Source organism: Klebsiella sp. X1-16S-Nf21 (genome assembly GCF_002837615.1).
Classification (GTDB): domain Bacteria; phylum Pseudomonadota; class Gammaproteobacteria; order Enterobacterales; family Enterobacteriaceae; genus Klebsiella; species Klebsiella variicola.
In genome coordinates this window covers 1-46,342 of record NZ_PJDK01000045.1, presented here as the reverse complement: position 1 = coordinate 46,342, position 46,342 = coordinate 1, and the positions used below count along the sequence as shown (strand labels likewise).

At 46.7% G+C, this 46,342-nt stretch carries 39 protein-coding genes and 10 pseudogenes; 32 read left to right on the top strand and 17 right to left on the bottom strand.

Annotated elements, in window-relative coordinates:
• Positions 1-834: L-tyrosine/L-tryptophan isonitrile synthase family protein (locus tag CW267_RS19505; protein WP_133124745.1), on the bottom strand; the 834-nt coding region annotated here is incomplete at its 3' end.
• A gap of 139 nt (positions 835-973) precedes the next feature.
• Here CW267_RS19505 and CW267_RS19500 point away from each other — a divergent pair.
• The 3 genes and pseudogenes from CW267_RS19500 to CW267_RS31605 all read left to right on the top strand — a co-directional run bounded on the left by CW267_RS19500 (position 974) and on the right by CW267_RS31605 (position 2,280).
• Positions 974-2,107 carry a GlxA family transcriptional regulator gene (locus tag CW267_RS19500; RefSeq protein WP_206053252.1) on the top strand — a complete coding sequence of 378 codons (1,134 nt, stop codon included), beginning with the start codon at positions 974-976 and terminating at the stop codon, positions 2,105-2,107.
• Positions 2,097-2,210 (top strand): annotated as a pseudogene (locus tag CW267_RS31610) (hypothetical protein); the annotation flags it as partial. The gene CW267_RS19500 and the pseudogene CW267_RS31610, both read left to right, overlap by 11 nt.
• The gene (locus tag CW267_RS31605; protein ID WP_100781758.1) at positions 2,158-2,280 is read left to right on the top strand and encodes a Hok/Gef family protein; all 123 of its coding nucleotides are present in this window, start codon (positions 2,158-2,160) and stop codon (positions 2,278-2,280) included. The pseudogene CW267_RS31610 and the gene CW267_RS31605, both read left to right, overlap by 53 nt.
• Here CW267_RS31605 and CW267_RS19490 read toward each other — a convergent pair.
• The 3 genes and pseudogenes from CW267_RS19490 to CW267_RS19485 form a co-directional block, all read right to left on the bottom strand.
• Positions 2,269-2,556, bottom strand: a complete 288-nt coding sequence (locus CW267_RS19490) for a chorismate mutase (protein WP_042938777.1) — start codon at positions 2,554-2,556, stop codon at positions 2,269-2,271. The genes CW267_RS31605 and CW267_RS19490 overlap by 12 nt on opposite strands.
• Positions 2,557-2,570: 14 nt before the next feature.
• Positions 2,571-3,035, bottom strand: a pseudogene (locus CW267_RS31720) (DUF6685 family protein); the annotation flags it as partial.
• 12 nt (positions 3,036-3,047) lie between these two features.
• Positions 3,048-3,452, bottom strand: a complete 405-nt coding sequence (locus CW267_RS19485) for a hypothetical protein (protein ID WP_100781757.1) — start codon at positions 3,450-3,452, stop codon at positions 3,048-3,050.
• Between the two features lie 269 nt (positions 3,453-3,721).
• On the opposite strand from CW267_RS19485, the gene CW267_RS19480 reads away from it, so the two are divergent.
• The 5 genes and pseudogenes from CW267_RS19480 to CW267_RS19460 all read left to right on the top strand — a co-directional run bounded on the left by CW267_RS19480 (position 3,722) and on the right by CW267_RS19460 (position 8,122).
• Positions 3,722-3,988, top strand: coding sequence for a DUF1778 domain-containing protein (locus tag CW267_RS19480; protein WP_101148650.1), 267 nt, complete (start codon positions 3,722-3,724; stop codon positions 3,986-3,988).
• Complete coding sequence (locus CW267_RS19475; RefSeq protein ID WP_032720647.1) at positions 3,976-4,458, top strand: GNAT family N-acetyltransferase; 483 nt, start codon at positions 3,976-3,978, stop codon at positions 4,456-4,458. The genes CW267_RS19480 and CW267_RS19475 overlap by 13 nt, the downstream gene beginning before the upstream one ends.
• 199 nt (positions 4,459-4,657) lie before the next feature.
• Positions 4,658-6,055 (top strand): ISNCY family transposase, encoded by a 1,398-nt coding sequence (locus CW267_RS19470; protein ID WP_100781623.1) that lies wholly within the window; start codon positions 4,658-4,660, stop codon positions 6,053-6,055.
• A gap of 174 nt (positions 6,056-6,229) precedes the next feature.
• Positions 6,230-7,577, top strand: a pseudogene (locus CW267_RS19465) (ISNCY family transposase).
• Positions 7,574-8,122: a helix-turn-helix domain-containing protein gene (locus CW267_RS19460; protein WP_100781622.1), complete on the top strand. Its 549-nt coding sequence runs from the start codon at positions 7,574-7,576 to the stop codon at positions 8,120-8,122. Before CW267_RS19465 ends, CW267_RS19460 begins: the two are co-directional and overlap by 4 nt.
• A gap of 43 nt (positions 8,123-8,165) precedes the next feature.
• Here the strand turns inward: CW267_RS19460 and CW267_RS19455 are convergent.
• From CW267_RS19455 to CW267_RS19445, 4 genes and pseudogenes are all read right to left on the bottom strand, one after another.
• Positions 8,166-8,624: pseudogene (locus CW267_RS19455) on the bottom strand (IS3 family transposase); the annotation flags it as partial.
• Positions 8,625-8,645: 21 nt separating this feature from the next.
• Positions 8,646-10,145, bottom strand: coding sequence for an MFS transporter (locus tag CW267_RS19450; RefSeq protein ID WP_165787453.1), 1,500 nt, complete (start codon positions 10,143-10,145; stop codon positions 8,646-8,648).
• A 272-nt stretch (positions 10,146-10,417) separates the two neighbouring features.
• Positions 10,418-10,911: pseudogene (locus tag CW267_RS31385) on the bottom strand (IS3 family transposase); the annotation flags it as partial.
• A gap of 914 nt (positions 10,912-11,825) precedes the next feature.
• The gene (locus CW267_RS19445; protein ID WP_206053241.1) at positions 11,826-12,824 is read right to left on the bottom strand and encodes a sodium:calcium antiporter; all 999 of its coding nucleotides are present in this window, start codon (positions 12,822-12,824) and stop codon (positions 11,826-11,828) included.
• A 381-nt stretch (positions 12,825-13,205) separates the two neighbouring features.
• On the opposite strand from CW267_RS19445, the gene CW267_RS30145 reads away from it, so the two are divergent.
• Both CW267_RS30145 and CW267_RS31380 read left to right on the top strand, forming a co-directional pair.
• Positions 13,206-13,322: a hypothetical protein gene (locus CW267_RS30145; RefSeq protein ID WP_413773659.1), complete on the top strand. Its 117-nt coding sequence runs from the start codon at positions 13,206-13,208 to the stop codon at positions 13,320-13,322.
• A 133-nt stretch (positions 13,323-13,455) separates the two neighbouring features.
• A pseudogene (locus CW267_RS31380) lies at positions 13,456-13,641 on the top strand (IS3 family transposase); the annotation flags it as partial.
• Here the strand turns inward: CW267_RS31380 and CW267_RS31375 are convergent.
• Positions 13,610-14,182 (bottom strand): GGDEF domain-containing protein, encoded by a 573-nt coding sequence (locus tag CW267_RS31375; protein WP_227521866.1) that lies wholly within the window; start codon positions 14,180-14,182, stop codon positions 13,610-13,612. The pseudogene CW267_RS31380 and the gene CW267_RS31375 sit on opposite strands and share 32 nt — an antisense overlap.
• A gap of 1,699 nt (positions 14,183-15,881) precedes the next feature.
• On the opposite strand from CW267_RS31375, the gene CW267_RS19430 reads away from it, so the two are divergent.
• From CW267_RS19430 to CW267_RS19410, 5 genes are all read left to right on the top strand, one after another.
• A complete protein-coding gene (locus CW267_RS19430; protein WP_100781618.1) occupies positions 15,882-16,997 on the top strand; it encodes an alpha/beta fold hydrolase in 1,116 nt (371 codons plus the stop codon).
• Positions 16,998-17,043: 46 nt separating this feature from the next.
• On the top strand, positions 17,044-17,430 hold the full coding sequence (locus CW267_RS19425) for a hypothetical protein (RefSeq protein ID WP_100730232.1): 387 nt from the start codon (positions 17,044-17,046) through the stop codon (positions 17,428-17,430).
• A gap of 545 nt (positions 17,431-17,975) precedes the next feature.
• Entirely contained in the window at positions 17,976-18,665 is a 690-nt protein-coding gene (locus tag CW267_RS19420; protein ID WP_100781617.1) for a helix-turn-helix transcriptional regulator, read from the top strand.
• A gap of 70 nt (positions 18,666-18,735) precedes the next feature.
• On the top strand, positions 18,736-19,482 hold the full coding sequence (locus tag CW267_RS19415) for an SDR family NAD(P)-dependent oxidoreductase (protein ID WP_021462587.1): 747 nt from the start codon (positions 18,736-18,738) through the stop codon (positions 19,480-19,482).
• Positions 19,483-19,805: 323 nt separating this feature from the next.
• On the top strand, positions 19,806-20,033 hold the full coding sequence (locus CW267_RS19410) for a DUF1737 domain-containing protein (protein WP_012542191.1): 228 nt from the start codon (positions 19,806-19,808) through the stop codon (positions 20,031-20,033).
• A 446-nt stretch (positions 20,034-20,479) separates the two neighbouring features.
• Here CW267_RS19410 and CW267_RS19405 read toward each other — a convergent pair whose 3' ends face one another.
• Positions 20,480-22,243, bottom strand: coding sequence for an EAL domain-containing protein (locus CW267_RS19405; protein ID WP_100781616.1), 1,764 nt, complete (start codon positions 22,241-22,243; stop codon positions 20,480-20,482).
• 702 nt (positions 22,244-22,945) lie between these two features.
• Between CW267_RS19405 and CW267_RS19400 the strand changes: the two genes are divergently transcribed.
• The 10 genes and pseudogenes from CW267_RS19400 to CW267_RS31715 all read left to right on the top strand — a co-directional run.
• Positions 22,946-23,548, top strand: a complete 603-nt coding sequence (locus tag CW267_RS19400; protein WP_206053240.1) for a hypothetical protein — start codon at positions 22,946-22,948, stop codon at positions 23,546-23,548.
• A gap of 40 nt (positions 23,549-23,588) precedes the next feature.
• Positions 23,589-24,740 carry an MFS transporter gene (locus tag CW267_RS19395; RefSeq protein ID WP_100781615.1) on the top strand — a complete coding sequence of 384 codons (1,152 nt, stop codon included), beginning with the start codon at positions 23,589-23,591 and terminating at the stop codon, positions 24,738-24,740.
• Positions 24,701-25,930, top strand: a complete 1,230-nt coding sequence (locus CW267_RS19390; protein WP_100781614.1) for an aminotransferase class I/II-fold pyridoxal phosphate-dependent enzyme — start codon at positions 24,701-24,703, stop codon at positions 25,928-25,930. Before CW267_RS19395 ends, CW267_RS19390 begins: the two co-directional genes overlap by 40 nt.
• A gap of 50 nt (positions 25,931-25,980) precedes the next feature.
• Entirely contained in the window at positions 25,981-27,180 is a 1,200-nt protein-coding gene (locus CW267_RS19385; protein WP_100781613.1) for an aromatic amino acid transport family protein, read from the top strand.
• A gap of 44 nt (positions 27,181-27,224) precedes the next feature.
• Complete coding sequence (locus CW267_RS19380; RefSeq protein WP_100781612.1) at positions 27,225-29,021, top strand: glycoside hydrolase family 13 protein; 1,797 nt, start codon at positions 27,225-27,227, stop codon at positions 29,019-29,021.
• A gap of 795 nt (positions 29,022-29,816) precedes the next feature.
• Positions 29,817-30,962: an MlaE family ABC transporter permease gene (locus tag CW267_RS19375; protein WP_040107889.1), complete on the top strand. Its 1,146-nt coding sequence runs from the start codon at positions 29,817-29,819 to the stop codon at positions 30,960-30,962.
• The gene (locus tag CW267_RS19370) at positions 30,956-31,756 is read left to right on the top strand and encodes an ABC transporter ATP-binding protein (RefSeq protein WP_040107888.1); all 801 of its coding nucleotides are present in this window, start codon (positions 30,956-30,958) and stop codon (positions 31,754-31,756) included. Before CW267_RS19375 ends, CW267_RS19370 begins: the two co-directional genes overlap by 7 nt.
• 4 nt (positions 31,757-31,760) lie before the next feature.
• Positions 31,761-32,699 carry an MlaD family protein gene (locus tag CW267_RS19365; RefSeq protein WP_100781611.1) on the top strand — a complete coding sequence of 313 codons (939 nt, stop codon included), beginning with the start codon at positions 31,761-31,763 and terminating at the stop codon, positions 32,697-32,699.
• Positions 32,699-33,343, top strand: coding sequence for an ABC-type transport auxiliary lipoprotein family protein (locus CW267_RS19360; protein WP_100781610.1), 645 nt, complete (start codon positions 32,699-32,701; stop codon positions 33,341-33,343). The genes CW267_RS19365 and CW267_RS19360 overlap by 1 nt, the downstream gene beginning before the upstream one ends.
• A 221-nt stretch (positions 33,344-33,564) precedes the next feature.
• Positions 33,565-33,713 (top strand): annotated as a pseudogene (locus CW267_RS31715) (ISNCY family transposase); the annotation flags it as partial.
• A gap of 126 nt (positions 33,714-33,839) precedes the next feature.
• Here CW267_RS31715 and CW267_RS19350 read toward each other — a convergent pair.
• The 3 genes and pseudogenes from CW267_RS19350 to CW267_RS19340 all read right to left on the bottom strand — a co-directional run.
• Positions 33,840-34,301: a Mov34/MPN/PAD-1 family protein gene (locus CW267_RS19350; RefSeq protein ID WP_100781609.1), complete on the bottom strand. Its 462-nt coding sequence runs from the start codon at positions 34,299-34,301 to the stop codon at positions 33,840-33,842.
• Positions 34,288-34,986 (bottom strand): ThiF family adenylyltransferase, encoded by a 699-nt coding sequence (locus tag CW267_RS19345; RefSeq protein ID WP_100781608.1) that lies wholly within the window; start codon positions 34,984-34,986, stop codon positions 34,288-34,290. The genes CW267_RS19350 and CW267_RS19345 overlap by 14 nt, the downstream gene beginning before the upstream one ends.
• A pseudogene (locus CW267_RS19340) lies at positions 34,986-35,788 on the bottom strand (transposase); the annotation flags it as partial. The gene CW267_RS19345 and the pseudogene CW267_RS19340, both read right to left, overlap by 1 nt.
• A gap of 92 nt (positions 35,789-35,880) precedes the next feature.
• On the opposite strand from CW267_RS19340, the pseudogene CW267_RS31600 reads away from it, so the two are divergent.
• The 3 genes and pseudogenes from CW267_RS31600 to CW267_RS19325 all read left to right on the top strand — a co-directional run.
• A pseudogene (locus tag CW267_RS31600) lies at positions 35,881-36,425 on the top strand (transposase); the annotation flags it as partial.
• Positions 36,426-36,695: 270 nt separating this feature from the next.
• A complete protein-coding gene (locus tag CW267_RS19330) occupies positions 36,696-37,649 on the top strand; it encodes a hypothetical protein (protein ID WP_100781607.1) in 954 nt (317 codons plus the stop codon).
• Between the two features lie 189 nt (positions 37,650-37,838).
• Complete coding sequence (locus CW267_RS19325; protein WP_100781606.1) at positions 37,839-38,138, top strand: putative quinol monooxygenase; 300 nt, start codon at positions 37,839-37,841, stop codon at positions 38,136-38,138.
• A gap of 127 nt (positions 38,139-38,265) precedes the next feature.
• Here the strand turns inward: CW267_RS19325 and CW267_RS19320 are convergent, their stop codons facing one another.
• Together CW267_RS19320 and CW267_RS19315 are read right to left on the bottom strand one after the other, a co-directional pair.
• Positions 38,266-39,213 (bottom strand): bacteriophage abortive infection AbiH family protein, encoded by a 948-nt coding sequence (locus CW267_RS19320; protein WP_100781605.1) that lies wholly within the window; start codon positions 39,211-39,213, stop codon positions 38,266-38,268.
• Positions 39,214-39,481: 268 nt separating this feature from the next.
• Positions 39,482-40,372: an FRG domain-containing protein gene (locus CW267_RS19315; protein ID WP_100781604.1), complete on the bottom strand. Its 891-nt coding sequence runs from the start codon at positions 40,370-40,372 to the stop codon at positions 39,482-39,484.
• Between the two features lie 176 nt (positions 40,373-40,548).
• On the opposite strand from CW267_RS19315, the gene CW267_RS19310 reads away from it, so the two are divergent.
• Positions 40,549-41,772: an IS91 family transposase gene (locus CW267_RS19310; RefSeq protein WP_100781603.1), complete on the top strand. Its 1,224-nt coding sequence runs from the start codon at positions 40,549-40,551 to the stop codon at positions 41,770-41,772.
• A 283-nt stretch (positions 41,773-42,055) separates the two neighbouring features.
• Here the strand turns inward: CW267_RS19310 and CW267_RS19305 are convergent, their stop codons facing one another.
• Complete coding sequence (locus CW267_RS19305; RefSeq protein ID WP_100781602.1) at positions 42,056-42,649, bottom strand: Fic/DOC family protein; 594 nt, start codon at positions 42,647-42,649, stop codon at positions 42,056-42,058.
• Positions 42,639-42,965 (bottom strand): hypothetical protein, encoded by a 327-nt coding sequence (locus tag CW267_RS19300; protein ID WP_032420979.1) that lies wholly within the window; start codon positions 42,963-42,965, stop codon positions 42,639-42,641. The genes CW267_RS19305 and CW267_RS19300 overlap by 11 nt, the downstream gene beginning before the upstream one ends.
• A 570-nt stretch (positions 42,966-43,535) precedes the next feature.
• Between CW267_RS19300 and CW267_RS19295 the strand changes: the two genes are divergently transcribed.
• The 3 genes and pseudogenes from CW267_RS19295 to hxsB all read left to right on the top strand — a co-directional run.
• Entirely contained in the window at positions 43,536-44,531 is a 996-nt protein-coding gene (locus CW267_RS19295) for an IS110 family transposase (protein WP_100781601.1), read from the top strand.
• 236 nt (positions 44,532-44,767) lie between these two features.
• Positions 44,768-45,046: a His-Xaa-Ser system protein HxsD gene (gene hxsD, locus CW267_RS19290; protein WP_413773658.1), complete on the top strand. Its 279-nt coding sequence runs from the start codon at positions 44,768-44,770 to the stop codon at positions 45,044-45,046.
• Positions 45,046-46,237 (top strand): annotated as a pseudogene (gene hxsB, locus CW267_RS19285) (His-Xaa-Ser system radical SAM maturase HxsB); the annotation flags it as partial. The gene hxsD and the pseudogene hxsB, both read left to right, overlap by 1 nt.
• Between the last annotated feature and the right edge of the window lie 105 nt (positions 46,238-46,342).

Below are 46,342 nucleotides of genomic sequence, written 5' to 3'. Positions count from 1 at the left end.
GGGGACCTTGACTTCAATAGAATGGAAGCTTGCATAAAGAGATTTAGGGTTAAATAGCGGTCTTGTTTGTTCGGTAAGTTTATAATATGTATTTAAAAATATCTCATCGCGAAGTCTGGCCTGATCCCGGCCTAATGTATGCGTTACAACATCTTCATAGTTGATGATTTTTACATATTTATCTATGCCAAGTTTTGCCGCCCAGAATCGCAGGCTTGTTTGGTAATCCGATATTATGTGGTCTGGCGTCCCGCAGGCACGTTGATATTTGAACCCATCTGAAAATATGTTGAGATGGATGTCATAGTCATGAACCCAAGAAAGTAGCTTGGCAACTTCCGCACAACGCATAAGCGAGTGAATATCACCAATATCTGGAAGATGCCCTCTGTTTTTTATGGGAGAAACGGGTTTGCGTGAGAACAAGGGGAGTCCAATGAGTAACGGTTGATGATTTTCGTTTAAATACTTTATCTTCCTGTGTACTAATTCTCGGCCCATATTTCGTTCTATGACTTTTGTTAGTTTTGAGTCGAATAATATTTCGGTTGCAATCTCAGCGCCCCCCGCTTTATTTATGCCATATAGCGAAGCATTATGATTAGCCCTTATGGCTGCAGCAGTGAGACGATGTGCAATATTTTGCTCCATTGAGTTAATTAGCGCTGGAGCTACTTTTTCGAAAATAAATTCCGTGGAAACCTTTGAGGCTTTCTTTCGAAACTCACTTTCCGTGTATAAAGCGTTTTTGATTTCATCGGAAATCGCGAGTGCGCGGTGACCATTGGTGATAGGCGTTATATTTCCAGAGAATCTGAAATCTATCGCTTCCAAGAGATATCTCCTCCTGCACTACTGATGGAGGACTCGTTAAGAAAATATATATTCTTTCCCGAGTCGAATATTATCTCCCCGGTGCCCGTGCGACCAGAGAATCAATATGGATTATTTCGGAGTGTAATTAAATTAATTAATGATTATAGCGTTATTAATTAATTTTATATTAACGACTCATGCGTTAAACATAGCTATGATACATACTAAGAGCAATGACAAAATTCCGGGTTTTTCGGCCATGGTGCGTAAGATAGGTATTTATATTTTCAATAGATTTCAATTACTTGACATGTCTGGTCCCGTGTCGGCTTTTGAGATAGCCAACTTGCTTGTTCCCGGTAGTTATGACGTACGGGTAATCTCAGAACCAGAAGGGTTGGTAATGAGTTCCTGCGGCGTAGCGGTCACTGCTGTTTCGTGGTTACCCATGGATTACGACACACTGGTTATCGTTGGTGGCCCCGGAGCTACTGATATTGCCGGATGTGCATCGGTGGTGAATTATGTTAGACGAGCTTCTGTGAGGGTTCGCCGCCTGGCCAGCGTATGCTCTGGCGCGTTTATTCTGGCCGGCGCTAGCTTACTGAACGGGCGTCGGGCGACGACCCACTGGAACCGGGCTGTAGAGTTGGCCAGAAATTACCCTAAAGTGAAGGTGGAGCCTGATTACATCTATATTTGTGACGGAAAAATATGGACATCTGCAGGGATTATGGCGGGCATCGACCTGACGCTCGCCCTGATTGCGGAGGATCTCGGGCGTATGGTCGCTTCACAGGTGGCTCAGCAGCTTGTGGTCTATTTCCGACGACCGGGTGGATATTCTCAGAAATCCAGTTTGCTGACTGTCGACCCATTTGGTGGAGTCTTTACGGAGCTGATGGGGTGGATACGGGAGCACATTGCCGAGGTGATGACTGTAGAGCGTCTGGCGTGTCGTGTTGCCATGAGTCCAAGGAATTTTTCCAGGGCCTTTCGGAGGGAAATGGGCGTAACCCCAGCAAAAGCAATCGAACAGTTACGTTTAGAAGTTGCGAGAGAACGCGTGGAGCAAGGCCGCGATAGCTTTGAGCAAATAGCTATAAGCGTGGGCTTCAAATCGGCAGATAGAATGCGCCATGCGTTTTTGAGAGCATTCAACGAATCTCCTCAGAGCGTCCGTCATCGTATTTGCCTGAGCAATGACTGGAAAATACTGGCTGATGTGGACTCCCCTGAAGCGACGGTGATTCCAGACAATAGCGCTTGTTCTGGGCTGGATGCCGAATAAAATACTGTATGGCTCCACCACTTATTGCAATTTTTACTCTCATGTAAAATATAGTCCACTGGTGCGTATTAATCGTGTGTTTAACGCTCTTGATATTCACATGCCTGACCCGGAACCGCTTATGCGAAGTCCGGCTAAAGGACGGGAACAAAGACCGGGGATCATTTCACTAATCGGCTATGTTGCTCCAGCTCGTACTCGATAAATGCACTAATCATGCTGCGATACACTTTTTCAATGATGACTTCCGGAAGGCCTTCATTCGATGCCCTTTCACGAACCCGGTCGATGACCTGTTGTACTCTGTCAGGTGCACGCACGGATGCCTGATCTGTTTTAAACGCCGCTGCAGCTTTAACGCATTGAGCACGCTGAGCTATGAGTTTGACCAGCTCACTGTCTATCTGATCGATATGATTTCTGACATCAGTAATAGAGGTATATTCCACGAAAAACGATCCTGTCAACTAGTACAATGGATTGGTATGTTATAATAAACACAACGGAAAGCAAAACAGATTCCCCCGTCCCCGTGGATGGGGGTAATCGCACAGGAAAAGCCCCTTTTACGGGGCGCCTGATAAAAGTGACTTTTGCGCAGGCTCAGGGCTCCGATTTGAGCAGCAGCTGACCTACTTTCACCATAAACCACGTTATCCGATATCAGGAACAGGTCCCATTTCGACGTCAGCAGCCTCACATTTTGCGGATTGATCCAGTAGGAGGTTAGTCGTCCTGTCAGAGGAACCCGCTGACCCAGCTGGCTAGCCTGGAACCGGGCAGCAGCAAAATGATGTGAACCACCTAGGTTGTTCCAGTATATCCGCGCCGGCATCCAGGAGAATTTGCTGAATTCCATCTCATTCAACCGTAGTTGGGAATGTGACAGATTGTTGTCCAGATGATCACTACTCACTGGTATGGCTAGTTCCCGGCAAAACTACAGTGCAAAATCCTCCAGGCCGGTGCACTGCCTGTCACCATTCTTTGAACTGCTCATCCCACCGATTTCAGAAATATCACAGAGATAATTTTCTGTAATCTCGCAGCTGACCAGCCCGGCCAGTTGCGGGATGTGGAGTTTTAGGTAGTCATAATCACCATCATGGTCAGGTCGAAGATAGCGAATACAATTTTTTTCATAATTGAGCCAGGTGTGCCAGCACACAACAGATCGTAGCCAGATGGTATCCTCAATTAGCGGCAGCTTTACCGGCAAGGCCCCATTGTTTAGTCGACGGCGCAATGTCGAAGGATATCCCAGAGAATCTAGCAATACATCCTGGCAGGCCTGGAGGATTTTACGCCACAGAGGTGTGGCGCTGCTTATTCCATTATCAATCATATCAATGTTCTCAATTCTGTTCAGTTGCCATTGACCAACAGTCGTTGCTGGCCACCACAACCAGACTACCTCACAATTTTTGAGGCCGAAGAAGCTAAGGAGGCTAAAATTGACTTTTCGAGAAATTTATTTTTCGCTTTCAATGTATGCGCATATCCCATTGATATTTAACATAAAACGCATTATCGACACTTTGAGATGTATAGCATTTGATATACGTTCGTGTTGTGTTATTCTTGTATACCAATTGCTATACAGGAGAGCTGTGTATGAAATCAGATGTTCAACTCAACCTAAGAGCTAAAGAGTCTCAGAGAGCACTCATCGATGCCGCTGCAGAGATTATTCATAAATCGCGAACCGACTTTATCCTGGAGATGGCCTGCAAGGCAGCGGAGAATGTGATCCTTGATCGCCGTGTTTTCAATTTTAACGACGAACAGTATGCAGAGTTCATCGATATGCTCGATGCACCAGTCGAGGATGAGCCCGCCATTAATAAACTACTGGCAAGGAAACCTCAGTGGGACGTATAACCGCGCCCGAGCCGTTATCCAGCGCTCATCAGCTGGCTGAGTTCGTCAGTGGAGAGACAGTCCTCGATGAATGGCTAAAACAGAGAGGTTTAAAAAATCAAGCTCTTGGCGCTGCCCGAACGTTTGTTGTTTGCAAGAAGGGTACGAAGCAAGTAGCTGGTTTTTACTCTTTGGCCACCGGTAGCGTTAACCATACGGAAGCTACAGGCAGTCTTCGGCGTAACATGCCAGATCCTATACCGGTGATTATACTCGCTCGCCTGGCGGTAGATGTCTCATTGCACGGAAAAGGGGTTGGTGCCGATTTACTCCACGATGCAGTTCTACGGTGTTATCGCGTAGCTGAGAACATTGGCGTTCGTGCGATAATGGTTCATGCGCTTACTGAAGAAGCCAAAGGTTTCTATGCTCACCATGGATTTAAGGCATCACAAACTCATGAGAGGACTCTGTTTCTAAAGCTTCCATGACTGGTTGCTGGAGTGGGAAAGTAGCAAGTCACCGCCTCAACATATTGATTTTTATGTTGTTTATTTTTAAATTTAACATAATCTTTGTTAAGCGCACCAGGTTTGTAGTAGCTAAATTGAGATGTCCGTCTCTGACCAAATAGACATGTCCGCGCTACAGTCTCACCACAGCGATCACTGCTTTCAAAGGATGAGACTCATGACGGCATACGGAACGGAGTTTTTCTCAATGAATGATGTAAACCGACTCAGGATCCTTCAGGACGTTATCGACCGCCGTCTTACCACACGTCTTGCAGCAAACCGGCTTGAGATATCTGACAGACACTGCCGACGGTTGCTGGAGCGCTATCGTGAACATGGGCCGCTTTCACTTGTTAACCGTCGTCGTGGCCAGCCTGGCAACCGGCAACTCATGCCGGGCATCGCTGAACGAGCACTACGTATTATCCGCGAACGCTACGCTGATTTTGGCCCGACTTTAGCCTGTGAGAAGCTCGCCGAGGTTCATGGGCTGTATCTGGCCAAAGAGACAGTACGCAAGCTGATGACACAGGCTGGTTTATGGATCCCCCGCAAGTTACGGCCGCCTCGTGTGCATCAGCCACGACCGCGTCGGGCCTGCACCGGAGAACTTATCCAGATTGATGGCTGTGAGCATCGCTGGTTCGAGGATCGTGGTCCGGCCTGCACGCTGCTCGTTTACGTTGATGATGCGACCAGCCGGCTGATGCAGCTTCTGTTCGTCAGTTCTGAGTCCACTTTCACCTATTTTGAAGCCACCCGGGGCTATCTGGAACGTTACGGTAAGCCTCTGGCGTTCTACAGCGACAAGGCCAGTGTCTTCAGGATCAACAACAAGCAGGCCATCGGCGGAGATGGCCAGACTCAGTTCGGCCGTGCCATGAACGAGCTGAACATCACCGGTATCTGTGCCAATACCAGTTCTGCCAAGGGCCGTGTTGAGCGGGCTCACCTGACGTTGCAGGATCGCCTCGTCAAGGAGCTGCGGCTCCGCGGTATCAGTACACCCGAGGCTGCAAACGCCTTTGCCGAAGGATTCATGGCTGACTATAACCGCCGGTTTGCGAAGCCGCCACGCCACGATTTCGACGTTCACCGTCCGCTCGGGAATAATGAAAATCTGGCAGCAACATTCACCTGGCGTGAACAACGTAAGGTCTCAAAAAACCTGACATTACAGTATGATAAAAAGCTCTATCTGCTTGAAGATAATGAAGAAAACCGACGTTTTCAGGGGAAATACATTGATGTCTGGCAGTATCCGGACGGTACTATCGAGCTCCGGGCTAACGGTACTTCCCTGCCCTTCATAACCTACGACCGGCTGGGAGAACTGGACCAGGGCGCCATCGTTGACAACAAGCGCCTGGGACGTGCTCTGGAGATGATAAAGCTGGTTCAGGACAAACGGGACAACACCCGCTCGCAGGCCCTGCCATCACTGGACGGCCAGACTTCACGCAGAAAGAAACAACCCGGAAAGAAATCACAACGAAGTCTCAATCAGGACGACATGCTGGAAGCCCTGCAGCAACTCCAGACAAGGAGCAAGGAAATCTTCGGCAAAAGCTGAAAAACAACTCACACGCGGACATCTCAATTTAGCTACAAAGCGGACCTTTAAAAACAGCCCAGACAAGGTTTGTCAGCACAAAGCGTTATTGTCGTCTCAGCACAATTCACACGCGTCGTGTACGCTAAGCCTTCATTTTGCTCAGCACAGGACCGCGATCTTATGTTGGTGACTATGACAGACAAAGAACTTTACCGGCTTGGCATCATTCAGCGAGTATTTGACCGGGCTTTGCTTCAGCGCGACGCAGCAGACATACTTAAGCTCAGTGTTCGTCAGGTGCAGCGTCTTGTGCGTCTGTACCGGACAGATGGCGCAACCGCATTTGCATCTTCCCGCCGTGGACGTCCTGCAAACAACCGGATCGACGAAGAAACACGCTGTAAAGCCCTGGATTTGATCCGGTGCCACTATTCAGATTTTGGCCCAACGCTCGCAACCGAAAAACTGGCTGAACGCCATCATATTTATCTCTCCGATGAAACCATCCGTAACTGGATGACAGCCGACGGTCTCTGGCGTCCTCATTCCCGCCGGCGACCCCGGGTTTACCAGCCGCGATATCGTCGCGACTGTCTCGGCGAACTGGTTCAGATCGATGGTTCTCACCATGACTGGTTCGAAGGCAGAGCCCCAAAATGCTGTCTTCTGGTCTTCATGGATGACGCCACAGGTCGCCTGATGCACCTGCGATTCTGTGATTCAGAAAACGCCTTTGACTACATGATGGCTACCCGGCAATACATTGATAAACATGGTAAACCTGTCGCATTTTACAGCGACAAGCATGCGGTGTTCAGGGTCAGCGGACCCGAAAGCCGACGTACCGGCACAACCCAGTTCGGACGGGCTCTCCGGGAACTGGCGATCGAATTGATTTGTGCCAACAGCAGCCAGGCAAAAGGACGCGTGGAACGGGTCAATAAAACCCTGCAGGATCGCCTGATTAAAGAGATGCGACTGCAGAACATCAGCTCGGTTGCTGAAGCCAATCAGTGGATTGAACATTTCATGTCTGATTTTAACCGTCGTTTCTCCCGGCCGGCAAAATACCCTAAAGATCTGCACCGTGCGGTCACACAGAGTCCACTGGAGCTGAATGATATCTTCGCCTGGCAGGAGCTGCGGACCTTATCGAAAGCACTGACTTTTCAGTATGATAAAGTGATGTATATCATTGAACCCACCGAACAAAATACGCGCATAGCAGGTGAAAAAATTACCGTTTATGATTACCCTGACGGAAGCATTACTTTCCGGCATCAGCACCGGCCACTGGGTTATAAGATTTTCGATAAACTGACCTGCGTTGATCAAGGGGCGGTTGTTGATAACAAACGACTGGGTGCCGTTCTGAGGCTGGCACAGCAGAAACAGGAAGAGCTGGAGGCTGAAGGAAAGCGAATGCGCAGTACAAAAATGCCCCGCAGGCGCGCTCAGGAGCGTGCACTGGAAGAGCTCAGGGCGATCAACCCGGGTGCTGGCCAGTCCGCAGGATTTTATCCCCAGCCTGAAGCGATGAGCCCTTCCCTCACCTGCGGATCTGATATGGCCGACAGATGGGAGAAAAATGGACGACAACAAACCAGTGCTCCTGACACTTCACGAAGCGCTACGCCTGGATTTGATGAAGCCTATATGGCGCGGGAAATTACGCTGGCAGAAGTGGCAGAGTCCATGGAGCTCACCCGTCGTCAGTGCTCCCGCCTGATTAAACGCTACCGCGAGCTGGGGCCAGCCGGTCTGGTCAGCCGGCGCCGTGGAAAGCCAGGCAATCATCAGTTAAACACCACCATCAGAGATCAGGCACTGCAGCTTATTCGCTCACGCGGCCGGGATATGAATCCGTCAGCCATCTGGCGAATTCTGACCACAGAATACGGTGTCCGGATTTCAAAAGAGACCGTGCGGAAAATGATGATTGCCGAGAAAACTGGCACCCTCGCCCGTCCTCAAACCCTGAATCAGACTGAAGAAGGCATTGCCCGGACTCACCACAGACATCACTTCAGCTTGGCTTTAAATACGACATTTCAACATTGGCTAGACAGATGTTGTAGTAACTAAATTGAGATATCCGTCTCGGGGCTGCGGATGTTTTCCTGGGCTGTTATGTTGTGATCCCAAGATGCTGCCGGTACTTCACCGGACTCATTTCACCTAATGATAGCTTGATACGCTCCTCGTTATACCAGCGTATGTATCTGTCCAGGAAGCAGATAAATTTTTCCAGCGTTATACCTGCCCAGTTTCTTCCATAGAACATTTCATTTTTGACCCGCCCGCAGAAGCCTTCACACGCCGCATTATCCGGCGAGCATCCTTTACGCGACATGGACCTTATAAGTCCGGATGTGTTGATACGATCAAGCCAACCCGGCCATCGATAATGGCCGCCGCGGTCGCTGTGTATCACCGGTTTGTCATTTGCGCTGAGCGTGCCGATCGCATCATGGAGCATGGTATTCACCAGCGTTGCAGCCGGGCGTGTTCCTATCGATCAGCTCACTACCTGGCCATCAAAGCGGTCGATAACCGGCGACAGATACACTTTTCCAGCCGGAAGCTGGAGTTAACTTAAATCCTATATCTATACTCTGGGTTTTAGAAAGAAAAATATCACAATGGAAAGAATTAAAAGAAAAATGCAAGCTATCAACATGATATAAAAATGTGAGTCAAGGAGAGATTGCTTTGCTATGCTGAACAGTTTTTCTTTATCGACACCCGATAAAGTTTCAGCATACTTTATAGTTTCCGATAATGATGCTAAATGGATGTCAGGAACATTACTTTCACCTAAGTATGATTTAATATTTTTTGTATAAAATGAGGATGTCATAAGTCCAAATATTACTATGCCAATTCCTGTTCCAAATTCATAAGCCATACCTTCTATAGCTCCTGCCTCTCCACCTTTACCGATAGGTGTCGCATTCATGATTGCTGTCGTGGATGCGAGCATAGCCGCTTCAATACTGAACCCAAGGAGTAACATCATTCCCCATGCCTGTAAGTTATGATTACTAATATTTGTTAAAGATAAGCCGGCAAAACTTACTGAACTGAGAAAAATACCCATAAATGCTATAGAGCGTAATCCAACTTTACCCAGAGCCCATCCCACACAAGGTCCAGAAAGACAACTAGACATTATAAAGGGAAGCAAAAAGAGGCTTGCATTCAATGCGCTCATGCCAATAGCTAGCTGAAGTTCTTGTGTAATGAAAAATTCGAAACCGACAAGAGAAATCATACTAAATAGTGCCATAATTAATCCAGCCAAGATATGTCTATCACTGAAAAGGCTGATATCAATCATTGAGTCAGAGGATATTAACTGTTTCCTGAGAAACAAAAAGCCTAATAAAATTCCGAAAATCAACAAAGGAACAAGCATTGGCTCTTCATTTTGACTGAGCATGGACTTTATAGAGAAAACAATCATAAGCATTGAAATTATAAGCAGTAGAGGTTCTATTGCATTAATTTTTTTTGTTTTTTTCTCTACCTTTCTTATATTCATAGCTGTACACAATGCGGTAACGAGTATGCAAATAGGTATATTGATTAGAAAAACTGATTGCCACGAAAAATACTCCAGTAAAACACCACCTACTAACGGTCCGAGTGCTGCTCCGGCAGTTCCAATTGTTGACCAGATTCCCAGCGCAATAGCTCGTTCCTGGTTATTGAGGAACGTAAGTCTGATGCTGGCAAGCGTTGCCGGAAGTATCATGGCGGCTCCAATAGCAAGAAATCCACGTGATATTATAAGAGTTGATGCTGAATCAGATATTGCTCCAACCGCAGATGAGAATCCAAATAATATAGAACCGCATAAAGCAATAATTTTTACGCCATATCTGTCACACAATACTCCCATCGGCAAAATAAATGACGACATAATTAACGGGTATATATCTATAATCCAAAGCACCTGATTAGAGGTTGCGTTGAGACTATAAGTTAATGAAGGAATGGCAACATGTAAAATCGTTGCATCAATCGAAACTGGAAGATACATTAATATTATCAGCGTAAGAATAAACCACTTATTGGATTGGGGGCGAGCAATGGCATATGTCATAAAGATAACCGAAAACAAGTAACCGAGTGTTATTATATTGTAGATTCTTTAAATGAATAATAAACGGAGGTGGTTTTTTTATTTGACCGCTTTGAGTTATTAATTAAAAAAATACATATATGTGAGAGCATAGTAGTAAAATAAATATGTTCCATATCGGTCTGGATAAGTCGCAGCCTCATGTCATGTTTACAAGCTTACTGGTCAAGCGCTTTGCGGATAAACACCGGCATCTAAGCTATTCTTAACGTCGCCGTAAGGTCGCTTTACCGCGCGATTCTGTCCAGAATTCGCGTGACTTGCACGCCTGAAATTTCAAAGGCAACATTAACAGTCAGGAATTCCTAAGTGAAGCCATCCGCGCAGGTAAGGCACTTGATTCTTCGACCTGCGGCCAGCACGTCCATGAAGATATTCATCGACCAGACCGGATTGGCGCCGCCGCGCGGAGCAGCAACAGAAGTTCTGTTGCCAGCCTTTTACAACGTAGTCTGCGTTTTGCGCCCAGCCGAGTCCAATGATAAAGTCGATACACGCTTATGATTAACATTAAACCCTTCACGGCACAGTAACTCTGCCAGATGCGGCGATAGGCAATACGCCTGTGATCCAGTCCCACCTCAGTGATGCGTCCTGATAAATAGACATCCATAACTGGACGCCGAGCGTGATAGCGGTGGATCGAAAGAGACAAATCTGTGAACCCGCAGGGACGACGTTTCCACAGATCGGTTGCATCACACATTAACATTACTGCTACCGGCTTCTACCCTGTCATCGTGGCGTATTGATCACCGGATGAGCGTTGTATCGTTTCTTGATGATGAAAAATTATATATTGAATCCGTTAAAAATCTCACAACTACGGAAACCAACATGGGCGAAAATTTTGTGAGTAGACCTGGAAATACGGTGACATTTTCATTTTTTATGATACTTATGAGCACCCAATATATCAGTGAAAAGTCTTGAGCCCCTTTCGCAATAAAAATGAGAACAATATGAATTGTCGTTTGGTAATATTTTGGCTATGTTTAAACCCACTGTAACCATTTACTGTTACAAGCCTATCTTAATGGAAACATAAAGAATTAACTGTATATTCTCCTTTACATAATGCATCTGTAACACTGCGTTTTTTTAAACGCCCTGAGAGGCTGGCCATGGAGTTTGCTATCGGGTTTTCGATAAACAGGCCTGTATTGATCATGGTGCTGTTGTCGACAATAAACGGCTAGGTTCCGTACTGAGACTGGTGTAGCTGAAACAGGATGAGCTGGAGGCGGAAGGAAAGCGAATGCACAGAAAAAAATGCCCCGCAGGCGTGCTGAGGAGCGCGTACTGGAAATCAGTCCGTTGCTGGAACCCTACCGGAATCGATGAGCCCTCCCCTCACCTGCGGACCTGATGATGCCGGCAAAATGGAAGACTACAAGCCAGCGCTCCTGACATTGCATGGAGCGCTATGCATGATTTGATTGAAGCCTATATGGTGCGGGAAATTATGCTGGCAGAATTCCCATCTGAGCGCGGATAGCTGTTAACAAGGATCCCGGCTTCGTACAGGGTTTTCCATCCCTCGTCTGGCTACGCCATGCAGTGATTGAAAATATTGTTCAGTCGAAGCAGTCCCTGCAGATAAAGTGATCTCGGCTCAGGTCCAAATTTTAGAGGAGTTGTTTAAAGGTTATACAACGAAATACAGATATAGAGCGCGTAAAGCAAACCGTTCAACCCTAACCAACCCACGGTTATCGTACTTTTCTTGGCAACGAACCATAACCAGAATGCGGCGGTAAGTGTAATTAGTACTCCGGTAAAGACTTCCGTACGTGGCTCCCAGGGCGTTAAGGTGATCCCAATAGCTGGTAGTATCGTACCCTGAAATACCATCGCACCAGTAATATTAGCAACCGCCAGAGTGTCCTTTCCACGACGTATCCACAAGATGCTGTTAATTTTCTCAGGTAACTCTGTTGCAATCGGAATAATAATCAGTGATAACAGTAAAGCTGAAACGCCAAAATATCTTGAGGTGGTTTCCACACCATTGATAAAACCAAAGGCCCCAACAAGAAGAATACCGATCCCAAGTAGAACTTGTATGATAGTGGTGATAAGTCTTTCGGGTAACCTTGCATAGGATAAGAGCAGCGGTTTCTCGACTTGAGTTTCTTCACCTTCCAGAACCAGTTCACTAGATGCTTTGATCGTCCGATACACATAAAAAAAATACAGCAGTACCAGAATCACACTGATACCCTGTCTGTATAGAATCTTATCGTGCGGAATAAACATTGCAAATGTTGCGAGAATGAAAGCTACCAGGAAAAAATTTGTATCGCGCTTAAACCCACCTGGCTCAGGAGTGATTTTTCCTGCATATCCTCTCTTCCTCATAACAGCAGCTCCCATCAAAAAAATAGATAGAGTTGATAGCATTAAAGGAGCCCCCAGGATCGCCCCTACTCCAATTTCCTCGCTGTGGCTTGACAAGTTGTTTCCGGAAATGATGGCCAGAAGTGGCACAATGGTTTCAGGCAGCGCTGTCCCTACAGCCGCAAATAGTGAACCCGTTACACCTTGTGAAAGGCGTAGTTTATGGCCGAGGTGTTCGAGTGCATTAGTGAAAATCTCGGCAGCTATGAGAATGATGACTAGGGAAAAAAATCTCAGCAATCGAATAAATCATTGTGACATTACTCAGGAGTGTAAGTTTATGTTAGTTTCCATTTTCTAACTTCCCTGGCTGGTCATACAGAACTCAATGAGATTCTTTGCGTAATGAAATACACCAAATGTCAGGAAAATTACTGTGCTACGACTTCATGATATAGAAGACAGCATGATGCCATAGATTTTTATTTTGTCAAAATGTTATTAAATATCAACAGCATATTGCATTTGCTATGTTTTATTGCTCAAGCTATAACACTGGATATAGACCTCCTTCCTGAAAATAGTGCCAGGCTAAACTGAAGCCTCCGGTCTTTCATCCACCTCACAGAGAGGCACATCGCTATGAAATAGACCCGCTATACTGAAAAACAGATTGGGTTTATGCTGCAACAGGCCGAAACCGGCATCCGCCTCGGGAAAGTCTGCAGAAAGATGGGCATTTCTGAAGCCACTTTTTATTTTTATGGACTACCTCCGCTTTGCCAGTACTTAATTTGATTTTAGGTTGTTGCTTATATCTATCCGGCATCAGGAAAATCTCTGTCCAAATGGGTAATCCGCACACAATCGCCTCAACAGCTGGACGGTCTCTGAGGCCTGTATTAAAATCAGGCGCCGATTGTGCAGATACTTGCGGAGAAAACGCCCGCGCAGGCATATCAGTGCAGCACATCGCCAACAGCGCCCCGTCCTGATAGGTATTGATCAGTGCTGGAGTATGGATTTCGTGTCGGAAAACCTGTTTAACGGACGTCGTTTCCGGGCGCTGACTGTAGTTGATAATTTTAGTCGGAAGAGTCTGGCGATCCATGCAGGAAAGTAGCAGAAGGGTGTTCCTGCTGGCAAAGTGATTCACTACAGGAGTAAACCGGTGATGTTATGCGCCCGTGATGACGGATGCGTTTGCAACTGTACAACTTCTCATCGGCAATACTGATCATTACATCCAGGTCTGCCGTCAGGCTTTCGCAACTGGTTGTGCCGATACTTCCGCTCATGCTAACCGTCACGCCCGGCAGTTCAAAGGGCAGCTGAAGACTCGCATCAATCAGGTTTCGCAGCTCATCAGACTCTTCCACATGATGAAAGATGTTTTGCAGCACGACGAATTCATCCCCCCCGATCCGGGCAACTGTAGACCCTTCAGGGACAATTCTTCTCAGTCGATCCGCAACAATGTTAAGCACCCTATCCCCTGAACCATGGCCATGGTTATCGTTGACGTCCTTGAAGCCATCAAGATCGAGACAGTGAATGGCAATCAACCTGGTGTTCAGTACGCTTCGTCGGAATGCTTCCCTCAAGCCCAGACGGTTAGCAAGCCCCGTCAGGGGATCGTTACGGGCGAGGACTTCCATATCCAGACGCATGCTGATGTTACGCACCGAGTTATGATGGATATACATAACACTGTGGATCCCTCCCAGCAGGAAGACCAGAAAGATTAACGCAACAATCCGGTGTGATGTGTCACCTGTCATGAAGGTGCAAATAATGGCGGGTACCGTGGCTATCACCATGGCAGTACTGGCGATAACGGGTCGCGGGGCCAGACGCGTGGAGACCCCAGCGCAGTATCCGAATAACAGCGTGGTGGCCAGTAAATGCAGTTGATTATAAGTAGATAAAAACATAAGCGAAGATAGACCACTCACTGATGATGAAACCGTGACCGTCATGATGGTATGGGCAAGTTCCCAGCGTCTGGAACCCTCCAGTCCTGGTAATTCAGATGACAGACGAAGCCTTTTCATCTGTAGCAATATTGTAATCACTTTCGCAACTGAGCCAGCGCCGCCCATCAGAGTAGCAAGCACCACAGGGATACTTCCAAGGGTCCAGAAGGCAAAGCTTCCGATGACCAGAATCGTGATCCCCATCATACTGGTCGGGATAAGCGTGCGTGATAGTTCGCCAACCAGAGCCCTGTACACATCTGGTGATTCTTTCCTGATAAGTCGCATAGATATTCCCTCTTCCGTTCCGTAGAACGTGACTTCAATGACATCAGCTTCTTAGCACAACTATCATTCCTGTATTGCACAGGCCGCAAGAAAAAATCGTCTGAATTGCAAGGCCAGCATCCGTTTACCATCAATAATCCGGAATATAGCCAACTTTTAGGCCGCTGGTATCGGGTTTGTAACAGATTATTCATAATGTGCAGTGAATGCACTTCATTTAACGCGGTCTCCCCCAGAAATGGTTTGCAGAGACTGCTGAGCGGTACGTAATAGTGGACGGGATGAACTGACCGTATTCTCATCACTATGTTCATGATATCGATGGTAGCCATAGCTCTTTACCGACATGAGCGTACGGACAAGTCGGAATTTGCGAAACCAGGCAAGGTATTCAGCAGCGGGCATTCTTACTAACGCGGGTCTAAACTACAGGCCGAATCAGCAAATGAATGTGTTAGAAATGTTTTGCCATGATAACACGGCGAGAGCCTAACACGATGCAATACGGTTTAATGCTGGCTTGTATATTTGTCGTTTAACTTTGATTTGCTAGTTTAACTTTGATTTGCTAATGTATAACTGTTTTAAACCATTAGTCTTTGAGGACCTAATGTTTTGCGATGAACCTCCTTCGGACATAGCCATAATATCCTGATTATCTTTAATAATAGTTCATTAAAGATAATCAGGTCACAGGTTATGATTGTCTTTATATCGATTAATGTGTGTCGGGGTGTTCTATGCTTTTCAAATTACTCTATCTTCCTGCATCTTTACATGCAGCTAACCGCTCGTATTTCTCTTACTATGACATGGTGATGTTTCATAACAAAGAGAAAATACAAATATCTTTGGGCTTCTTTGTTTTCGGAGTTAGGAGTCGTTTAGCAAATAAATCAGGATGCTATCAGAACGATTATTGATACAATCTCACCATTATCTTTTTTGCCGCACAGTCTCCAGCCTAAATCCTGCGGGCTGTGTCTGATATGTATCTTCATGCTCTGAGAGATCCGTTCGCTGAGCATGAGCATATTTTTAATCGTTTAAAAATCATTAAGTATTATTAATACTGAATTATGGAAGACTACATATGCCCCACGTTAATACAGTCAGGATCGAACCGGGTGGCTCCAGATTTAACAATAATACGGATAAGCTGGCTGGGACAGTACTGACTAAAACACGCCTTGAGTCCGATTTCGGGCTCACGGCTGCCCTCCATCAGTATCGTATAGAATACAGTTCTTGCGATGGTGTTCAGGGAGAGGGAATCCGAACTGACAGCGCTGCCATTTTTCTGCCTCAGGGTTCTGAACCTGAAGATGGCTGGCCGCTGATCGTCTGGCACCATGGTACTGTCGGTATCGCTTATGGATGTGCGCCATCACTGAATGTCCGCTCTTTCAGGGACAGTCAGTATCTGAATACGTGGTTATCACTGGGGTACGCCATTTTTGCACCAGACTATCCTGGACTGGGGTCTCAGGGACTGCATCACTATCTTCACGCACGCAGTGTGGCGTGGAGTGTCCTTGATGGCATTCGTGCCGCTCTTGGTGTATTCCCGCTAAAAAACAGAATATTATTAATCGGTCATTCACAAGGCGCTCACGCTGCCTTTTCTACTGCGGGTTATCAGATGCAGTACGCACCAGCGCTTAATATTGCTGGTTCAGTCCTGACAGGGACACCTTATTTCACCGGAGGCCGTAATTTCGAAAGTATGCTAAGTTTTACTGACCCCACGATGTCAGGAGACCCCAGGCTGCCTTATATTTTTTATATATGGCAATCGTGCGCAGATGTAAACGGTAGTCTTGACTCCCGGGATTTCTTTCAGGAACCGGTAAGGGATGTGCTCACCCAGTCTAAAATATTAGCCATCTCATCGCTCAAACAGATTGTCATTGATAAAGCTCTCACGCTAAATAACAGTATAAAACCTGAAATATGGAAATTATTTCAAGAGATACTTCCAAAAATGGCCTACCCTACACTGAATATAATGCACCCGGTTTTTATTGGTATTGGTGACAATGATATTAACGTACCCGTACTCATACAGAGATACTTTGCAGAGGATGTCGACATTTCTGGTACAATTAGTGAAGTCCATATTTATCCTAGGCTTGATCATAGTGCTACACTCAACTATTCACTTCGTGATTCGGTACCATTTGTGCAGCATATAATGAGAGCAATATAAACGTTCTAAAGATATTTAGAAAATTCATGCACACAGGCTATGCTTTATGAAAAAAAATGTCAGATATGAGTTTCATCACATCGGGATCCCACTCCAGGACGGTAGGGAAGAGGGCGTATTCAGTGAAGTCGCCGGAATGTATACCACCGACAATCCCGGCAAGTTCCGGATACAGTGGCACAGATTCACGGAGAACTCGACTTTACACCCTTTAATTAAAAGCGTCCCCCATGTTGCATTCAGGGTTGATAACTTGTCTGAGGCGATAAAGGACGAGTGCCTTCTCCTCGGACCCTATGAACCCATCGACGATTTCTTCGTGGCGATTATCAATGATAATGGCGTTCCTGTTGAACTCATTCAGACCACACTGTCGGATGATGAGCTGTGGCGGCGCGCACGAGCAGGCGAAGGTACGTTGTACAGAGGATAATAATTCGTCTTAATCCTCATCAAATAACTAAATCATATGAAATGGTACTATATATCCTTGTAAGCGCACCCGTTTAAGTTGCACGAACTTTTTGAGATTTCCGGGGTTTCAGCCATCACCCGGTATTCTTCCGGCGTCAGGTTATTCAGGGATTCATGGGGGCGCTCGCTGTTTGACCTGCTCCCCGTTGATTAATACACCGCGATGTTAGTAATGTCTTCATCAGTCACATGAGGACATCCCCATGAAGAAGCGATTTTCCAACGAACAGATCATCAGTATTCTCCGCGAGGCCGAAACCGGTACTGTCAACCTGACTGTACCAGGCTGGCATTAAACTCAAGGTAACGCGTGAGCGCAGTTCGCTATGAGCGAACTGCGGACCTTTACACTCATGATCACCGCTTATGCATGCATTACGAACATAGCACTGTAGTAATCATCGGTAGCTGTTCAACTTAGCCCGTTACACTCGCTTTGTACTAAGATGCTTATCTAATAGATGATTTAAGATATCGTCTCAAGATCAAGATGGATTTATCAACATGACTAGAACAGAAAGACTTCTCGAACTACTACAGATATTAAGGGCACAAAGATATCCGATCACTGCATCCACCCTCTCAGAAAGACTGGGAATAAGTGTGCGATCTCTTTACAGGGATATAAAAACGCTGCAGCATCAAGGAGTATGCATTGAAGGTGGTGCTGGAATTGGTTACATCGTTAAGTCTGACTTTCATTTGCCACCCTTAAACCTTTCTCATGAAGAAATCAATGCCATTACACTTGGGTTAAATTGGGTATCTCATAATACTGACTGTAATTTCAAAATTACCGCAAAGAATGCACTAGCCAAAATACACGCCGTCATTCCTGGTGAATTAAAAAACCTTATTGAGAGTCAATCCTATCTGATCGGTCCTTCAGAAAATAATGAGATATATTTTGAAGGTGTTCGCAATGCTATTAAAAAGCGCATGAGAATAAAACTAAAGTATTGTGATAAGAAGGATTGTTACTCTTCTCGAGTCATATGGCCAATCGGATTGGTATACATGGAGTCATGCTGGCTTTTGGTTGCATGGTGTGAAATGAGAAATGATTTTCGTCATTTTAGAACGGACAGAATTCAAGATATTGTGCAACTGGATTCTACATATAGTGAAAGCAGAGAAGTTTTATTGAAAAAATGGAGGCTTAAAGAAGGGATCTGCGAGGAGAAAGAGTACTGACAAAAACTGTCACAGCTAATTTGTATACTAACCCAGCTGAAAGACTCAATTCTACTTCATAGGGGGGGTTATGAATTTCAAGAATAAAGTTGCTGTCATAACAGGAAGCACTACAGGTATAGGTGAGGCAGTCGCAGACCAATTACATAAGCATGGATCTAAGGTCGTTATTGTATCCCGTTCGTCAGAACAGGCTAAACAAAAAGCGAAACAATTATCTTCACAGGGACAACAAGCCGTGGGGATCGGATGTGATGTGTCACAGCCTGAACAAGTACGGCAAATGATAGATGATGTTATCAAACATTTCGGCAGACTTGATTATGCAGTAAATAATGCAGGCTTAACAGGTGAACATGGTATAAATATAACTGAGCAGACAATTGAAAACTGGGATAAGGTTATTGCAACTTCATTGAGCGGTGTTTTTTACTGCCTAAAATATGAAATACCTCAGATGATGAAATCTGGTGGCTCTATAGTTAATTTATCTGCAGTAAATGGACTGGTTGGCATTCCTGGGTTAGCACCTTACACCGTGGCTAAACATGGCATAATCGGTTTAACCCAAACCGCAGCGCTGGAGTTTGCATGTGAAGGCATTCGAATCAATGCAGTAGCTCCGGGCTATGTCCAAACCCCACGAATGAGTGAGTTCCCAGAAAATATCGTACGTAGTTTCGCAAATAGCCACCCTATGAAAAGGATGGCAAAAATGCAAGAAGTAGCAGACTTCATACTGTTTTTACTGTCAGATAATTCAGCATTCTGTACCGGAGGAGTTTATCCAATCGATGGCGGTTATTTAGCTGAGTAAAATTTCCCTAAAGCCCTTTTAAACTTTAAGAATTGCCTCGCCAAAGTCGTAGGCTAGCTGGGGTGTATAGTTAACGCTTCCATTATCAGGCCTGTGATGAAAATATTTCAAGTATGGGTTAATATTGGGATTGATGATCGGCACTCCATTTGTTCATATATCATGCCATTAACAACGTCCTCTTCTGGCACTCATGGGAAGTCCAGGGCCCGGGAGTACTCCCCTAGACGCATGGTCCAGATTGATCATTATGATTTTTTATGGTTTTGTGAAGATAAGAATAACGAGAGCCAAAAAGGCTAAAATTGAAGAGGAGCACTACCATGAGCAATCCAGAAATAAAAAATAAGGGCCATGAACCTCCGGATGGTCTTCCTCGTTATCGTCTCCTGACAGGTAAGGATGACGCTAAATTTTGTCATCGGGTTTCAGAAGCACTGGCGCTTGGTTATCAACTGTATGGCTCCCCCGCCGCAACGTTTAATGGGCAGGATGTGATTGTTGCGCAGGCTATCATATGGCCTGAGGTACAGCAGAATCAGGCTTCGTAGGAATGAGTGGGCTCGCAGCGTCCGGAATCCGCCCGGTGCTGTAAATCACCGCAAGGTCTGTCATAAGGTAATTGCATCACGCATCGCGACACCTTTTTTCTTTACGCAGGCCTTCTCTTTCACTGTTTGTCAGAACTGTGGACCGCAGTAATCTCCACCCCGTGCTTTAATCAATGAGAGTGATGTCGGGTGCAAATTAAACTACCTTTCTCAACAGCAAAGGCGGGATAACCCTACCTTCGCAGGGTTTCTACGCCTGGTAATATGCCCATGACAGTCTCTAAGACCGCTTAGAGCGAGAAGCGTAAGTGAGAGTTTGTAATGATTACCAGGATGCAGAACTAAAATCGGCCGCTGATAATCAATGAAGAGCAGGTCAGGGTGACCAGCTCCCTTCCGTTTATATATTTCGGGCAGGCGAGCATACGTTTTTACTTAATACTCGTTCACTTTAAGGCTTCGTCTCTGCCGTGATACCAGGTTTCAAAAGCATCAGGGGTCATCGGTTTGGCAAAAAAATAGCCCTGAACTTCATCGCAGCCCAGCCTTCTTAAAATATCAACGGTCCTGGCATCCTCGACGCCTTCGGCCAGAACGATATAGTCGAGCTGCTTGAGGAGTGTGATAACGTTGCGAACAATGATGCGGCTGGCATTGTCGTCAGCAACCTTACTCACAATAGAGCGGTCAAGCTTGATGATGTCCATCGGGATTTGTCGCAGGTAATTAATGTTGCTGTATCCGGAACCAAAATCATCCAGAGATATTTTAAATCCGCGTTGTTTGAGCATGTCCAGGCCGATAAGTGCAGCGGGACTTTCCAGCATCTTCTCGGTTTCCAGACACTCCACCCCCAGCAGGGCGGGATCCAGACGCGCGTCCAGCATTTTCTGTTCCAGCTCATCGCAGAAATCTGGTCTTGAAAAATCACTGGCAGCCAGATTAATCGACACAGGTAAAGAAACTCCACGGCTTTGCCAGGCACTCAGTTGCACAATCGTGTGATCGATAACCCATGCTGTGAGTTCACGCATCAGGCTGGTCTTTTCGACCAGAGGAATAAACACACCCGGCAACACTTCGCCGTTTTTAGGATGTTGCCATCTAAGCAAAGCTTCGGCTCCCGTCACACGCCCTGTCACCAGTGAGATTTTCGGCTGATAAACCAGATATAAGCCCTGGTTTTCTTGTAGCGCTTGTCTAACTTCAGTAAGAAGGCTGAAATCAGTCTTCTTACGGCTATCCAGTGCGTCATCATAAACTGTAAACCGGCGCCCCTGACTTATCCCTTCATGCAATGCGCTGACTGCACGGCGCAGTATTTCATTCGATGTCAGAGATTTATCGCAAAGCCCGGAGTCACCCATGTGAATATCCAGATCAAGGGGAACTTCAGGGGTAAACCTGGCCTGGATCCCCTGAAGGCTTTGAGAGATATCTTCTAATGTCCGAGTTTTTTCCTTATGGGTAAAAAAGGCAAATCGTCCAACTGCCACGGCGTAGAGCGGCCCTTCTAAAGGCAGGCGGATCTGCAGCTCTGCGACCATATTACGAAGTAGATTTTCTACGGCAGTCATACCGAGTGAGCGAGCCATTTCGTAGGCTAATGGCATATCAATACAATCAATAATGACGAGCCTGAATGCGCCTTCAGTTGAAACCTCTATATCCTTCAGCAGTCGCTGCCGGTTTGGTAATAGCGTGACTATATCGAGGTAGCCGACGGAGTGCCACGAGGCCAGAAAATCCGATATAAGTCCTGCAATCTTTTCAAAAAGATCGAGCTGCTCGTCTGAAAGTTCCCTGGGCTGAGTATCGAGGATACACAAGGTACCTATGGGTACTCCATCCTGGGTTTTAAGTGGGCAGCCTGCATAAAAGCGAATGAATGGAGCCTCTTTCACCGCGTGATAGTCGCGAAAGGTAGGGTGCAGATGAGTGTCATGACAAATGAATGTCTTACTCTGCTCCTGGGTCTGTACGCAAAATGCCTCGCTCAGGCTGATTTCAGTGACGGCAACATTTTGGGCTGATTTGATGTATTGCTTTTCTTCATCGAGAACAGAAACAAAGCCCATCGGCATGTTCAGCAATTGGCATATTAGATGAGTATATTTTTTTAACGCATCATCCCGGCCCTTGTCAGGATTTTTCAACAAGTCGATTGCCGCAAGTCTTTTACTTTCATCTCTGCTGAGATCGGTCAACATGGCAAGACATCCTCCGGCGCAATAGGCTTCTGGTTATTCCACACTCAAAGGTAGCATGCATCATTCTTCCAATGGCATATGGTAATACATACGCTGTGACCTGCATAAACTCTCACATTAAAATGTTTCCAGTTGATTGTCTCCCGGAAATGTCGCCCCCGGCCGCCCGGTAATCCATTTGCTGGTTTTGTTTGTGTCAGTAATGTCCGCTCCTGGCACAGAGTAGACTTTTGAGCTTTGCCCTGCCCCGGAAATCTGAACTGAGCTTTGACAATTATTAGGAGCCGGCTTACCTGACGTTGGCAGGACCGCCTTTCAAGGTGCTGCGGCTCCGTGGTATCAGTACACCCGATGCCGCAAACGCCTTTGCCGAAGAGTTCATGGCTGGCTACAACCGCCGTGTAGTCACGCATAGAACCTGGTTCGGGCGACATTCAGTACCCGCCACAACGTCATCACACCCCACTCAGTGCGGTGTTCATTAGTCGTGAGTAGTCTGATAGATTTTTTGAAGCGTCCGTGTCTTTGAATTAACCATTTTAGACATTTTAGTACAGTAAGATCCCCTGTTTTTTACAGCATCGAACGAATGATAATCTGCTGATTATAAAGATAAAATAAAATCAATATAAAATTTTATTGAAACTTTAAAAAAAATAACGTTACCATTTAGTACAGTTCAAAGCGATGCAAGGAATGAGCATGCCTTACCTGTTACTAACACCATCGACCCTGTTTTGGCGAAGGAATGATGTCTTACGCCATTTTGTCGTTCAGGGCACGAACCCGGTTCTTATGACAGGGGTGAAATGGGCTTTAAACGCGGTAATGCTGTATAAACGGCAAATCGGCAATGTTCAGTGGCCGTTGCCCCACCACAATGGATCGAAACTGCTGGTTTTAACGCTCCATGTACAGCTCCATTCTGTTGGCCTGCAGCCAGAATCCGCTCCAGGAAAAGCGTTTTATATTGCTGCGATCTCCCTCATCGTTCCCATTATTAATCGTCTCATTTCCCATGTGCGGCTATCGCCGCGTTACGGCCGGGAAATGCTTTCCCGAACTGCAGGTCAATGGCTGCGCCACTCTCATGGCAACCAGAGTCACGCCTCGTTGCTAAACCGATTTAGCTTTTCAGTGATGTCGATAATGGAATCGGCGATGAGTCGGGCAGAATATTGCTCTCTGTTGCGTAATATTCTGCTTACCAGTTCGCAACTTTGTCCTTTACGAAGCTGGCTTTTTATTCTAACTGGAATCGGTACTTGTTCACTCGTAAACAATCAGCGGCCTGTTGATAAATAATAATTTCATGATTTAATTAATCCCAACGGAATAGTTTATTATGTACAGGATATACTTATATCTTATTCTCGCCGCATCGGTTTCCGCACTGGCGACAGATATGATCGTTCCAGCGCTGCCCTTGTTACAAAAAGCGTTTAATACTGATTATTCAGCTATACAGTTAACCATTAGTGGTTTTCTGGTGATATACGCGGCCAGTCAGTTACTGTCAGGATTTCTCGGTGAAAAGCTGGGTAAATTACGAATACTGACGGCCAGCTTTTTGCTCTTCCTGGCGGGAAGTCTCCTCTGCTTTATGTCCGACAGCTTAGAGATGTTGTTAGCCGGCAGGGCACTACAGGCTCTGGGTGCCGGCGCCGGGCCTGTTCTGTCCAAAGCCATCGCCAAAGAGACGTTTTCCCCATTAACACTCAAGCGCGCGCTTTCCGATATTTCTTCCGCCAGTGCAGTTGTTCCTCTCATTGCGCCCCTGGCTGGCGCCGCAATCCTCGGCTATCTGAGCTGGAACACGATATTCCTTGTCATGGCCCTGTTTAGCGTCGTCACCCTTTTGCTCTCTCCGCGTCGCCTCGTGTATCATGACGTGGCCACAGTATCCTCTTCTTCCGGTTTTATCACCCCTGCATTTATTCAGGGAACGCTGCTGGTTTCGCTGATCCTGAGTTCGCTGTTTTGCTATATCTCACTGTCGCCGGCCATCTTTATGCAGCAGCTTGGGCTAAGCACCATACATTACTCGCTGCTGTTCTCTGCATCCGTATTATTTTTTATTATTGGTAATCAGTTCGCAAAATTCGAGCGAATAATTAATCCGTGGTTTTTGTTTGGTATTAATGCACTGTCGGTCTTTCCCTTTATTATCGGTAGTCACTCGCTGATATTGTGCATCGCCGGATCGATGATTTTCAACCTCACCCTTGGCGCCTATTACCCGAGCGCGAACTTCATCGCCCTGCAAATCAAAGGGAAAAAAACAGGTATTGCGGCGTCCGCCACCGGATTTATTCAAACAGTGAGTGCCGGTGCCATCAGCTATTTCGCCGTAAAACTGACGGATACCGGTATGGGTTTTGACAGAACCCTCGGCATGAGCACGTTAACACTGGCAATTTTATCTCTTCTGGTAGTCACTACAATGAAGGTAACACAATGGAAAACTGGCAAAAAAGGAAAATTGACAGGTCATTAAAATATCAGACCAGGGTATTTTCAGAACATATTAACGAACTGGTCGCAGTAAAAAGAGAAGGTAAGGTCATTACCCTCGACGATGGCAGAAAAATGGTGGAATTTGTCTCTTGCTCTTACCTTGGGCTGGAGACCCACCCGGCGCTGAAAAAAGCGGTTGTCGATGCCATTGAACGTTTTGGTGTGCAGGTTTCTGTCGCCAGAACGCGGGTTAAAGTCGATCTCTTTCCGCAGCTGGAAGCGCGTATGAACGACATCATGCATGGGGCTCATACCCTCACGTTCAACGCGGTGACTCCCTGCCATATTGCGGTGCTGCCGCTGCTGGCATCCGGGACGCTGCCGCATTTTACGTTCAGTAAAAAACCGTACTTTATTATGGAGAAGACCGCGCACGCTACGTTGCAGATCAACCGCGGACTCTTACAGCAGTTTGGCGAAGTCGTCAGAATTGATTTCCAGGACAAGGCGCGGATTGAAGAGGCTTTTCGCTATGCGGCCAGCCAGGGACTGACACCGATCTCGGTATCAGACAGCGTAGGCTCAATGGGTGGTGTCGCCCCTGTCGCACATATCGTTCGCCTGGCGCATCAGTATGACGGCTTCGCCTATATTGACGATGCGCACGGCACCTCTATCTACGGGGATTACGGTTCGGGATATGTCATGTCATGCCTCAACCATCGACTTGACGAGCGTATTATTATCGCCGGATCGCTGTCCAAGGCTTTTGGCTCACACGGCGGATTTATCGCCTGTCGGGAAGCTGAGACCATCAACTTTATTAAAACCTACGGTACAACCTACGCCTTTGGTGGACCACCGTCATTACCGGGGATTGCAGCATGCGTCGCCTCAGCCGATCTCCACCTGGACGGCACCGTCACAGCCCGTCAGGAGAAGCTACAGAACGTCATTCGTTATTTTGACGAAGTGTTCGGCGGGACCGAGATAGTTAACCGGGGCACAACAATGCCGATTCGGGGGATCCTGATAGGTAACGAAGACCTCGCCATTACGATGTGCAAAAAACTGCACGATCGCGGCTTCGCCACGACAGTGGCGATGTATCCAACCGTTGAGGAAGGACACGCCATTCTGCGTTGCGCATTGTCTGCGCTTCATGAGAGCGGGCAAATCGACGACTTCCATAAAAACTTCAGCGAATCACTGGCTGAAGCCACAAAATAAATAGCTACTGCCGGCCTGCTTCGTCAGGCCGCTTACGGACACTAGCTCATATGAAAGGAACAAATTTCCCGCTACGGGGAACGTCTCTTATGGTGGCGACCATTATCGGTGGAGGCATGTTCGCGTTGCCGGTTGCTTTCGTCCACGTGTGGTTTATAAAGGGCCTTCTGGTCCTGTCGGTAACAGGCATATTGATGCTGATCACAGGGTTGATCCTCGTCGACATTACGATGCGCTTTCCTCCTGGAGCCAGTTTTAATACCTTCACCCACGCCCTGCTCGGACCCGCTGCCAGCGTTATCATCGGCGTGGCTTTCTGTTTCGTACTCTATTTACTGACCTACGCGTACATATCAGGCGCAGCATCGATATTGTGTGATCTCCTCCCTCCCGATATTGCAGGCCGCAGCTGGCTGCCGATCATTTTGTTGTCGCTAACGACCTCGCTGATTCTGTGGGCAGGCGGCAAATTGCCCGGTTTTCTCCTCTCCGGCCTTATCGCTGCCAAATTCACCCTTTTTCTCCTGCTGTTCGCCGGTGCCGCAGGAGGCGTAAAAGCACTCAGATTACTCGACCTCGCCGGCAGCACGCCGCTACAGTATTACCTGCCGATCGTACCGGTCTGCGTTATCGCTTTTGGATTTCATGGCAGCGTTCCCTCCCTGACAAGAATGTACCGGGGGGATAATCATCGCGCGATTCTCCGCTCTCTCTATTACGGTTTCGCCGTTTCGTTAACTGTCTATGCTTTCTGGCTGACGCTCACGATGGGCGCGCTCACGCCTCAGGCTATCCGGCATGTCAGCGATGAAGGTGGGAATATTGGCGCCTTTATTACGGCCCTCAATATCCACCGGACTACCTCTGCTACCAGTCTGATACTGGTCGCCTTTGGGTGTATTGCCGTTTTAGCTTCACTGATGTCGGCCTCAATCGGCTTAAGCGATTATCTTGAGGATACACTGAACAAAATTAACTGTCAGTATTCACGCCCACTGGCAATATTTCTGACTTATTTATCTCCTGCAATGGCCTGTATTATTGCTCCGCAAGGTTTTTTATCTTCCTTGTCCTTTGCAGGTATATCACTGGTGTTGTGGAGTATTATACTACCCCCTTATTTGCTCATCAAAGCCAGGCGTTCAAGGCTACCTCCGGTATATAGCTTTCCGGGAAATAATTTCCTCCTGAAAATAATCATTGTTACCGGACTCATACTCTGGTTACTGATGAGTTACGCATGTCTTTAATAAAGACCTGTCTCATTCACAACTGACTTTGCAAGGAAACTATTATGTCTTTTATTACACTACGTACCGGGGTGGCTGTCGCGCTGTCATCTTTGATGATAAGCCTGGCCTACCCGGCTGTCAGTGCCGCACCATCCGTGAATCAGGATATTCTCGTTCAAAAGGAAAGTGAATATCCTGCATGGTGGAAAGAAGCTGTTTTTTATCAGATCTATCCTCGCTCATTTAAAGACACCAATGATGATGGCATTGGCGATATTCGCGGTATCATTGAAAAGCTGGACTATCTGAAATCGCTCGGTATTGACGCTATCTGGATAAATCCCCATTATGACTCTCCGAACACAGATAACGGCTATGACATCAGTAATTATCGTCAGATAATGAAAGAGTATGGCACAATGGAGGATTTTGATAACCTTGTTGCCGAAATGAAAAAACGAAATATGCGCTTAATGATCGACGTGGTCATTAACCATACCAGTGATCAACACCCGTGGTTTATTCAGAGTAAAAGCGATAAAAACAACCCTTATCGTGACTATTATTTCTGGCGTGACGGAAAAGATAATCAGCCACCTAATAATTACCCCTCATTTTTCGGCGGCTCGGCATGGCAAAAAGATGCAAAGTCAGGACAGTACTATTTACACTATTTTGCCAGACAGCAACCTGATCTCAACTGGGATAACCCGAAAGTACGTGAGGATCTTTACGCAATGCTCCGCTTCTGGCTGGATAAAGGCGTTTCAGGCATGCGATTTGATACGGTGGCAACTTATTCCAAAATCCCGGGATTTCCCAATCTGACACCTGAACAACAGAAAAATTTTGCTGAACAATACACCATGGGGCCTAATATTCATCGATACATTCAGGAAATGAACCGGAAAGTTCTGTCCCGGTATGATGTGGCCACCGCGGGTGAAATTTTTGGCGTCCCGCTGGATCGTTCGTCGCAGTTTTTTGATCGCCGCCGACATGAGCTGAATATGGCGTTTATGTTTGACCTCATTCGTCTCGATCGCGACAGCAATGAACGCTGGCGTCACAAGTCGTGGTCGCTCTCTCAGTTCCGCCAGATCATCAGCAAAATGGATGTCACGGTCGGAAAGTATGGCTGGAACACGTTCTTCTTAGATAACCATGACAACCCCCGTGCGGTATCTCACTTCGGGGATGACAGGCCGCAATGGCGGGAGGCGTCGGCTAAGGCACTGGCGACGATTACCCTCACTCAGCGGGCGACGCCGTTTATTTATCAGGGTTCAGAGCTGGGAATGACTAATTATCCCTTCAGGCAACTCAACGAATTTGACGACATCGAGGTCAAAGGTTTCTGGCAGGATTATGTCCAGAGTGGAAAAGTCACGGCCACAGAGTTTCTCGATAATGTGCGCCTGACGAGCCGCGATAACAGCAGAACACCTTTCCAGTGGAATGACACCCTGAATGCTGGTTTTACTCGCGTAAAGCCGTGGTTTCACATCAACCCAAACTATGTGGAGATCAACGCCGAACGCGAAGAAACCCGCGAAGATTCAGTGCTGAATTACTATAAAAAAATGATTCAGCTACGCCACCATATCCCTGCTCTGGTATATGGCGCCTATCAGGATCTTAATCCACAGGACAATACCGTTTATGCCTATACCCGAACGCTGGGTAACGAGCGTTATCTGGTCGTGGTGAACTTTAAGGAGTACCCGGTCCGCTATACTCTCCCGGCTAATGATGCCATCGAGGAAGTGGTCATTGATACTCAGCAGCAGGCGGCTGCGCCGCACAGCACATCCCTGTCATTGAGCCCCTGGCAGGCAGGTGTGTATAAGCTGCGGTAATCACCTGGGGGATTGATGACAAGTTCCCCAGACAATAGAGTTTTCCAGGTCTTTAGCACTGCTGTGCTCAGCGATAGTTGTGCTCTCCTGTGACTTCGTAAGTGCCTGTCTCATGGCAGGCATTGTCAGGTCAGAAGCCTTCTCAGGCAGCCCCGAGCAACAGCGCCCAGTTAGCATCCCCCTGAAAGATGGGGGGTATGTATAAATTAGCGTTAAAGAACATGAACCAGCCACCGTCATCTCATCAACCAACAGGCGAGATGAGCTCCGATTCCTGATTCTTCACATTGCCGTTGATGCGCCTGAAGCCTCGCCCTTTAGGGCCGGGAAATAAGCGCAGCATCTGGCGATCTCTTTTGCCACTTTACTGATCACATCCGGCCTCATCCATTTCCGGGCGGCTTCAGCCATCAGGAGAAATGGTAGTGGTCGTGTATATGAGCCAGGCCAAAAAAAGGTGTGATATCGATCACCTGGAAAGTTGAAACGGTTCAACGCTGGCGCAGCAACACTACGCGTTGCTGCTATGCTTACCGTACTATGCGAAGTGTAAATATTCATTACCTAGTGTAATTGATTTTACGGTCAGGCATCTGTTTTTACTGATAAAATTCTCTAAAGGCGCCCTGATTACCAGGCATTAGGCGTACTACTGGCGCCTATTATGATATCGACTTTCAAAAGGATGCTGCGGGTTCAGTGTTGCAACCTGGCAACATGTTTTGAGGTAATGACATCTTTTAGTGGTTTGCCTTCAGGCCACGTGAACAGATTGAGTAATTACAGGCCCTCATGATGACTGAACAGACGCTCGCTAGACTGCTCAACATTGATCAAACGGTAAATCCTCCCCGTATCGCTGCCTCCGGTGACTGGGTGCTAGCGCATTATGCTTATCTGGAGCCTGCCGTCAGCGCGTTACAGCCTCAACTCCTTTCGAACGCCATTTTCGATCTGAGCCAGTTAGGGACACTTGATACCGCGGGCGCCACGCTGCTGGTTAAGCTTATTGGTGAAAAAAATGTGCTTGAGCTCGAACGTATTGCACCAACGCTTCCCTTAGAGCGTCGTGTCCTGCTGCAAACAGTCAGATCGGCACTACAGAATTACGTCACCCCTCCTGCGCAGCATCAGCCGGGGATCGTGACCGAGCTATTGGCGAACATCGGTAAGTCGGTAGAAAGCTTCTGGCAGAATCTTGTTGCCCTCATCGGGTTTATCGGGCTGACGATGGAGGTACTTTTTGCCACCCTGTTGCGTCCTGCTCACTGGCGGGTGACTTCTCTGGTCGCTAATCTGCAGCAAATTGGCCTGAATGCCGTGCCTATCATTGCGTTGCTGACCTTTATGGTCGGCGCGGTAATTGCATTCCTGGGATCAACGGTACTGTCCACTTTCGGCGCCAGTATATTTACCGTTCAACTGGTGGCGTTTTCATTCCTGCGCGAATTTGCCGTGCTGCTGGCGGCAATACTGATGGCCGGGCGAACTGCCAGTGCCTTCACTGCACAGATTGGCCTGATGAAGGCTAATGAAGAAATTGATGCTATCCAGACAATGGGGCTAAATCCGGTTGAACTGCTGGTGCTTCCACGCGTGCTGGCGCTGCTTGTGGCGCTGCCAATGATGACCTTCATCGGTATGATCTGCGGGATTTTGGGTGGTATTGTTGTATGTGCTTTAACACTGGATATATCCCCAACAATGTTTTTAACCATAATGCAGAACAACGTCGGCTTTGAGCATTTTTGGGTGGGAATGATTAAAGCTCCGGTGTTTGCTTTCCTGATTGCCATCATCGGTTGTCTCGAAGGATTTAAGGTCAGCGGAAGTGCTGAATCGGTGGGAGAACATACCACCGCAAGCGTTGTACATTCAATATTCGTAGTGATCCTGCTGGATGCGGTTGCGGCACTGTTTTTCATGGAGATGGGATGGTAAAAGACATGAGTCAGGACGCCATAATTCGCATTCGTAAACTGCGTAACTGCTTCGGTCCGCAGTGTGTACACGTCGATCTCGACCTCGATGTGTGTCGTGGCGAAATACTGGGTGTAGTGGGCGGGTCGGGTACCGGAAAGTCAGTGCTCCTGCGTAGCATCGTCGGTCTTCGTCACCCGACGGACGGACGAATTGAGGTATTTGGTGAAAATATCACCGAACTCAGTGGCGTGCGCCGCTCCGTGCTAGAAAGGCGTTTTGGCGTCCTGTTTCAGCGAGGGGCATTGTTCAGCTCGCTGACAGTCACGGAGAACGTGGCTCTGCCGCTAATTGAGTTTGCTGGGCTTCCTCGCCGCGACGCCGAGCAGCTGGCGCAGGTTAAACTCGCACTGGCTGGTTTGCCCGGCAGCGCCGGAGATAAATATCCCTCGTCACTTTCAGGTGGCATGGTGAAACGCGCTGCACTGGCCAGAGCGCTGGCTTTGGATCCGGAAATCCTGTTCCTTGATGAGCCAACCGCTGGTCTCGACCCTATAGGTGCCGCCGCGTTTGATAACCTCATTGCCACGCTGCGCAATGCGCTTGGGTTAACTGTATTCTTAGTTACACACGATCTGGATACCCTTTATACAATTTGCGACAGGGTAGCAGTGCTTTCGCAAAAAAAAGTTTTAGTCGTGGATTCACTGGACGTGGTGGCCGCAACGCCAGATCCCTGGATTCAGGAATATTTCCACGGCCCACGCGGGCGAGCAGCACAGCAGACCCAGGCGACGTTACAAGAGGGGCAATAAAAAAATGGAAACTCGCGCTCACCATGTTCTCATTGGATTGTTCACTCTCATCATTTTCACTGCAGTGCTATTGTTTAGCCTGTGGCTGAGCAAAGCTGACAGAGATCGCCAGTTCCACACGTACGACATCGTATTTAGCGAGGCGGTGAGCGGCCTTTCCCAGGGAAGTACGGTTAATTTCAGCGGGATCCGGGTTGGTGAGGTGATTCAGCTTCGCCTGGACAGGGAGAACCCCGGTAAAGTTTGGGCCCGGATCAGAGTTGAGGCCTCTACGCCTGTTCGCCAGGATACCCAGGCACGGCTGGCTATGGCAGGTATTACCGGGACATCAATTATTCAGCTTAGCGGTGGAAGTGAAACCAGCCCGGTGCTGGAGGGAGTAAATGATAGGATCCCTGTGATCATTGCAACCCCTTCTCCGCTGAACCAGTTGCTTACTAATGGCGAAGATGTAATGACCAACGTTAATGAGGTCCTGTTACGCTTAAATCAGATACTCACTACGGAAAATCAGCAGCGAATAGTCAACACGTTAGACAACCTGGAAAAAATTACTGGTACAGTGGCCGATCAGCGTGAAGATATCAGTACCATCCTGCAGCAACTGGCGGTAGTGACGAAACAAAGTAACGAGACGCTGGCGCAAACCAACCGTCTGATTCGCAATGCAAACTTGCTGCTGGACGGTAAGGGGAAAGATTTGGTTAATAATGCGGCCAATACGCTGGCACTGTTGCAAAAGACGACCAGTCTGTTGAATCAGATTGTCATCGATAATCAGCATTCACTTAACAACGGCATTCAGGGATTTAACGAACTGGGGCCAGCCTTAGCTGAGTTACGCAAAACCCTGGCCACTTTACGCGGAGCGATCAACAGCCTGGAAGCAAACCCAGCGGCCCTTTTAAGGGGGCCGGAACGTATGAAGGAGTTTACACCATAATGGCCGTTTTTACTCTTGGGTTTTCCTGTTTACCTCGCAAGAAGCTAAGGCTGCTGATTGTGCTGGTATGTCTGCCGCTGGCCGCATGCACGGTATTGCCGCAAAGACCTGTTTCACAGGTTTGGTTATTGCCCGCCCAGCCGGGAGTGCCTGCCAGCGGTCCAACCATAAACCGATCGCTGCGTGTTATGCAGCCCAGTACCAGCCAGTTTATCAACAGTTCACGTATTGCGGTTCAGCCTCAGGGTGCAGAGATAACAGTCTACAGCGGGTCGCGCTGGAGTGATTCGGTGCCTGTATTGTTTCGTAATCGTTTGACACAGGAATTGCGCACGGATGGCCGTTTCATTTCTGTCAGTAGTGATGAAGATAATTTGCAGGCCGATTTTGAACTCGGGGGGGATTTATCCTCATTCCAGGGGGTCTATCGCGGTAAAAAAGGCGAAGTGCTGATTCAGTTTGACGCGCGTCTGGTGCAAACATCCGACCGTCGCGTGATAGCCAGCCAGCGTTTCGTGATTCATCAGCCCATAAGCGGTAGTTCCATGAACGAGGTCGTCGAGGCCTTTGGCCTGGCCAGCGACAGGCTTGCCGCAGATATACTTCGCTGGCTGGGAAACTCCAGCGCGATGAGGTCACCTTGAACATAAACCGCATTAAGCGCACCAGGTTTGTAGCAGCTAAATTGAGATGTCCGTCTCTGACCAAATAGACATGTCCGCGCTACAGGCTCACCACTGCGATCACTGCATTCAAAGGATGAGACTCATGAAGACATACGGAACGGAGTTTTTCTCAATGAACGATGTGAGCCAACTCAGGATCCTTCAGGATGTTATCGACCGGCCCTCACTACGCACCTCGCGGCCAGCCTGGCAACCGGCAATTGATGCCGGGTCTCGCTGAACGTGCACTGCGTATTATCCGCGAACGCTACGCTGTTTTGGTCCAACTTTAGGCTGTGAGAAGCTCGCTGAGGTTCATGGGCTGTGTCTGGCCAAAGCCACTACTCGTCTTGCAGCCCGTCGGCTGGAGCTCTCTGACAGACACTGTCCCCCTTCGCTTGAGCGCTATAGCGACATGGGCCGCTTTGACTTCGGCAGGTTGGATGGTAATAGCATAGAGGGAAGAGCGTATTCTCTACGCCTCAGTAAGAGGGAGTATGGCTTTTTCAGTCTTTTTTGCAGCCCACAACGACTTTTTACCTACTATAATCAGCACTATAGTAGCTGGTGCGGTCAGATTTGATTGCCAGCTTCTTTTATCGCGAAATGAGGGGTGAGGGTAATCTTCCGGGTGTGTATGCCACTCCCCCAGATATTGCAAAGTACCTTTTGAACGGTAAAAGGCAGCATCAACCGCCTCCTGATGGTGAGGGCCACATCGATCTACAGAAAACCGCGTCCTCTTATCCCCCTTACCGGGTACAGAAAGGTCATGTATCACCAGATGTATACCCCGGCGTTCACCAATAAGAACACCCGCAGCCTCATGACTTTCTGGCGATAGCTGACGAAAGGAAAGAAGCTGACTCATCACTTTGGCTGTGATGACAACAAGTTCATCGTTGTCATCCCGAAATGTCAGTTCACAAGTTGCCATGGCATATTCCACACCGGGGATGAGCTGCTAAAAGTTTTTGCTTTTGGGTCCGGCCTCCCTCGAGCATATGTTCGCTATAGGTCCAGCGAGCGTTCTTTTCAAGTACAGAGAGAGCCGCTTCCTGCATTATCCCTGCAGTAATGATACTAACCGCTGCATCATAGGGCGTAAAAGTGCTGCCACAACTGATATGTCTTTCCGCGGACATACTGATATGATTGAAGCGCAGATCTATTCCCCCCTTATAGAAGGCTTCGTTGGCAAAAAGACACCCATAGCAACAGCTTCCATCATCAATAATGACCTTGGAAGCTCGTCCATTGCCATCGTTAAAACCATGAATTAAGACAGGGCGCTCTGTTAATTTAAGTGTCCGTACTACCGAAGCAAGACGAGCTGACACTGGAGGCCTGCCGGTTGCATCAATGACAATATCATAGCGTTTGAGCTGCTCCGCGTTGATAGCAAACCGCGAAGTAAATGCTTTAATATTATTAGCAAGATGGGTGGATGAGTTTAGCGTGAAAACCAAAGCTTCAGCTTTGTTACGGCCAATGTCTGTTGTCGCGAGGACATGCCGGCCGAAGTTAATGGGTTGAAATTCATCATGATCAAAGAGATGAAATGTTTTATCACCACAGCCTGCGCCAGCACGGAGTAATAACCCTGCAAGATAGCCGCCTATATGGCCTCACGGTCGCAGCAGTCCAGCGCGAACGTTACCCGCAGTTTTTCGCCGTTGTCGCAGCCGAACTCGAAGCCATCTGAACACCAGCGCATATCGCTTTCTGCCACCGCTATCTTGCCCTTATGTTCACGCTTCGGTCGCTCTGGTTTGTCATGCAACAACAACAGGTTATGCTCGCTCATTATCCTGTAAAGCCGTTTGGCGTTCACAGGTGGCTGTCCCTCTGTGCGACGTTGCTTGCGCAGGATGCCCCACACGCGTCGATAACCATAACTCGGCATATCGCTGATGATGTCGAGGATAGCCGACAGTATTTCTTCGTCTGCTTCGTCATTACGCCGGTTACAGCGCTTGTCCTGCCAGTCGGCAGAACGGTTAATCCGCAGTGACAGCTTCGCACGCGACACGCTCATGGTGCGGCTGACCAGGGCTATTCCCCGTCCTTTGGCAACAAGGGCGCGTGCGCTATCCATTTTCGCGACTGGCCGTACTCCACGGCTTCTTTCTGGATCTCAACTTTCATCGTCTTCTTGCCCAGAAGGCGCTGAAGTTCCCGGACCTGCTTCAGAGCAGCAGTTAGCTCAGAAGCAGGAACGACTTCCTCTCCGGCCGCAACGGCGGTGAGGCTGCCTTCCTGATATTGCCTCTTCCACCTAAACAGCAGGCTGGGCTGGATACCATGCAGGCGGGCGACATGGGAGACATTCATGCCCGGCTCCATCGTCTGCTTGATAATGGCGATCTTCTCCTGAGGAGTTTTACGTTTACGGGCTTCTTGCCCTAACAGGATCCCGGTCATCTCAAAATTGGCGTTAGTGTTAGACATATATTCAAGCCTATCTCTTATCTGGAGATACAGCTACCGTCTGGTGTTTCAGGGGGCTACATCACAGGCTGGAAAAATACCTGTCGACAGACACACCTGCAGATATTATCAGTTCCTGCAGGCGTATGGCGCAGCTGATGCGCGAGGAGGTAAGTAATATCGAGCGGCAGATTAAAGCACATATCAAAGCCTGCCCTGCACTGAGGCGTGATTATACACTGCTGACCTCAATTAAATCGGTTGGTCCCCAGCAGGGGATGCATATGCTGGTCGTGCTTCGCAGCCATAACTTTACATCAGCAGAGCAGGCTGCCGCCTTTCTGGGCGTGGTGCCGATCGAGAAACGCTCAGGCACATCGGTCCGGAGCCGACCGCGGATGTCGAAAATCGGCCCCCTCAGTTGAGAGCGAAGCTTTACATGTCCGCCCTGTCCGGAAAAATCTATAATAACCGAATGCGTAATATTTACGATGAGATGTGCCTGCGGGGTAAACCTAAAATGGTGGCGATTGGCGCGCTGATGCGGAAACTGGTGCACTGGTGTTATGGCGTCCTGAAGACCGGAACCGTTTTTAATGACGAAAGCCTGAAACAAGTACTGTCAACCTGACTGTACCAGGCTGGCATTAAACTCAAAGTAACGCTCACTGCAATATGTGAGCGCAGTCTATCAGGGCAATATAATGTCATTATTGAGTGGCCACGCTCCGGTAAGAGAGAAAAGACGTCTGGGAATATCGGGTAAAATCCACCTATGAGTAGGCCTCTTAATAAGGATGGAAAGTGTAAACTGATGTTTTTAAGTTCACAATTTTTCTGTATAGTGTTTAATACAATAGCCACTTAACCACTGTGGTTTTTATTTAAAAGGGATTGCCGCATGAAAAGAATTTATCTTGATCAGAATATATGGTTCGACATACGGTTCGAAAGGTTTGATACTTCATTGGAGAGTGTCCTAAAAAAAATAGACAGAGATAGAGTTGAGATAATTTACTCCCCTGCTCATTGCGAAGAAATATGCAACTCTTATTGCAGCCCCAATATTTCAAATCATATCACTACTGAAGAGAAAGATCTACGCATTAGCATATTATCAAAAGTTACTCGCAATCGAGAGATAGTTCCTTACTCTAATGATTTTAAAATAATGCATTCTTTTTGTGGGAGAGAAGGCCCTTACGTTGTCTTAGAGCATCCTACGGCATGCTTTAAAAGAGTGTACGATAATTATGAATCCAATGAAGTAGCAGAGTCATCTCAGCAACACTCTGTTGATAAGGCTGATGAAGTTGAACAAGATCTTAAAAGCAAATTAGGTCATGCAAATATCATTAACGTTTTAGAAACAGACCCATCTGCTAAAGCTTTGCTTTTGCAAAATTTAACATCGAAACTAATACATCGTGCAGCAATCAACCAGCTCATTAAATCCAATATAAAGATACAGCCTTGCACTGCTCAAGTGAAGAAAATCATCGATGAAAAAGCACACGAAATACGTTATATGCAGAGTGCGTATTTTATTAACAAGGCAGAGAAAATATTAAACAACAGGAATAAAACTAAATTTTCATCTGAAGGTTTTGACATATCTGAAGCAGTTGTTGATGCTGTAATACTTACTATGATTGAATTAGGTTATGCCTCAAGTGAGGTTTCTATGTCCAGCCTGCACGATAACACCCATTCAATATATGGAGTTTATTGCGATTACTTCGTAAGTCGAGACCAAAAATTGTTGAAGAAGTTAATCCCTGCATATGAATACTTAGGGATTAATACAAAAATAATAAATGCTAAATATGAAGATTGGCAGACCTATCTCAGCTAGATTTGTTGTGGTTAGATAGTTGTTAATTAGTCTTTTTTGTTGTTAGCTTGTCCGCTTCTGACACGGGGCGGACAGAAAGCAAGGTCACAATGTCCGCCGTGAGCGAGAAACGGACCTTTTGTTTGAAATAGCTATTCAGACTGGCACAATCCCTCAAAAGCCCTGGCCATTTTTAATGAAGGAGTTCACATGCTAAAGGTCATTGCCGAAGATTTTATCAAAACCGAGTGCGTCGACACCGTTCTACCTTTATACCGCGAGCTCATCGCGGCAACGAAGCGAGAGCCTCTTTGTATTGCCTATGATTTGTACCGGGATGAAAAGGATCCGGGGCATTTTATTTTCATTGAAGAGTGGCCTGATCATAAGGTACTTGATGCGCACTGCGCCAGCGAGCATTTCACTCGGCTAGTACCTTTGATTGACCAATATGCGCGTAAAGCTGCGCAGTACATCCTAATGGATAGTTTGGTGGATCTTGAGAGATAAAGCCCATTTCTGACACAGGAAGGACAAACTAAAAGAGCTTAAGGTCCGCTGTGAGCGAGGAGCGGGCATTCAAGCTTTTGAATCAAAGTGCTCCTCGATATGTATCCCGAAATTCATATCATGGCTCTTATAGAGAATTTATTAGCACATTTTTAATGTTCTCTCTACTGACTCCTAAATTAACAAGTAAATCTGTTTTTTCTTGATCCTGATTGATGTTACGTAGCGCGTATCGCCAGATTGCACTTTGGGGAGTGTGTTTCAATATTTCTTTGAAATACTTAGCGTCAACATCAGAAAGAGAATGTCCGATTATTACTATCTGAGTGATTGAATTTAATGAATCAAAAAAAACACTCTCTTCATTTATTATTTCTGAGCAGTTTTTAAAGTTCGAATCAAACATTTCATCTAATAGATCATAACCTCCTCTCTCCCGAGTATCCTGGTCAACCCCTGGGGCGGGGTTAACAGTTTTAGTACGCACCCAACCATGACCTAAAATGATTTCACTGCCATCATCAATTGATCCATGTATATGTTTGATATTAGATTCATTTATTGAGTAAAGTCGTTCTAAAGTGCTTGTGTAATTGAAGGTAAGAAAGATTGCTTCATTACCAAGACTTTTAAATTTTTTGTATCGTCCATCTTTGGGAACTTCAATCTTGCTAACCCAGTTACAAAACTGTTCCAGTAATTCGGTTGTCAGGCTTTTTGTTATTCTTTCGATTTCAAATTCATAATTATGGTGATCTCTGGCTTTAAAACCATCTGCTCCGTAAGAAGTTAAATATACCTCACACTCTTCAATTATGTTGTAGAAATCTATATCACCTAAAGATGATTCTAGTTCATTCCATTCGTCTCCGGCAGGAGCAAATACATCTACAGCATTGTATACGTCACGGTCTTCTCTCATTACATATTTCTTGAAATCGTTATAACCTGTTTTCATACCATGATATAAATCGAAACCATTCCCTATTATGTATAATGTCAAAATTTTCCCCTTTAAGATTTTGGTTGTTGTTCTCAGTATGCTTAACTTAGTGTTTATATGAATTGCAAGCATTGATAATACCTTACTTTATATCAATAGAGCCCACCATGTAAAACGTATGATGTTATCAACATGAGAATTATTCATACCTTATCCCTAAATCAACTTGAACTGAAAAAATCGCGGTGTATTAATCAACGGGGAGCAGGTCATTTGTTCCACGGTGATGTGTTCATACTCAAATAGCCTGCAATGTGGGAGATTTGAGTATGGTTGTCACTTATAAGCGATAAGCCGCCATTAACTCCATGTTCAGCGGCTAGCAGATTGTAATGAAATGCTAAAGCTTTTCGCCGTTAAATTTAAAAACTTCGCTTCTTTTGATATCTCGCGACAATGATTCTAGCCCCGGATATATAAATGACTCCGTTATACCTAGAGCTTGCAAATCTTTAAGCATTTGGGGGAACACTTCATATGGTATAAATATTTTATGTATAATTTTACGAAGCTCATCGTAATAGTCTAATGCCCATATATTTGAACCATGTAATGTGAAGTGGCCCGATTGTGATCTTATTCTCGTATCAATATGACTTGATTGAACTGCAATTGGAAGAAAATTACAACTACCTTCTTTATTCATTGGGTCGAAGTAATGACTCCATTTATCAGCTTCTTCACAAATATAAATTTTTGATCGGTTTGAGACTGTTAAATAATTCAATTTTGATGGGCTTATGGCAAAAACAGCAGCTCCTTCCGAGCAAAACTCATCGCTTTCCATAAAATTTTGCGAGGGCGATTCGTTGTAATGCCTCTCTTCGTCAGAGGTAGGATTTGATTCGATAGCAAAAAATAACGCAACTAAGGCGTTTGTCGTCCAGTCTAACAGCCTGGTTGGTACACCATAGTGCTGCATCAAGAACATCCACTCAAAATTATTTGAGGGCTCTCGATTCAAAAAAGGAACCGCTCGAGACTTAAATTCATAAAACATATTTTCGGGACTAAGACCTGTTACATGACCGCCCTCTGAAAGTATCACCTGACCATTTTCGACCCTATTACCTCTGGCATCAGTTAAGGGAACGGTATCACGTAATACCGAGGGTACTAATCTATATGAAGCGCAAGCATGTCCTCTAAACCATATGTCATCGACTTCATTTACTATTTCTGTAACTGTTGAAACATAATCTGCTAGCGAGTTTACGGCATACTTAAACATGATCATCTCCTCAATAGTATGACTATTCTAATACAAACTAAGTGGTGCAAGAAACGTGCGATGATTGAATGACTGACTAAATTATTTACGAACGGTAGCACGCCTACGGCGTGAGCTCGTCTGCTGCGCAGCCGAAGTCCTTTCCACCTTCATCGACGCATTTTATACTGTGCATCATGTACATACCGCGACCTGCAAAGGTTCTGTTCCAGCACGACGAGGGCTGGGAACGCTTCCTCGAGAAGAATGGCCATCAGCTCACCGACTGGACCAAACTCTCCGTCGAGCGCATGCTGGCCTGCGGAACCTGCGCCATGGGGGTACGACGCTATTGCTGTAGTTCGCCTGACTGTACTCACTCACGCTTTCTCTGCCAGACTTGCAAATTCAAAGCCTGCAGCAGCTGCGGCCTCAAGGGCACCGAGCAATGGATCGCCGAACAGCAGCACATTCTGCCCGACTGCGACTGGCAGCACATCACCTTCACCATGCCTCACCTGCTGTGGCCTTTCTTCAACAACAACTTGCCGCTGCTCAACGACCTGTTTCGCTGCGCCACCCGTGCCATGCTCAGGCACGCGCGCAAGTTGGGCATCGAGGTCGGCATCTTCTGCGCCCTGCACACTTACGGCCGCCAGCTCAGTAAGCATCCGCACATCCACGTCTCAATTACCCGCGGCGGTCTCGATACCAGGCACGGCATCTGGCACGATCTGTTCTTCAAAAAGCAGCAGGTTGAAGCCATCTGGCGCGGCGCGGTCATCCGTCTGCTGCGTGCCAGCTACGATCGCGTCAATCCCGGTAAGCTGCCCAATCTCGGCCATATTCGCGATGAGAAACAGTGGAAGCGCTACCTGCAGACGCAATATCAGCGCCACTGGAAGGTCCACTTCGCCAAAAAGACTCGCGGTGCCTGGCGCAGCATCAAATACCTCGGCCGCTACCTGAAACGCCCGCCGGTGGCGGCGTCGCAGCTTCGCCATTACCGTAGCGGCTCGGTCGTTCATCAGTACTATGACCACAACACGCAGCAGCACAAACGCCAGAAACTAACTCAGGAAGAGATGCTGTGGCGCTACGTCAGCCATATCCCGGCCAGGCATTTTAAAATGGTGCGCTACTACGGCTTCCAGGCCAACCGAAAACGTGGCAAGTTGCTGCCGAAAGTCTATGAAGCCCTGGAAATGACGCCACGCGAGAAACCGCAGAAGCCGGGGTTTGCGGTGCTGATGAAAGCGTTCCTGGGTACCGACCCGTATCAGTGCATCCTGTGCAAGGGCCGACTGTGTTTTGCCGGCGCCATGGCGGGCGAGCACGCCACAAAAATGCTCTCAGACAGGCTGCAGCGCATGGCTAAAAAACGATGGCTTCAGACCCCTTTTCTGGATAAATGCGCCTGAAAAATGGGGTTTAGCTTAAAAACAGAGCAAAACTGGCATTTTTCCGCATTACTCTGCGACAGCCCGCACTATATGGGGTTCTTCCTTGCCACAGTTCATGGTTAGGAAACCCAATAAGAGCCGATTGAGTTTCCTAACCATCGAGTGGGATTTTTGAAACTGATGCTGACAGAGCTGTAATCCGGACAGCGCAGCTGAATACCAGTCAAATAGGCACTGAATATAATACGGGAGCGCTATCCCGATTATGGACCGACATTTTAACATTGGCTAGAAAATCGTATTATATTGATATATTTTCTAATATGAGAGAGGTAAATTCTTTCATATCATCATCAATACTAGCTTTCATCCATCTCTCTGGGGATGAGGGCCAGCTAAGATTAATTCCCAAGTTATACAAAAATAATTCTATAAATAAGCGTAAGGTGCGGCCATTACCTTCGCGAAAAGGGTGAAGAAAATTTAAGTCAGTGATTATTTCCCCTAACACGTTAATGTATTCTTCCTTTTCATTTTTAGTGATGTTATCTATCCCCTTTGATAGGATTTTTTCATCTAACTTATTGATCCTATTGAATATTTTTTCACCCTCCCTTTCTATGTATGGGTTACTACAAAATCTAGCTTCACCTTTACTAATGTCAATATCCCTGATTTCACCAGCCCAACTGAAAGCACATAAGAACATTTTTCTATGTATTTTGCATAATGTGTTTAAACCATATGGGCGAAATATCTTTATTTCATCAATGACTAACATCTGCTCTGATATTATTCTTCTATCCAATAATTCATCATCTTTAATATTAAAATGATTTATCAGTACACCATGGTATTCTTTATAACAGTACTTGTCAGTTCCATTATATTTCATGGCATACCTCTCCAGATTTGAAATAATCAATTCCTTCGTATTTAGAACTGATGTACAGATTATATTTTCTTCTGGTTGCCGTGACTAGCCATAAGTATTTTTTAATGAGCGATATGTCTTTTATTCTAAGTAAGTTTGCAGTGCGGAATATGTCATTGCATTTAGCATAGATACGCAATTCTAATATCTTTGCCCACAAATGATCCCAACCTCTAGCTTTAATGGGGATAATCTCGTTTATACTTGCTTTTACTTTATTAAATGGTCCTTTCTTTTTCAATTGCTCTAACGTTTCAATCTCGCTAAGTATAATCATTTACACCCTCCTGAATTATAATGCATCTTATTGACAATTATACCATCTATCCTCTTTTTTATGTAAATAGATTTTTACATTAAATCCATTTACTTATGCTTCATTTATCTTCTGGATTCTCAATAATTTCAATTGCCTACCTTGCTTCGGTTTCCTCTGCACAAGTTGTAAAGTCTCGAAGATTGTTAGACTCTGAAGTCTAACAGCAGTGAGAGCCTCGTGAATGCCGCTTCAGCGGCATAAAGGCGCCAGCTGAAGTTGAATGGAATACCACAGGCAAATGGCGCCGTCGCCCGGCGTAGCCGGCTGCTGTTTTGACAGGTTCTGCCTCACCGACCCCCTTCACTTGTATCTAACAGTTTGTGGTGATTAGCTACCACCACTGAAGCAGAGTGAGCCGCCCCCTTCCCTTAAGGTCAGAAAAGTCGGCACCGCTGAACCTTGATTTGCAGCACATGGCCCTCCGCTTCACCTTTCACGCCAGCACATCAGGTTGAACGGTTACCGGGAACTCGACTCCGTATGTACAAGGCGAACAGGCGTGACGGTTTATGTGAGAGGAGTTTGACCATGTTTCCAGTCGGCATTGACGTAAGTAAAAACACCCTGGATCTTTGCATGCTTTATGACGGTATCAAAGGACGCATAAAAACCCGTAACATCCAGAATAACAGACATTCAGTTGAAAATATTCTTCGCTGGCTCAGGCTCCAGCACTGCGGTCCGGAAGATGTTCATGTTGTAATGGAAGCTACCGGTGTTTATCACGAACGGCTGGCCACTGAGTTACATGATGCCGGTTTCCGGGTTTCTCTGGCCAACCCTCACCGTAGTCGGGAGTTTGCGCGTGGCATGGGAATCATGACAAAAACGGTTAATGTGGATGCGTATATGCTGGCCTGTTACGCATTCCTTAAGAAGCCACACTGCTGGGAGCCGCCGGCACCCGAAATCAGATATCTCGGTGCACTCCTGCGACGGCGGGATGTTCTGCTGGGTGATGCCCTGCGTGAGGAGAACAGGCTGGAAAAATACCTGTCGACAGACACACCTGCAGATATTATCAGTTCCTGCAGGCGTATGGCGCAGCTTCTGCGCGAGGAGGTAAGTAATATCGAGCGGCAGATAAAAGCACATATCAAAGCCAGCCCTGCACTGAGGCGTGATTATACACTGCTGACCTCAATTAAATCGGTTGGTCCCCAACTGGGGATGCATATGCTGGTCGTGCTTCGCAGCCATAACTTTGTATCGGCTGAGCAGGCTGCCGCCTTTCTGGGCGTGGTGCCGATCGAGAAACGCTCAGGCACATCGGTCCGGAGCCGGCTGCGGATGTCGAAAATCGGCCCCCCTCAGTTGAGAGCGAAGCTTTACATGTCCGCCCTGTGCGGAAAAATCTACAATAAGCGAATGCGTAATATTTACGATGAGATGTGCCTGCGGGGTAAACCTAAAATGGTGGCCATTGGCGCGCTAATGCGGAAACTGGTGCACTGGTGTTATGGCGTCCTGAAGACCGGAACCGTTTTTAATGACGAAGACCTGAAACCGGTACTGTCAACCTGATTATACCAGGCTGGCATTAAACACAAGGTAACGCTCACTGCAATAAGTGAGCGCAGTCCGTTATGAGCGAGAAGCAGAAGTTCACAATTGGTGATGGCATTACGAACGTTGCGATGTATTGATCAACGGCACGCTAGTCACCTGTAACATACCGATAGATATGTTGTATCATTGTTTCCATAGGAAAAATCTGCTTTGAAGCAGTTGCTGGGCGTGATTATTTGCATTGAAAGGTGATGGCAATGTGCGAAAGGACGTTTGAAAAAGAACTTTATTGTGTGTGGGTTATACGCAATAGCCTATACTGGATGACTCCACTTACTCGATGGAAACTCCTTGAGGAGTTGTCCTCTTGGACGATCTCTTTTGAAAACGATAGTCCCGAATGCCTCTATGAATTCGAGAGACTGCTGAATGATTACGCTTTGCGAGAAAAGCTACAGCATAAAACAGGGGCGTTGAGAGATTCTATTGTCCATAAAGTGCTTCGTAGCGTAGATGAAAGGCTTTCGTAATGGAATTGATGCCATTCAATTTTGACAGATTGCCTAATGGACGGGTTTTTATAAGCAACCTCGCAGGCTTTCATCACTTCATTAATGAGCAAGAGCTGCTTGATCTTTCTGATGAGCAAATCAGTGCGGAGCAATCAAACGCACTAGAAAGCAAGCTGTTCATAACCAACGAAAGCTCATCAGCTATTGCTCCCTATGCTTTAAGTTCTGCTTTTGCAAAAAGATTGATGAATGAACTGGCGATCAGGCCAATTTTCATGATTGTGCCCACATTGCGTTACGACCATACCTGCAAGTATTGTCAGGTCAGTAGAGCTTCAGTGAACGCCTCTGGTTATGATCTAGATCCCGATCTTCATCCCTCATATCATTTCGACTATCAAAAAACTATCGATACCACCTTACAAGATAGAGATACAGGGTGGAGAGCCACTCTTGCGGTTCGATTTAATTCAGTCTATCTATGAGCAATGTACTGAAACGCTGGGAAGCTCCGATTTTGAGATGGTGATAGCATCAAGCCTGTCTGTCTTGAATGAGGATATGCTTGAATGGTCGAGAGGCAGGAACATAACGTTCTCTGTTTCGCTTGATGGTGAGGAGGTTGTTCACAACAGTAATCGAATTCTTGGTCATGGGCTTGCTTACAGTAGAACAGTATCAGGAGTAGAGGCTATCAAACGGTCTTTAGGCGCTGGTCGCGTTGCAACGGTTACTACAGTTACTAAAGATCTTATCAGGCATCCTGAATCGATTGTCCAGGCTCACTTGTCTCTTGGCCTCAAGGACATGTTTATCCGACCTGTTAGTCCCTATGGGTTTGCACAAAAAGCATCGTTCACCTTTTCTATGGACGAATACTTAAGTTTCTATGCCTCGTTGATAGATGAAATCCTTAAGATCAACAATGAAGGGATAAGGATTGTTGAACATTCGGCCTCCATTCATCTGAAAAGGATCTTCAATCCCGGTTTTAGTGGTTATGCGGATTTGAAGTCGCCATGTGGGGTCGTGCTTAACAGTATTCTTTTCAATTATGACGGTCGAGTATATGGTAGTGATGAGAGCCGTATGTTGCAGAAGGTGAATCCTGAAACGGAGTTCAGTGCGGGTGAGGTTAAGACGCTATCATTTTCCAAGAGTCCTTACTATAACGCAGTATTGAGTTCTGGATTGGCCCCTATGTTTCCATACACTTTTTATCACTTAACCCATTACTGGTTCGTCGCCGCAGATATTCCCGTGGTGAACGATATCCCAGTGCACTATGCGGATGCCATTCGTTGTAATGTTCGA

What these genes read in the sequence shown, in the direction of transcription:
- CW267_RS19365 (WP_100781611.1), top strand. Translation starts at nt 31,761, where the DNA reads ATGGAAACTCGCGCTCACCATGTTCTCATTGGATTGTTCACTCTCATC.
- CW267_RS19400 (WP_206053240.1), top strand. Translation starts at nt 22,946, where the DNA reads ATGCCTTACCTGTTACTAACACCATCGACCCTGTTTTGGCGAAGGAAT.
- CW267_RS19480 (WP_101148650.1), top strand. Translation starts at nt 3,722, where the DNA reads ATGAAATCAGATGTTCAACTCAACCTAAGAGCTAAAGAGTCTCAGAGA.
- CW267_RS19450 (WP_165787453.1), bottom strand. Translation starts at nt 10,145, where the DNA reads ATGACATATGCCATTGCTCGCCCCCAATCCAATAAGTGGTTTATTCTT.
- CW267_RS19425 (WP_100730232.1), top strand. Translation starts at nt 17,044, where the DNA reads ATGAAAAAAAATGTCAGATATGAGTTTCATCACATCGGGATCCCACTC.
- CW267_RS19405 (WP_100781616.1), bottom strand. Translation starts at nt 22,243, where the DNA reads ATGTTGACCGATCTCAGCAGAGATGAAAGTAAAAGACTTGCGGCAATC.
- CW267_RS19300 (WP_032420979.1), bottom strand. Translation starts at nt 42,965, where the DNA reads ATGATTATACTTAGCGAGATTGAAACGTTAGAGCAATTGAAAAAGAAA.
- CW267_RS19390 (WP_100781614.1), top strand. Translation starts at nt 24,701, where the DNA reads ATGGAAAACTGGCAAAAAAGGAAAATTGACAGGTCATTAAAATATCAG.
- CW267_RS19470 (WP_100781623.1), top strand. Translation starts at nt 4,658, where the DNA reads ATGACGGCATACGGAACGGAGTTTTTCTCAATGAATGATGTAAACCGA.
- CW267_RS31375 (WP_227521866.1), bottom strand. Translation starts at nt 14,182, where the DNA reads ATGGAAGTCCTCGCCCGTAACGATCCCCTGACGGGGCTTGCTAACCGT.
- CW267_RS19410 (WP_012542191.1), top strand. Translation starts at nt 19,806, where the DNA reads ATGAGCAATCCAGAAATAAAAAATAAGGGCCATGAACCTCCGGATGGT.
- CW267_RS19375 (WP_040107889.1), top strand. Translation starts at nt 29,817, where the DNA reads ATGACTGAACAGACGCTCGCTAGACTGCTCAACATTGATCAAACGGTA.
- CW267_RS19295 (WP_100781601.1), top strand. Translation starts at nt 43,536, where the DNA reads ATGTTTCCAGTCGGCATTGACGTAAGTAAAAACACCCTGGATCTTTGC.
- CW267_RS19415 (WP_021462587.1), top strand. Translation starts at nt 18,736, where the DNA reads ATGAATTTCAAGAATAAAGTTGCTGTCATAACAGGAAGCACTACAGGT.
- CW267_RS19330 (WP_100781607.1), top strand. Translation starts at nt 36,696, where the DNA reads ATGAAAAGAATTTATCTTGATCAGAATATATGGTTCGACATACGGTTC.
- CW267_RS19500 (WP_206053252.1), top strand. Translation starts at nt 974, where the DNA reads ATGATTATAGCGTTATTAATTAATTTTATATTAACGACTCATGCGTTA.
- CW267_RS19350 (WP_100781609.1), bottom strand. Translation starts at nt 34,301, where the DNA reads ATGGCAACTTGTGAACTGACATTTCGGGATGACAACGATGAACTTGTT.
- CW267_RS19370 (WP_040107888.1), top strand. Translation starts at nt 30,956, where the DNA reads ATGGTAAAAGACATGAGTCAGGACGCCATAATTCGCATTCGTAAACTG.
- CW267_RS19320 (WP_100781605.1), bottom strand. Translation starts at nt 39,213, where the DNA reads ATGCTTGCAATTCATATAAACACTAAGTTAAGCATACTGAGAACAACA.
- CW267_RS19315 (WP_100781604.1), bottom strand. Translation starts at nt 40,372, where the DNA reads ATGTTTAAGTATGCCGTAAACTCGCTAGCAGATTATGTTTCAACAGTT.
- CW267_RS19395 (WP_100781615.1), top strand. Translation starts at nt 23,589, where the DNA reads ATGTACAGGATATACTTATATCTTATTCTCGCCGCATCGGTTTCCGCA.
- CW267_RS19385 (WP_100781613.1), top strand. Translation starts at nt 25,981, where the DNA reads ATGAAAGGAACAAATTTCCCGCTACGGGGAACGTCTCTTATGGTGGCG.
- CW267_RS19360 (WP_100781610.1), top strand. Translation starts at nt 32,699, where the DNA reads ATGGCCGTTTTTACTCTTGGGTTTTCCTGTTTACCTCGCAAGAAGCTA.
- CW267_RS19430 (WP_100781618.1), top strand. Translation starts at nt 15,882, where the DNA reads ATGCCCCACGTTAATACAGTCAGGATCGAACCGGGTGGCTCCAGATTT.
- CW267_RS19325 (WP_100781606.1), top strand. Translation starts at nt 37,839, where the DNA reads ATGCTAAAGGTCATTGCCGAAGATTTTATCAAAACCGAGTGCGTCGAC.
- CW267_RS19460 (WP_100781622.1), top strand. Translation starts at nt 7,574, where the DNA reads ATGAGCCCTTCCCTCACCTGCGGATCTGATATGGCCGACAGATGGGAG.
- CW267_RS19305 (WP_100781602.1), bottom strand. Translation starts at nt 42,649, where the DNA reads ATGAAATATAATGGAACTGACAAGTACTGTTATAAAGAATACCATGGT.
- CW267_RS30145 (WP_413773659.1), top strand. Translation starts at nt 13,206, where the DNA reads ATGCTGCAACAGGCCGAAACCGGCATCCGCCTCGGGAAAGTCTGCAGA.
- CW267_RS19485 (WP_100781757.1), bottom strand. Translation starts at nt 3,452, where the DNA reads ATGATTGATAATGGAATAAGCAGCGCCACACCTCTGTGGCGTAAAATC.
- CW267_RS19310 (WP_100781603.1), top strand. Translation starts at nt 40,549, where the DNA reads ATGTACATACCGCGACCTGCAAAGGTTCTGTTCCAGCACGACGAGGGC.
- CW267_RS19380 (WP_100781612.1), top strand. Translation starts at nt 27,225, where the DNA reads ATGTCTTTTATTACACTACGTACCGGGGTGGCTGTCGCGCTGTCATCT.
- hxsD (WP_413773658.1), top strand. Translation starts at nt 44,768, where the DNA reads ATGGCAATGTGCGAAAGGACGTTTGAAAAAGAACTTTATTGTGTGTGG.
- CW267_RS19420 (WP_100781617.1), top strand. Translation starts at nt 17,976, where the DNA reads ATGACTAGAACAGAAAGACTTCTCGAACTACTACAGATATTAAGGGCA.